Source organism: Pelagibacterium sp. 26DY04 (genome assembly GCF_031202305.1).
Classification (GTDB): Bacteria; Pseudomonadota; Alphaproteobacteria; order Rhizobiales; family Devosiaceae; genus Pelagibacterium.
Genome location: NZ_CP101731.1, coordinates 1,361,338 through 1,417,732, shown reverse-complemented (window position 1 = coordinate 1,417,732; position 56,395 = coordinate 1,361,338). Strand labels below are relative to the sequence as shown.

Sequence of the window (56,395 nt, the reverse complement as noted above, 5' to 3'; positions counted from 1 at the left end):
TCATGACCGCTCGGCAACGCGACATAGACCCGCTCACTCCAAAAATGCGCCACATCGCACCCGTCTGCGATCGGCTGGCCTGTCAGAAAGGCAATATCGAGGTGATGCCTCTGAACGGAAATAATGTGGCCCGCTGGGCCGCCCTCGATGAGATCGGGGCGGACGCCTGAATTCGCTACGACATAGGTACGGAGCAGATCAGACAGGAAGCCTGAAGCGAGTGAAGAGAATATCCCAATGCGAACGACGCCCGCTTCACCACGCCCGCACGAACCCGCGTCGATCGCCGCGTGACCAATCTGGCTCAGCGCCCGGCGCGCGCGCGCGAGGAATCGTTCCCCGGCGTGAGTGAGACGGACGCCGCCATGGTGACGGATAAAGAGCGCGGCGCCGATCTCATCTTCCAGATCTCGAATGCGGCGGCTTATCGCGGATTCCTGGATCTCCAGCGCCTTCGCCGCACGCCGGAAGCTGCCGCACTCGGCAGCCGCAACGACATAGCGAAGATGGCGCAGCTCCACTAGCTGCACACGCCACGCTCGTCGGCAAGAAGTTCACCGATCGAGCATTGGATCAAGATTGCTTCGCATCGTGCCGGACGGTTCATCGGCGCTGGGCCACATCATCGCCGGTGGTCAGCCCGGTGGGCTATCACCCAATAGGCCTGCCTCAAGCGACCTTGCGGCACTTGACATCGGCCCCCTCGTTCATCGCGGCCAGCGAGGGTTTCAAGAGCGCACAACAGATGCTCAGCGACATCGAGCCGATCCTCGTCAGAGGCGCGCCTGAATGCATCGAGCACCAGATCCTCGAGTTTTCTAGGCTGCGGCAGCGTCGAAACCCTGCTGGGACAGCGCGTGTACAATTGTCTTCTCACTCACGGTTTCCCTTTTGAAGGTAACCTGCACCTGCTTCTGCCAGAGTTTTGTTTTGACTTGGTGTATGCCGGGTATCTGGGTAAGGATCCCGCGGATCTTCTCTGCGCAGCCATCGCAGACCATTCCCGGAACCTCCAACGTCACTGTCACATCAAGATTGGGGCGGGTGGTCATTTGTCCTCCATTAGAGCAATGCGGCGTAAACCTGAGCGTAGTACCATCCGACGAAGACGAGAGCGGCGCCGCTCACGAGCTGAATCGGGCGGCCCAATAAGCCGAGGCGCGTAAAGCGGGTGGCAGTGCTTGCCGCAACGCCGGCGAGCAGGAAGGGAAGACCGCGCCCAACGCCGAAGAAGAACGCCAGAAGTACGCCGAGCTTGGGCGCGCCAGTCGCGGCAACGACCGTGAATAAGAGGAGGAGCGGGGCCACGGACGTGCCAAGGCTGAACACCAGCCCATAGGCAAAAGCCCCCGCCACCCCCGGCCTGCGCAAAGCACGGAGTCGATCAAATGACACCCGCGGTCGCCAAAAAGCGAGTCCTGCAGCCGAGAACGAGATGATCGCCATCGCGAGCGCCCAATTGCGGCCGAATGACTCCGTGGCCAATGCGCCGAGTTGACCTGCAAAGAGACCAAGCGCTGTGAGGCTTCCGACGATGCCAACGAAGAAAGCGCTTGCAATTGCGAGCCCGTCGTGACGACCTCCGGTGTCAGATGCTCCGGCCATACCCGCGACGCTGAGTCCAACAGGCAACGTGCACGGACAAACCGCGCTTGCCAAAATACCCGCGAGAAACGTGGTGCCTATTGCAGGCAACAGTCCACCTCCAGTGAGGCCAGGTTGGATCGACTGCAATGCAGACTCCAACGTCATTTCGCCTCCACCGGGGTCCCAGCTTGATATCCGAGCGCGTTGACAGCGGCGACGATGCGGTCGGGCGAAACACGTGCGGGGGCATAGGTCACACGCATCGTCCTGGCCGCCAAGCTCACCTCGACATTAGATACGCCATCGATGTTCTTGACGGTTTGCTTGATCGTCGCGGCACAGCTCACACACGACATACCGGTTACCGGCACGACGACCGTCGTTCCTACAGCTTTATCGGAAGCCGAGCTTGTCGCCATCCCAACCGCGAAAACGACAGCGAGAAGCACCGCGACGAGCGAAAGCAGTGAGGCCAAACGGGCGCGAGGCAATCTCGTCTTTGCACTCCTGATCGTCATAGCGCCTTCTCCATGATGGTGCTCGCGCCTAACACAATGCACCTTGACTCGGGGAATTATGCCCTCCGTACCACAGTCCGGAGTCAAGCGGTTCCGGAGCGCCGGCAAGGCCGATGTGGCTCCTATAGGCGCATCAGACCGCGCTGCCGTGCACGATCTCGGAGCGGAACAAACGTATAGCCAAAGCAGCCAACAAAATCTCAATGATTGCAAACAGGCTGAGGGACGTCCCGAAACCGAGCCGAAGTATTTCGCCGAATGCGAGGCTGCCGATCCCGAAGCCTAGGAACAGCATGAAGACATTCAGACCCATAGCTTGCCCAGGTCTTTCGCTGAGCGCTGTTACTATGCCGGCGAACAGCGGTTGCGTCATATCATAGCCGAGAGAAAGGACGGTCACGGCCATCGCTGCAGCGATCAGGGGTAAATCCAGAATGAGCGTTGCCGCGCCCACAGCCCCAAGGGCAAGTCCGATGGGCAATAGCCGGCCTCGCCCCCAACGATCTGCAGCTCGACCTATGATCGGACCAAAGACAAATCCCGGGATGCCATAGCCCAACAAGGCAAGGCCAATACCCACAGGCCCCAGACCATATCTTTGCTCGAAATATACGCCGAGCCAGGTGAATACTCCGGCATGAAAAATCGAATTTAGCAGGACATAGCTATAAGTGCGGTGACCACGCGGCGTTCCGAGGATCAATCGATAGCCGCGAACAAGATCACTGAAATTTCCTGTGACGGGCTGTGCGGTCCCCACGACGAAGTGCCGGTACGGCAATATCAACAGGCCGAGCACCACGGCGGCGCACCCCACCGCAAGAAACAATCCGGGCCAACCTATAAACGGCTCGAGAATCGCTCCGAATGTCGAACCAAAAGCCATGCCGCCCGCCATTGCGCCGAACAGCCAGCCCAATGGCCTCCCTCGTCGTTCGTAGGCGTAGAGACGGCCGACGAGAACCAACGCGAGCGGCACCACTCCGCTGGCGCCCAGGCCGGTTAGTACACGCCAAAACGCAAGCATCTCGACCGATCGGGCGGTCGCTGTCAGTGCAGTTAGCACGACAAACGCGCCCAGAGATCCGATCATGATGCGCCACAGGCCTACCCGGTCCGCCATGAAGCCGTAGACCAAGGTGGCTACGCCATACGGCACCAAGTACGCTGGCACGATGAGCCCGATTGATTGGATCGGCTCCGCGAAGATCACGGACAGGCGCGGGATGATCGGCGCCACCATATATGCTTGGAAGAAGATGAAGAATGTAACGGCGGAAAGCAGCCAGAGCAGGCGCTCCCGGACGTTCGTCTCATCCTTAGATGTCGCCGCCGTCACTGGTTGACCCCCAGCCTGAGCGGCTTGAAGCGATCCGCGATTGCTGCGCCGAAGTTCCTGCTACCGGCATTGTTCGAATCTCTGTCATAAAGGATGATCATCAGTTTGCTGGTTTCACAGTGTAATGAATCGTCTGGCCCACGATCCTGCCGTTCCGGATTAGGTAACTGTCTGCGCCGTCCTCGACTTCTGCACCGCCACCGTGTGCACTCCACTCGAGGAAGCCGAGCTCGCCTTCAACGAGCAGGTTTTTATATTCGAACATGGCATCAGGCAGCTCTTCTCTGAGCCGCTGTGCGAGCTGACGTAAGCCGTCGTGGCCTCTGAAGACGCCGCTCGCCGTTAGCACGACCAGATCCTCGGCATAATTCCGCGCCAGATCGTCCTCGACAGTGCCGTGCTGACTTTCATGCAGATGATCGTCGAGCACTTCCGCCGGCGCACGATGCTTTATCGGTCCCATTGCCGTGCTCCTTCACGCCGTCTGAGGCAAAGGCGACTCAATCTTTTTCCCGACGCTGAGGACCGCATCAAAGAAGAGCTGCGGCCGTCCCCATAGCGAATTGAAGAAGATCGCGGTGACGCTGACAGCCATCGCCACCATGGCCCACACGGGATAGACGAGACCCGTTGCGGCGATCGGAATTCCGACGCCATTGAACAGGAAGGCGAGAGTGACGTTCTGGAGCATCTTACGGTAGCTCCTCCGGCTGATCTGGCGCGCGACCAGAACGGCGTCCAAGCGATTGGACAGGATGATGATGTCAGCAGATTCGATCGCGATGTCGGTGCCGCCGCCCATGGCGACACCGACATCCGCCTGCATCAATGCGGGGGCATCATTGATACCGTCGCCGACCATCGCGACCCTCGTTCCCCCCGCTTGGAGCTTTCGGATGATCTCCGCCTTGCCATCGGGCAGAATGCCGGCGTGCACAGTGTCTATGCCGACGTCTCGCGCGACCTTTTGCGCGGCGCGCTCATTGTCACCGGTCAGCAGAATCAGGCGAAGCCCGTCGGACCTCATTCTCGCAACTGCTTCCTTGGCATCGGTTTTCAGCGTGTCACCTAGGGCAATGATGCCGAGCGACTGTCCGTGTCTGCCAACGGCGATCACTGTCCGGCCGGCTTCCTCCAGCGCCGCAATTCGATCAGTAAGCGTCGAAAGATCCACGCCTCGCTCCGAGAGAAAGCGCGGGCTGCCGACCAGGATCTCCCCGCCATCGATTTTCGCAGCGATGCCTTTGCCGGGTACAGCCTCAAAGGACCCAACGTCTGGCGGGACGGCGCCTCGCTCGAAAGCCGCCGTTACCACTGCTTGCGCGAGCGGATGTTCAGAGGAAGCTTCTGCCGCTGCCGCCAACGCTAACAGCTCATCCTCTTCGCCATTAACGGCCTCAATCTCACGAACCGCAGGCTTGCCCTGAGTAAGCGTGCCGGTCTTGTCGAGAACAATGGTCTTCACCAGACGGAAGCCTTGGAAGGCTTCGCCCGTGCGCATTAGAACGCCCCGTTCGGCCGCCTCACCAGCACCGCGCACTATTGACAGCGGCGCGGAGATACCCACCGCGCAAGGATATCCCATTACAAGCACGCTCAAGCCGGCGAAGATTGCCCGTTCCAAGTCGACCTCGCCTGATATGAGCCATGATCCGACCAGCCAACCGACAAGAGCGAGCATCGCAATAACGAGAACCGTCGGCGTATAAACCTGGAGAACTCGATCAACGAGATGCAAGAGGCCGGGCTTGAGTGCCCGAGCATCCTCGACTTCGCGAATCACCTTGTGCAGGAAGCTTCCCTCGCCGACCGCTCGCACCTGAACGAGCAACGTGCCATTGCCATTGATTGAACCACCGATCACCGCGTCGCCTTTTTTCCGCTCGACCGGAATCGGCTCGCCGGTCACGAAGGACTGATCGACCGCCGAATGCCCGCTAGCCACCTCACCATCGACTGGCACGCGCTCACCAGGACGAATACGGACGAGATCACCGATCGCCACCTCCGCGATCGGCAGTTCCAACTCCTGGCCATTGCGCTCGACGCGCGCGGTTTCCGGCTGAAGATCGAGGAGCTGTTTCACCGCCTGCGAACTGCGGGTCTTGACGATCAGCGAGAGCCATTCCGAGAAGATGTGGTAGGTCGTGACCATCACTGAAACGGCGAAAAAGGCCGCCGTCGGGTAGGCTGCGGGGGAGAAGATGAACCCGATCATGCCGCCGATGATGCCGGCGAAGGCACCCGTCTCAAGCAAGACATGTTGATTAAGAATGCCCCGTCGCAGTGCCTGCGCCGCCATCACCAGAATATGGCGTCCGATGCCGAAGACGAGGATTACGGCCATGGCGGCGACAAGCCACGGAACAGCCGCAGCGAACCAAGCCTGCTCCTTCACGAGCATCAGCGCGAGTGCGGCGATGCCCAATCCGCCGGATCCGAGAATTGCTGGAGCGATGCCTCGTGCTCGCAGCACGAGGAACATCAACCCGATGAGGCTGAAAAATACCACGCCATGGATGGCGAGGGCCGCGATACCCATCGGGTTGGTAATTAGGGCTATGGCGAGGAGGCTAAACGCGGTCGCAACGAGAAAACGGCGACCTTCGCGGACGAGCTCACGCTCCTCCTCTTCGAAGGGCCGAACCTTGCGTGGATCTGAAATTGTATAGCCGATGTCGCGCAGGATTCTCAGCAACGCCTCGGGGCGGGCGACGCTCGGGTCGTATTCGACCAGCGCCTGCTCATGCGTGAGGCTTACTGCGACCTTGTCGACGCCTGCTTGACTGCCAAGTGCCTTCTCGATCGTTCCAGTGCAAAGCGAGCAATGCAGACCGCCAATCCGGGCGCGTATCCTAGCCCGATCGGGTCGGCTCGCCGGCTCCTCGCTCCAAGGCTGGGCGCGTGGTGCAATCGCTGTAGCCGTGTTCATGCCCTGACCTCCGGTCCAACATTTGCCGGCGAACCGCCGGCATTGTCCTATTGAAGCCGAGTCTACGCTCCGTACCAGACTACGGAGTCAAGCGGCATTGGCGCGTATTTCTGCCCGGCTCATGAGCTACGCCTTGATCTCGGCGAATAAGCCGAAGCCGATCGACCAGAGGCCAAGGACGACGAGCAGCAAACCGGTCCAGAGCGGTAGCCGTCGCGATAAGGCAGACAGCCAATCCAGCGCGCGCCGCGCAGACGGGATGAGGACCGCTGCCACGATCGGCAACGACAAGGCGAGCCCGAAAAGACCCAATGAAACAAAGCCAGCCGAAATGGTTGCACCGCTCACGCCGCCTGCTGCAGCCATACCCAACAAGACAAATATCAACGGCGCAGCGCACGCTGGAATATTGAGGCCAAACAACAGACCCAAGGCGACCGAACCACGCGACCCAGACAGGCCGCCGAGGCCGGGGCCAAGTGAAATCTTCAACGATCCAGCGCGGCGGAAAGTGTACAAGAGGCCGATCGCCACATAAATCGCGCCAAGCACGATCCAGGCAGCCTTTTGGAAGCCTATGAAGGCGGTGCCGATGACAACGGCCGCCACGCCCAATGCTCCTATGAGCGCTGCACGAGTGACCGCAAAGATACCGACTTGGGCAAGTTTATCTGCGAAGGTCTTGCCTTCGAGGTACTTTACAAAAACCAAGGTCGATCCTATCGAGCATGGTTCTACAAAGCCGAGAAGGCCGAGCCCGATTGGAAGGGCTACGAGTTGAAAAACTCCCAGCTCGGTCACTGACCCCGAGCCGGAACTTGGTAGCCTGCCTTCTTGATCACTTCGACAAGGCGATCTTCCCTGACAGTTTGGGGATCGAAGAGAATGCGCGCCTGGCCGTCCTTGAAGGAAACATCGGCGCCGCGTACGCCCGCCTCAGAACTGACGAGGGCTTTGATGTTCTCTGCACAGCCGTTGCAGTGCATACCTTCGATCTTTAGCGTGACGGATTTCATCTGATCTTCCTTCGTGTTCGGGTAGAGGACGTTTGATTTTCAAGCCGGTCCCCCTCCTGAAGCGCCTCTAGAATGGTGCACCCCTTCAGTGCCCCCCGGCCAGGACAGTCCGCGATCACTTTCTCTAGCGCTTTGCGGATCTTCTTGAGCTCAATGATCTTCTCATCGACCTCATCGATCTTTGAGGCCGCCTTCTGGCGTACGTCGCTACAATCCGCCGAGGGATCGGCGCGCAGCCACAGCAGTTCCTGGATCTCGCGGAGCGAGAAGCCAATCTGTTGCGCTTTGCGGATGAAACGGATTCGTCTCACCGTCTCAGCAGAATAGTGTCGGTATCCGGTGTGTCCCGGCTTCTCTGGCTGCTCGATCAAGCCGCGCCGTTCGTAAAATCGGACAGTTTCGACGCCCACTCCCGCCTCGTGAGCGGCTTTGCTGATCGTGAATGCTTGCATGCTCATCTCCCGATAGCTCTGAGTTTCGTGCGGAGAGCGGCTCTCATGAAGGGCGTCAGCGCGTAACAGAAACCAACTTATGTCCTGAATTCGGCCCATCCACGAGATGTCCATCCCGAATATGGATGACCCGATCGGCGAGTCTGGCCAGTTCTTCTGAATGTGTAACGACAATGACCGTTCGCTCCCGCGATACCTCTTGAAGGAGTTCGTAGATGATCTGTCCCGAGCGCGAGTCGAGATTGCCGGTGGGCTCGTCGGCGAGCACCAGGCGCGGTTGGTTGGCCACGGCGCGCGCGATCGCAACACGCTGCATCTCGCCGCCACTCAGCTCGCGGGGACGATGTTTCAAGCGCTGCCCGAGCTGGAAGCGCTCAAGCAATGTTTTCGCCCTCACGCTCCTCTCCGAGGCGCTGACGCCGTTGAACTCCATCGGCAAAGCGACATTCTCCAACGCCGTCAGGTTCGGGATCAGATTGAAGGTCTGAAAGACGAACCCGACCGTTTGCCGGCGAAAGCGCGTCAGCTCGCCTGACGATAGCCTATTCACGGCCTGCCCGGCGACGAGGACCTCGCCCCGTGTTGGCCGGTCCATTGCCCCGATCATGTGCAAGAGCGTCGACTTCCCGCTTCCGCTTGGGCCGACGATGGCCACCATGCCCCTTTCCTGCATCGTGAGTTCGATCCCGGCGACCGCGTCGACCGTCTCGCTGCCCTTACGATAGGACTTGGAGACGCTACGCAGCTCAACAAGCAGGTTGTCGATCAGTGGTTTATTCATGCTTCATGGCCTCGAGCGGAGAGAGTTTGACGGCTTGCCAGACGCCGTAGGCGCTACCGACCACCGCCGCGAGCACGGCGACGGCAAGGACGAGGGCGAGAGTCGGAGCCGAAAGATTGCTGTTGATCGCGAGACTCTCAAAGAGCGGCTTGTAGTGGCTCGGCAGAAACGGCCCGATGCTCAGTGCGAACAAGCGTCCGGTGACGATCTCGCCGATGCCGAGGAAGAGCAGGAGCCCAAGAGCACCGCCAAGCAGCGTCAACCCTACGGCCTCCGTCAGAAATTGGGCGGTGACGCCGCCGTTGCTCGCACCGATCGCCTTCAATGTGCCGATCTCGCGAGCGCGCTCGCGCACCATCATCAGGAGCACGAAGAAGACGACGATGACCATCAGGGCTACAGCCAGGATGCCGCCGACGCTGGTGAGCTGCGTAACCCTCTGACTGGTCGTCGCCGTGAATACGGCGGCGCTTTCGGGAACAAGGATATCCGCGACATCGCCGACCACCTCTCGCAGCCGCTGCGCCACCAGAGGTACGTTCTCGACGTTGTCGACGTTGACAAATAGCCAAGAGATTCCCTGATCGATGCCGTAGATCGAGCGGAACGTCTCCATCGGCATGAAGAGCTGGAGGTCGCCGAAGATATAGCCGCTGGCGTACATGCCAATGATCCGCAGTTCCCGCGTCGGCCGATCCATTCCGAAGATCGCCGGATGGGTGCGGGTTGGGTCGATCGTGAGCGTCGCCTTGCCGACATCTTCGGGCCTAATCCCGGCCCATTCGGCATAGCCCTGGCCGATGATGGCGACGTCCTGTCCGGCATCCTCAGGCATGAAGTCCCGGCCAGCGATGATCCGAGGGTTGCCGGCCTCGCCGTGCGACTCGAGCCGCTTTACCGCGCCCGGTGCCAAGCCGACATGCATGACGAAGTTCGGCGGCGTGATCGGCGCCATCGCGAGGAGATACGGCTCTGCCTGTCTGACGTGTTCGATCCCGCGCACCTTCTCCAGCGTGTCCTGCGGCAGAAGACGATCCTGGCCAACCATGTTCACATGGCCCATTGAGCCGCGACCGCGAAGTTGTAGGACTGTATTGACGTTCTCGTTCAGCACGGTCGTCTGCCGCTGCATCGCGTCGCCGATCGAATACATCGCGAGGAGCAGGAAAAAGGGAACGCCGATCAGGATTGCGACAAGGACAAGGCGGACCTTGTTCCGCAGGAGATTGCGCAGACCCAAGATGATCATGCCCATGCGGCCTCCTCAAGTGTTCTTCATGGCTTGTATCGGGCTCAGCCGAATGCCCTTAACGATCGGATACAGACTGCCAAGGGCAGCGAAAACGAACCCGCCCAGCAGGATCAAGAGCAACGTGTTTTGATCAATGCTGAGCTCGAGGTCCAACGCCGCCCGAAGAACTGTTCCGAAGAGAGCGGCCGTACCCACCGCGCCCGCGGCTGCAAGTGCCGTCACCGCGAGGACCTCAGCGAGGAACTGCTTCACGATCTCCCAATTGGAGGCGCCGATCGCCTTAAGTGTGCCGATCTCGTTGATCCGCTCACGCGTCGCCAGGATCATGATGAAAACGACAAGAACGCCGCCGATCGCAAAGAGGAGCAATGATCCGTAGAGCGTAGCAGCCGCCATGCTCCCGAGGGTCGTTTTTGCCGTCGAGACCTGCTCGGCGGCGGTCACGGCATCTACGCCCGGCAGTTGCTGCAGGTCGTTCGCGACGGCCGCGACATTGGCGATCGAGTCGACCCTGACGCGGATCTTCGAGAGCTTGTCGCCGGGATTGTAGATGCGCCGGAACGTTTCCAGCGGAACGAAGACGTGATTGTCACCGAAATCGTTGCCGGTGGCGTAGATGCCAACCACTCGCAGCGGCTGACTTTGGAGGGTGATCATCCTGCCCTGGAGTGAGGCCTCGCCGCTCGCCGCATTGAGCCCGAGACGCTCCTGGGCATAGACCCGGCCGACGACGGCGACATCCTGGGCCACGTCCTGCTCGCCGAGACCCCGTCCCTCGATGATCTCGGCATTCTCGTAATCCACCTCCCCGATCGCGCGCATCGGCGCGCCAGGCTGCAAGCCGATGATCATCGCATATGCGTTCGGCCTCGACGGATCGACCTGAGGCGCATGGATATACTCCTCTATTTTCACGATATGCTCGGCGTTAGGGATGCGCCGTATCTGATCGAGGGTCCCAACCGAGAATGCGTCGGCGCCAACCGGCCTGTCGCCGCCGAATCCACCCGTGCCGAAGGCGCCGGCCTCGCGCAGCTCCACCACTGTCCGGACATTCGCTTGGAGGCTCTCGAGCTTGGCGCGCGTCTGGAAGGCGCCCTGAACCATCACGGCGAAGAGGCCGATAATGATCGCGAGGAGAAGAACCACGACCCCGGTGCGAACCCGGGTGCGGAAGGGGTTTCGCAGCCCTCTTGTAACTGCACTCATTCTTCACTCCAGATCGGGCGCGCAAGCAAAAGGGCGCACTGTCGGATCGATTTCCAACCTTAGCATCCGTACCTAGATACGGAGTCAAGCCGCTTCTCACAAGTGTGCGGGTGGCACAGGTTGAAGCTGGAACGGAGCGCTCTACGGCAATTAGAATCTGGCGGAAGCATCGAGGGCCGCCATGGCCCAGCAAAGACGAAGCGCCGCATCACCGCGCTCTCGTCCAGCACGCCCGACTCCATCCGACAGGCACGCACCTCCTTAGCCCCAGCTCCTCCGTATCGGGGCACTGCAGATTCTGTTTGACCCCGTACCATACTACGGCGGCTACAGTGCGCGCGGCTGTAACTCGGACCGCCCAGGATTCGGCCACAGCCGCTTCAAAGGGGGGAGCAACCACTGAGAGGAGATTGAAACGTGGCACAACAGCAACCCCAACAGGACTGCATCCAAGCCTGTCTCGACTGCGCAATCGCTTGCGAAACCTGCGTCAACTGCTGCATTGGCGCGGGGCCGGAATTAGCCGATTGCCTTCGCCTTTGCATCGAATGCAGCGACCTCTGTCAGCTCACAGGTCGGGTCATGGCCCGCAACTCAGCGAATACTCAGCGCTGGGCCGAGTTCTGTGCTGCCATCTGCGAAGCTTGCGCGGCCGAATGCGACAAGCACGACATGGAAGAATGCCGCCGCTGCGCCGAGGCGTGCCGCCGCTGTGCCGAGAAGTGCCGGCGGGTTGCGCAGGCCGCCTGACGCTATCCGCGGCAACCGTGTGACGGGTTGCTCTATTGGGCAGCCCGTTGCGCATTTTCGTTCCGATCCAAGGCATTTCCGCGTTTTCATTGGAGATCGGTGACTGAACGCCGCGCTTCCACATGAACGTAAGTTGCAGGAACAAGGCAGTGAGATTGATCCTAGAGGACGAGGCCCGTATTCGGCTGGAACTGGTCGGTGAAGATTTTGAGATCATCTCCGAAGGCGCTTCGCTCTCGCCCTATCACTTGCTGGGAGCGTCGCTTGCGAGTTGTACGACCTTAATGATTGCATCGTGGGCGGAAAACGCCGCGATCCCGATCGAAGCACTGACAATCGTCGTCAGTTGGCAGATGACGAATGACGGGCTTAAGCGGATCGCTCAGCTGGAGATCGAGCTCCGCTGGCCGGGACTTCCGTTGGGGCGCCTGGGTGCCGTCAATCGGCTGGTGGATCTGTGTCCAATCCACGCCACGCTCCAACAGGGGGCGGAGATCTCACGACGGATCGTCTCGTAACCCTCGCTCGAAAAGCCGCGCGGGCGCGACTTAGCTGAATGAACGCCGAACATGGCGCAACGTATGAGCGTGGGGCCGCCCCGAGGATGGCCACACCGTCAGAACGAGTGCCCCCATAGACCTCGTAGTGGATTGATCGTGAACCACCCTCTTCAAGGCGACCTGTCTCCTCCGGTCGAGAACCATAAATCGGAAAAGAGTCGCCTGACGCTGCTCCTCGGCAGCTATACGATGTTAGGACCATTCTCGATTTCGACCTACATGCCCTTTTTTCCGGCGCTGATGGTCGGCCTGGGGGCTACACAAGCTCAACTTCAGCAGACCCTCAGCATCTATATGGCCGCGTTCGGCTTCATGATGCTGTTGCACGGACCGCTTTCGGATGCCTTCGGCCGCCGAACCGTCGTTCTCGTCGGACTATCAGTCTATCTCGCTGCCTCGATAGCCGGCGCTTTATCAACCTCCCTTGCGCTTTTGATGTTGTTCCGAACGCTCCAGGGCCTCTCGGTGGGGGCCGGAAGCGTGGTCGGACGCGCAGTGATCCGCGATCGGTTGGAGGGTGCCGAAGCGCAAAGACTGCTGTCGCAGGTAACGATGATATTCGGTCTCGCTCCCGCCATCGCCCCCGTGTTCGGCGGATGGCTGCAGAAGTGGTTTTCGTGGCCGTCGGTGTTCATCTTCCTGGCGCTGTTCAGTTTTGTGCAGCTCGTCGCCAGCTTCGCATACCTGCCGGAAACGCTCCCGCCCGACAGGCGGACATCGATGCGACCGGCCGAGTTGGTCCGCAGTTACAAGTCCGTGCTCGGATCCAAACCCTTCTGGCTTCTGTCGCTTGCCTTGAGCGGAAACTTCGCCGGCTTCTTTCTGTATGTGTCCTCAGCTCCTTGGTTCATCATCGATTACCTGAGCCTGGACCAGGACCAGTTCGGCTGGCTGTTCATCCCCGCCATGTCGGGCGTGATCTTCGGATCTTACCTATCCGGCAGGCTCGCGAAGCGGTTTCCACGCCGCGCGACGGTACGCTGCGGCTACGCCATCATGTTTTCCGCCATAGCGCTGAACTTGGCCTACAACGGCTTCCTTCCTCCCGATATTCCATGGGCGGTCCTTCCGGTGGCGCTGTACACCACCGGCATGTCACTCGCTATGCCCAGCATCACGCTGCTAACGCTAGACATGTTTCCGGGACTGCGGGGTATGGCGGCCTCAATGCAAGGCTTCGTTCAAACGATGGTGATGACCTTTACCTCGGCTGTCCTTGCACCGGTGCTCGGCGCCTCCGGCATACACCTGGCGTTCGGTCTGCTGTCCTTGGCGCTCGCGGGGTATCTCTCGTGGTTCACCTACGCCCGACACTTCCTTACTGCGCCAAAGGCCAAGGAAGAGACGATCCAGCCGAGAAGCCCTAAACGAAAGAGCCAAGAATGAGCATAGAGGCGAAGGGACCTGACGCGCGGCCCCAGCAGCCAGGGCCTCGGGTTTGGCTAATCTTCTTCCGACGCTACCTCCTGGTCTCGGCAGGTGGCCACACTCTCTGGGAGCTGCTACATTTTTCACTATACACGATTTCACAGGCGGCTCTCAGTCTCTGAGTAGGCCTCTTTCTAGTCAGCTGCATCCTCACCGATATCGCCTTCGCACTCAGTGCGCTCATCGTCGCATTGGTCGTCGTGGGCGATGAGTTCTGGCCGAAGCGCAGCTACGGAATTGTCGCGTTGGTAGTAATCTCATTAGGCATACTCGGCACTATCGCAGGCGAGTGGCTCAACGTCGCCGTTTTTCGAACATGGGCGTACGCTGAGATTATGCCAATTATCCCGCTAATTGATGTCGGTCTTTCACCGGTCGCACAATGGCTCGCAATTCCGTTGGCCGCTTTGTGGTGGTCTCGGAGGGGCCTTGTCAGCTAGTTGCGCCGAGAACATGGTCTGCTCAACGCTACAATTCAAAACATGTAGTGGAGAGAGATTAGAAGCGTCTCGCTTCGCTGTGGGCGGACAGAGACTTCATTGTCGATCATCAGGCGTACGTTCGGAATGCCGAGTGGATAGTAATTGATGCCATACCGGTAGATTTTTCGGTCCAGCCGGCGTGCGAGCGAGGAATCGTCGTACCGAAGCACCTCGAATTGGAACTTGGGCTCCAGCCAAGCATCCCGGACCGCGCGAGGCGCCTCGCCACTGACCGGGAGGTAGCGGCGAATCGGAAAGGCGTAGCCGGACGTGATGGAGAACGAGTTCGAGTCAAAATTCGATTCGCCCGCCGATAAGGCCCGACTGTATTGCCAGTAGGTGTAGAACCCTCTTCCGACGATTGCCTGGCCCACGTTCCAGGTAGTTTCCCTTACCTGCAATCTCGACGCCTCGACGAGGCCCTTCTCAAAAGTGCCCGAGGCCCAGCCGGCCTTGAAGAATGTGCTCCAGGGAGAGTTCTGCAGATCCGTCTGTGCCGGGAGCGGAAGCGGCCATTCGCCAGTTGCGAACCACACCAGTCTCCCCTGCAGAAGAAGGCCGTCATTATCATTACCAAGCTCACCTGTCTGAATTCCGTTTCCGTTCACCAGCGCCTGTTCGTAAAGAATACGACCATTGAAGGGCGTGAGGACCACGTTAATACCGCGGTCTCTTGCCTTACGCTGGACGGGGCCAGCTGCACGCGGCTCAGTGACGAAGAGCGAAGTCCGTGCGCTCACAGCCGGACGGTTGAGTGGAACGCGAAGCTGACCCGCGACGACCCGCACTCCTCTTGTGACATCGAGCGTCACAGCCGCATCGTTGAGTTCTACCTGCTCTCCCGGACCCGGGAAGTTAACTTCGACGAAGAAGTGCGTGCCTTCAATCGGGCTTCCTTCGACGCTGATTTGCGCCTCCCGCACGCGAAACTCGTTCGCTGGCTCGCCACGTGGATCCGAACGGCTGATCAGGCCTGCCTGGATTAGTCCCTTCCAGAGCAGCGAAGGTGCGGTTGCTGACTGCTCGTCCGCTAGGTTAGAACCCCGCGTTTCCTCCTGCGCAATTTCCTCGGCTTCGAATTTCTCAGCCGTTTCGGCCGCACCTTGAGCTACCGTTGTAGCAACACACGCGTCTTTGGCGGCCGCCTCCGACGCTGAGACGAGTGCAATGCCTCCCAGCATTATTGAAACCGCTCTGCTGGGCTTTTTGCCTGGATGCGGCAAAATCATGAGCTCGCGGTCACCGAGGTGGCTACACTCGGGCCCTCTTGGCTCGCTCGGTACTTGATGATTGCCTGAGTGCCCTTGAGTTGCGGAAGAAATACTGGCTGACCGTCCTTCATCAGCCTCACGTTTCGGGTCACTTCAATCGCAATCCGCCCCGCCTCGCCGGCCCCTGCAGGTTGCACCGTGAGCGTGCCCTCACAGGTTCCGGGTTGGTCAGGCGTCGGCGCACAGAGGGTAAGTTTCGCATCGGTCACTATACCTCGGACTTCCCGCTCTTCACCCACCATGGTGAACCGCTGTCCCGACTCTGATTCACTACATCCCGTGAGCGAAATTGCTGCCAGGGCGGCGAACACCGCCGGCAGCACCCTGCTGATCACCGCCTCTCGCATGCGTCGTGCTCCTCCTCACGGAGTGCGCAACTTAACCTCTGGACTATAGTACGGTGTCAAGGACGTTCCGAACGGTCCGGAATACACCACTGAGCAGGCCACGACAGATTCCATACGAAGACGGTTCGATCGACAAAAGCGGTCGAGAATCCCGACGGCGGGCATAGCAGGACGAACGCGACTGCCGAAGCCGTTCCCATAATCAAATATCGTTGTCCATTGCTCTTGAAACACGGCGCGGATGGCATTATTCGTGTTTCGTCGATTGACGAATGGGAGCGATTCAGTGGCAACGCCCAAATTGGGAACGAGCGAGCGGAACGATGCCACGGTGCCGTTCGCCGTGCCCACGCATGAACAGGTGGCGAAGATTGCCAAGGCTCTCGCCCATCCGGCGCGGGTCCAGATCGTCGACACTCTCCTGCGGCGAACGACGTGCATCGGCTGCGACCTCGTCGAAGAGATCGGGCTTGCTGCATCGACGACATCCGAGCATCTGCGCATCCTGAAGGAGGCGGGGCTCATCGTCGGCGAAATCGCCCGCCCGCGGATTTGTTATTCGCTCGATCGCCGGGCAATCGGCCCGCTTGCAATCTTTCTTCAAGCCATCGACGCCGGGCACTCTCCGGCAATACCGGATTAGCTACATGTCGTCATTCGAACGTTATCTGACCGCCTGGGTCGCGCTCTGCATCGTTGCCGGCGTTGCGCTCGGCCACTTTTTTCCAGCCTTCTTCCAGACGGTCGGCTCGGCTGAGATCGCCAAGGTCAACCTGCCCGTGGCGGTGTTGATCTGGCTGATGATCATACCGATGCTGGTCAAGATCGATTTCTCGGCGCTCGGACAAGTGAAAGAGCATTGGCGCGGCATCGGCGTGACGCTCTTTATCAATTGGGGCGTCAAACCGTTCTCGATGGCTCTGCTCGGCTGGTTGTTCATCGGTTGGCTATTCAAAGCGTATCTCCCGGCCGACCAGATCAACAGTTATATCGCCGGCCTCATCCTTCTCGCTGCTGCGCCCTGTACCGCTATGGTGTTCGTCTGGAGTAACCTGTCCGATGGAGAACCGCATTTCACGTTGAGCCAGGTCGCGCTCAATGACCTCATCATGATCGTCGCCTTTGCACCCGTGGTGGGGCTTCTTCTTGGCCTATCCGCCATTACCGTGCCGTGGGAGACCCTGCTCCTGTCGGTGGCGCTCTACATCGTAGTGCCCGTCATCATTGCCCAACTCGCACGCCGGTCGATTATGGCGGGCGGCGGCGAGGCTGCTCTGATCGCTATCCTGAAGACCTTGCAACCAGTCTCACTCGTCGCGCTCCTGGCGACATTGGTCCTGCTGTTCGGGTTCCAGGGCGAGCAGATTCTGGCGCAGCCGCTAATCATCGCGATGCTGGCGGTGCCAATCCTGATCCAGGTCTATTTCAATTCGGGTCTTGCCTATCTGCTCAACCGCGCAACCGGCGAGACGCATTGCGTGGCGGCACCGTCGGCGCTCATCGGCGCCAGCAATTTCTTTGAACTGGCGGTCGCCGCGGCCATCAGCCTTTTCGGATTCAATTCGGGGGCGGCGCTTGCGACCGTGGTTGGCGTCCTTATCGAGGTGCCGGTGATGCTGTCGGTCGTGAAAATCGTAAATAGCACGCGCCGCTGGTACGACGCAGGCCCCGCGGTCAAGCGGCGTGCCGCGGCAGCACGTGCAGAGGATGGACGATTTCAGGAGGCCACCCGTGGCTGATCCCATGAATGTCGTTATCCATCACAATCCCGATTGCGGTACCTCGCGCAATGTGCTCGCGATTATCGAAGCAGCGGGACATCGCCCGACCGTGATCGAATATCTCAAGACCGGCTGGACTAGACCACAGCTTCTGGGCCTCTTCGCCGCGGCTGGTCTCACTCCGCGCACAGCGCTGCGCGAGACAAAGTCACCGGCGGCCGAGCTCGGGCTGCTCGACCGTTCCATTGACGATGAGATGTTAATCGATGCCATGGTCGAGCACCCGGTGCTGGTCAATCGGCCGATTGTCTGCACGGCCAAGGGCGTGAAGCTGTGCCGGCCGAGCGAGACGGTGCTGGATCTCCTCGACCGACTGCCGCCCGGGCCGTTTCACAAGGAAGATGGCTCCCTGCTGATCGACTCGGAAGGGCGGCGAGTCGGCTGAGCGTTGGGTGCTACCCGAACTTGGCATGCGGGCTCCCAGAAAAAGGACGATCACCCCGAATCCGGCGGGCCATCCCCCGTACATCTCGAGCACTGTCAAGGTAAACAACAGCGACCGGCTTAGTGCTCCCGTTCGCGACTAACGATAAGACCGGATCAAGCCGCCTCACCTTGTGCAGCACGGTAGCGCCCATAGCCGACCTTCGCGAGCAGGCCCTCGTCGCACATGCGAGCCAGATAGCAACGGGGAACACCAATGTCCGTGAGGTCGCGGGTCCGCACTGTGCCTCGCTCCAGCGCCAAGGCGACCGCCCGGTCTCTCAAAGACGGTTTTGGACCTCCCGCTAGGCGTCTGGCTTCCGCGCGGTCCCGGTCCCGCTTGCGCCTCTTAGGCAAAGCTGGCGTACGCGGAGTAGCGGGATCGAGTATTCGTAGTCGCGTTTTCGCCGAACCCGGCGAGCCACTTCCGGCGCCAAAGCTTCGAATGCATCGTCCGATTTACACGCCATCACCGCCGTTTCTACCACGACGTGCCGCAGAGTATTCCAATCCACGCTGTCTATCGGCTTGTATCGCTTTCCTATTGTGAGGAGCAAGCGATGAGCCGCCCTGACGCCGCTTTGACTCGACGTACTATCCGACGGCACCAACTCCGCGAAATCGTCCCTCTCGCCGACACAACCATCTACGATATGGAGCAACGTGGTGAGTTCCCACAACGCTTCTATCTGACGTCACGATGCGTCGTTTGGGATCTCGCTGAAGTCGAGGCTTGGGTCGAAGAGCGACGCCAAGCCTCAAGAGCAAAAGCTATCAATCGTGCTCCGTCTCCCGATGTGCATCAGCGGAAGACCCGGCCCGTCAAACACTAGGCTCCAACTCCAATACCTCCATCGCGGGCGGGAGCAGCGTTGGTATGTATTTTTTTCCTGTGCTCCAGGCGTCCACTAGGTTGGACCACTCCTCCATCATGTGGCGTCGCTGATGTTCGTATTCCGCTTTGTTATAGATCCCGCGCGACGACCGTCCATCTTCGTGAGCCAAGCACTTTTCGATCCAGTCGCTATTGAAGCCAAGTTCGTTTAACAGCGTCGATCCGGTTCGCCGTAGATCGTGAACCGTGAACGGCTCCAGCGGCAATCCCTCCTTCTTCGCCTGAACGACGACCGCAGTCGTGATGCGATTGAACGTAGCCCGCGACATCGGCGCGTCCGCATCGTAGCGAGACGGCAAGACATAGCGCGAGCTTCCCGCGCAGGTTTTCAGGGCGATGAATATGTCTATGGCTTGCTGCGACAGATATACGTTGTGAGCCTTCGACCGCTTCATCCGTTCCTTGGGGATCGACCAGACGGCATTTTCAAAGTCCACTTCATCCCACGTCGCATCCTGCAGCTCGCTCTTCCGCACCATCGTCAGCAGAAACAACTTCATCCCGAGCCGTATCGTGGGAAGCGTTGGCACATGCTCGAGCTGGCCCAACATGATGCGGATCTCCGCCGGCGAAAGCGATCGATCCTTCGGGACGAAGGTCGCGATCGAAGCTGGCCCAACATCGTCAGCCGGATTGGCGACCTTCTCGCCGTGTAGATTCGCGAAAGCGAAAATAAGCTTGACGATGTCGCGAACGTGTACGGCCGTGGCCGGCGCGCCACGCTCCTTCACCCTGACGCACATTGCGCGAAGATCGTCCGGCGTGATCTCGGGCAATAACCGATTCCGAAACGTCGGGAGGATGTCGCGCTCATAGATCGAGCGACGCATGGCGCGGGTGCTGTCAGCCATGCGCGATTCCTGAAACCATCTCTCGCCGAACTCCCCAAAGCGCTTTGCCTCTTTCAGTCGGCGCTTTTCGTGCTGCTTCTCCTGCGCAGGTGATCGGCCTTCGAGGATCGCTCGCTTTGCATCGATCAGCTTCTCGCGGGCACGTGCGAGGGACAGTCCTTCCGGCCCGTACCTGCCGAGCGTCAAAGTCTCCCGGCGGCCGTTGAGACGATAGTCATAGCGGAATACGACCGCGCCCGAAGGCTGGACGGCAACATACATACCGTCACGATCGGACACCTTATACAATTTCTGCTGTGGTTTCAGTGCTTTGATGGCAGTGTCAGTCAGCACGATACGCCTCCAAAATTAGCCAAAATGCGGAGAGCGGCGCCGACTATACCGTAAGGGCAAAATCAGCCTGATTGAACGGACTTTTCCCCTTCAGAACAATCCGTTAGTCGGAAAAAATATACCGTCAACAGCTCTCGTGCCCCTGACGGTATAGCATTTTTCCACGGCGAACAAGACGCCCCATACCGTCTGATCTGCCGTCAGAACGAAAGGATACCCCTCGATAGATGCCAACAGACCATGAAAGGTTTATTGTAATTTATCAGTGTCTTACAGCGTACAATAGCGTAGTTTTGGATACCGCCGGAGGGGCAAAAATCATTCCCATTCGATGGTTCCCGGCGGCTTGGACGTGACGTCATAGACCACGCGGTTGATGCCCTTGACCTCGTTGATAATCCGGGTCGCGGCGCGGCCCAAAAAGCTCATGTCGAAGGGATAGAAATCGGCGGTCATGCCGTCGACCGAAGTCACTGCCCTCAGGGCGCAGACGCTTTCATAGGTCCGGCCGTCCCCCATCACCCCTACGGTTTGCACCGGCAGCAGCACCGCGAAGGCCTGCCAGATGGTGTCGTAGAGACCTGCCTTGCGGATTTCGTCGAGATAGATCGCGTCCGCCTGGCGCAGGATGTCGAGCTTTTCGCGCGTCACGCCGCCCGGCAGGCGTATGGCAAGGCCAGGCCCGGGGAATGGATGGCGGCCGACGAAATGCTCGGGCAAACCGAGCTCGCGGCCCAGCTTGCGCACTTCGTCCTTGAACAATTCGCGCAGGGGTTCAACGAGCTTCATGTTCATGCGCTCAGGCAGCCCGCCGACGTTGTGATGGCTCTTGATGGTGACCGAAGGGCCGCCCGTAAACGAGACGGATTCGATCACATCCGGATAGAGCGTGCCCTGGGCGAGGAATTCCACGCCACCGATCTTGGCGGCTTCCTTTTCAAACGTCTCGATGAACAGCCGGCCTATGATCTTGCGCTTGGCCTCAGGCTCGACGATGCCCTCGAGTTCACCGATGAATTCATCCGATGCATCAACATGCACGAGCGGAATGTTATACTGATGCCTGAACATCGAGACCACTTCATCGGCCTCGTTCTTGCGCATCAGTCCGTGGTCGACAAAAATGCAGGTGAGCTGATCACCGATCGCCTCGTGGATCAGGATGGCGGCCACCGAGGAATCCACACCGCCCGAGAGACCGCAGATCACCTTCTTGTCGCCTACCTGCTCGCGGATCGCAGCAATCGCCTGCTCGCGGTAGGCGGCCATGGTCCAGGTCGCCTCGCAACCGCAGATCTCGTGCACGAATTGAGCGTAGAGCTTGGCGCCATCAGGCGTGTGCACCACTTCGGGATGGAACTGGACGCCGTAGAATTTGCGCTCCTCATTGGCGATCATCGCGAACGGCGCGCCGGGCGAGGTGCCGACCACTTCGAAGCCGTGGGGGATCTCGGAGACCTTATCTCCGTGACTCATCCACACCTGGTAGGAATGATCGAGTTCCCATACGCCATTATAGAGCGCGCAATCCTTTTCGATCCGCACCTCGGCGCGGCCGAATTCGCGCATATACCCCGGTTCGACCACACCACCCAGCGCCACGCACATCGCCTGCTGCCCGTAGCAGATGCCGAACACGGGAACGCCATAGTCGAGCAGTTTCGGATCGACCTGAGGTGCACCTTCCTCGATCACGCTTGCCGGACCGCCCGAAAGGATGATGCCCTTGGGCTTGAGCACGTCGAGCTTCTCAACAGCCGTGCTGAACGGATGAATCTCGCAATAGACCCCGGTTTCGCGGACCCGGCGTGCAATGAGCTGGGTGACCTGCGAACCGAAATCGACGATAAGGATGGTGTCGGTGGGGGCGTCGTTCTGCATGGCGAGGCTTTAATCGGAATCGGACGATGAAGCAATGGGTCGCGAGACTGCATTATCGCGCGAAGATGACGCAAATAATCGATGAGGGCCGTGCAACTCACCGGGGGTTACCGCGTTGTTAGGGCAACTGGCGGACGCCGGGAGACCAACCGGACTGCCGAAAAAAACGGGTTATGCGCGGCCCCCCAAAGCGTCCCACTCCGCGCATCCCGGTCAAAAGGCCAGTTGCGGTCCCATGCCCTTAGGCCTTTTGCAGCCACCCCGGATGTCCCTCGCATCCGGGGTGGTTGATTTTTGGGACGATCAGTTGAGAATGGCCAGCGAAGCGTTGAGCAGCGTTGCGAAAGCGACCCAGGCCGCATAGGGCACGAAAAGCAGCGCCGATACCCGGTCCCGATTCCAACGCTCGGCGACAAAAGCGACAATCACCACCAGCATCGGCACGATCACGACCATTCCGAGCCAGAGGTTTTCCGCCATGAAGAATGCCGGTGACCAAGTCCAGTTGAGCAGCATCTGAACCAGCCATAATCCCATGGCCAAGCTCAATGGCGCGGCGAGAAAGGTGCGCCAGCCGGCGATGGCGATCAGGACATAAAGCGCGAACCAGACCGGCGCGAACACCCAATCGGGCGGATTGAACGGCGGTTTTTCCAATCCGGCATACCAGAGACCGGGCGCCGTCTGTGAGCCGATCAAGGCTCCGACCCCGATCACGATGATGAGAAACAAGGCCAGCGTCAGAAGGGCGCGCGGCTGCTTGAGGTCGTCGAGGGTGGGGGCATGTGCCATGCGCCTTGAACGCGACCGGAGCGTATTTGGTTCAACCGGCCCTTTTGGTCAGAACGGCGCAGAAAAAGCCGTCCGTGTCAGTGCTCGCCGGCGTCAGCGTCACCGTCATTCCGTTCCGGCTCACTGGTTTCGCCGCACCGGGAAACAGAGCGTCCCAGCGTTCGGGCAGGGAGACGAGCGCGAAATCGAGATGCCGCTCGAGAAATGCCGCGACCTGATCGTCGTTCTCCTGGGGCAGGATCGAGCAGGTGACATAGACAAGTTCGCCTCCCGGTTTCAAAAAACCGGCCGCGTCATCAAGCACAGCTACCTGCTCGGTCAACCGCGTTTCGAGCTGCGCTGGGCTGAGCTTCCATTTGGTGTCCGGCCGCCGCCGCCACGTCCCTGTTCCGGTACAGGGAGCATCGACCAGCACGCGGTCGATGCGGCCTTCGAGGTCATCAAGCGCTCCCGCATCGGGGTTACGCACCTGGGCATTGCGCACGCCATTGCGCTTCAGGCGCTCGTGGATCGGCGCCAGACGCGTCCGTTCACTGTCATAGGCGAAGATCTGCCCAGTATTGCCCATCGCCGAAGCCAGTGCCAGCGTCTTGCCCCCGGCGCCCGCGCAAAGGTCGAGAACCTGCTCGCCAGGTTTTGCGCTCGCCAGAAGCGAAACGATCTGGCTGCCTTCGTCCTGAACCTCGAACCAACCCTTCTGGTAGCCCTCATCGGCGGTGACATTTGCCGTCCGCGCGTCGGCCGGCCCCGACGGGATCCGCAGGCCGTCGGGCGCAATACGCGTCTCGGCAGGTTCAAACCGCGCCAGCGATTTCTTCACCCGTGCCCGATCAGATTTGAGCCGATTGACGCGCATGTCGAGCGGCGGGCGAGTGGTCATCCCCTGCCCTTCCTCGATCCAGCGCTCGCCGAAATTTTCCTCCAGAGACGGAGCCAGCCATTCCGGCACGTCAGCCTTCACCCAGTCGGGGGCATCGGAAAAAACCGAGTCGGAAGAAAGCCTTAGCGTCTCGGCTTCCGAAATCGATTCCGGCGCGAAGCGGTCGGCGCTGAAGTCCTGATTCAAGGTCTTCACGTCCTGATTCCACTCGGTCACCACAACCGAAAGCACCAGTGCGCGCGGCGTATCCTCCCCCATGCGCCAGGCATGGCTCGCCCGCTTGCGCAGAGCGTCGTAGACGAGATTGCCGATCGCCGCGCGGTCGCCCGCACCGGCAAAGCGATGGTCCAGCGCCCACGCCTTGAGGGCTTCGGAGGCTGGACGCTTGCGCGCTTCCACGTCGGCCAACACCTCGATGGCGGCAGCTATCCGTCCGGGCAGCCGCATCAGAGCGTCCCCGCCATGGTCAGCCAGAACGCAACGCCTACCATGGACTACTTGCCCCCGCGGTAGTTCGGGCTTTCGCGGGTGATGGTCACGTCATGGACGTGACTTTCGCTCAGCGCCGCCCCCGAGATCTTCACGAAGGTCGCTTCGCGGCGGAAGGTTTCGAGGTCCTTGGCCCCGGTATAGCCCATGGCGGCGCGCAAACCGCCGGCGAGCTGGTGCAGCACCGCCCCGGCCTGGCCCTTGTAGGGCACCTGTCCTTCGATCCCTTCGGGCACCAGCTTCATGGTATCGTTAACCTCCTGCTGGAAGTAGCGATCCGCCGAGCCACGCGCCATGGCGCCCACCGAGCCCATGCCGCGATAAGATTTGTACGAGCGGCCCTGGTAGAGATAGACCTCGCCCGGGCTTTCGTCGGTGCCGGCGAGCAGCGAGCCCACCATGGCGCAGGCCGCGCCGCCGGCGAGGGCCTTGGCCAGATCGCCCGAGAACTTGATGCCCCCATCGGCGATCACCGGCACACCCTGCTTGTCGGCTTCCTCGGCACAGGCCATGACGGCCGCGAGCTGTGGCACGCCAACGCCGGCGACGATGCGGGTGGTGCAGATCGAACCCGGCCCAATGCCGACCTTGATGGCGTCAGCGCCGGCATCGATCAGCGCCTTGGTGGCTTCAGCAGTCGCCACGTTCCCGGCAACGATGCGCGTGGAATTGCTTTCGCGCTTGACGCGCTCGACGGCCTCGGCGACGCGCACCGAATGGCCGTGCGCCGTGTCGATCACCAAAAGGTCGACGCCGGCGTCGATAAGCCCGAGCGAGCGCTCGAAGCCCTGGTCGCCGGTGGTCGAAGCGGCCGCAACGCGCAGGCGGCCCTGGGCGTCTTTGATGGCGTTGGGATGCAGTTGGGCTTTCTCGATATCCTTGACGGTAATCAGCCCGATGCAGTTCTGGAATTCGTCGACAACAAGGAGCTTTTCAATGCGGTGCTGGTGCAGGAGACGCTTGGCCTCCTCCTGGCTCACCCCCTCGCGAACGGTGATCAGGCCCTCACGAGTCATCAATTCGGAGATCTTCTGGCGATCGTTGCTGGCAAAGCGCACATCGCGATTGGTGAGGATGCCCACCAGCTTGCCATTGTTGCGCCCGCCCGTGCCGCCATTGGCGACCACGGGAATGCCAGAGATCTTGTAGCGGTCCATCAGCGCATAGGCGTCGGCCAGCGTCGCATCGGGACCGATCGTGATCGGGTTGACCACCATGCCGGATTCGAAATGCTTGACCTGCTTGACCTGTTCGGCCTGCTGCTCCGGGGTGAGGTTACGATGAATCACCCCCATGCCCCCGGCTTGAGCCATGGCGATCGCCATGCTGGCTTCCGTCACTGTATCCATGGCCGAGGAGAGGATCGGCAGATTGAGCGCGATGTCCTTGGTCACGCGGCTGCGGATATCGACGTCTGTCGGCAGCACGTCGGAACGGGCGGGCTGCAGCAGCACGTCGTCGAAGGTGAGCGCGGCGTCACCGGTAATTGAGGTAATGATCTTCGCCAAGGCCAGCCCCTTTCGTGCCCTTCATCGTGGAACGGATGAATGTCGATGGTTTAGCGTGGCGAGCCGTCGGCTTTGTGACCGCCCTGCCCGCCCGCATTTGTCCGCTTGCCGGCGAAAGGAAAGACTCATCGCCAGCTTTTGGGTTGGCGAGGGTCAATAGCACCGCGATCGGGGTTTGGGAAGTGGGGCGCTACTCCCGGATATCCCGATATTCGGTCGTCGCCGGCTTGCCGCGGAAGGTCATCGAAACGAAGTTTTTCGCATAGACAAAGCCGGTACGCAGGATTCCCTCATGCGCCAAGCGGCGGCCCGAGGTCTTGATGCGCAGCCGGTGCGTCCATTTGACCGGACCGATTTTGGACAGCCGCACGGCGACATCGGTATCCTCGCCGTAGAAAGAGATCGTGCGGTCATATCCGCCCGCCTTCTCCCAGGCCTCGCGCCGAAACACGAAATTGCCGCCATGGATCACCGAACCGACGCGAAGGATGAAGCGGTTCACGATGTAGGCGCCGTAAGTGAAGACGTAGAACACCTCCACAAGCGCGCGCTGGCTACGCGTCAGGTCGTAATAGAAATACGGTCCTGATAGGCAGACAAGTTCGGGATGCTTTGTGAACTCGTCGACTACGGTTGAAAGCCACCCCTCGGGTACCATGGTGTCCGCATCGATATTGGCCACCAGATCATAGCCGGCGCTCGCCGCAAAACCGGCATGGCGCGCATGGACCAAGCCCTTGTTCATTTCCTTGACGACGCGCACACCGGGATAGCTCGCGGCAATCTCTCCGGTGCGATCGGTCGAGGCGTTGTCGATGACGATGACATCGGCGGGCTGCCCGCTCCGCTTGACTTCGGCAAGGATGGCTTCGAGGCATTGCCCGATCATCGCTTCTTCATTGTAAGCGGGGATAACGAATGCGATTTTCATGCGGCCTTGCGAAATTGCTTTACTCTACGGTCGATAAGCGGGGGTAGAGGCCGTTTGTCAACGCGTCAAGACGGTGTTTTCATGGCGCTCGCCCGCCATTTCCACATATCGGTCGCACTAACTATCCGATTTGTGACAGGTTGATGCAACACGAACATACCCAAACTTGCCTCACAGATCGGTCGTTTCCCCTCACAGCGCGAAAATATCGGCGTCCGTATCCAGGCCGCCGCCGATGGCCGTGGTGATCAGTTCGGCAGCGATACGCGCGAAGGTGATACCGTTGCCGCCATAACCCATAAGCGCAAATATCCTTGGACGCCGAGGCAATGGGCCAATCAGTGGCAGCCCGGTCACCGTGGTGCCGAAACTGCCGGCCCAGGCAAATTCGGGCGATGAATCGATCCGGGGCAGCAGGTTTGCAAGCTTCTCGCTCAGTCGCTTCGATTTTTCTCCGATCAACCGATCGCGCCTGTCTTCGTCACCGAAGGACTCGTCTTCGCCGCCGCAGATGATGCGCCCGTCATGAGTGGTGCGCAGATAAAGATAGGGGTCGGACGCCTCCCAGATGAGCGGCTCACCCGGCACGAGCGCCGATTTCGGCTGACGGCCCGTGGCGATCGCCCAGGTGGAAATGATCCTATGGCGATCCTCCTTGACGATATCGGTCAGTTCATACCCCGTCGCGAGCACCACATGGGAAGCGGAGATGGCCCGACCGGATTTGGTTCTTACCGTAACGCCATTGGAGGAATGAACGAAATCGGCCGCTTCTTCGGGCGCGTAGATGCGGGCACCGCGCTCGGCGGCGCGCGTCAGAAGGCCGGTCGTCAGCTTGACCGGATCGAGCGCTAGATTGCCCTGGCTCAGGATCGCCCCATCCCGCTCGATTCCAAAGCCGGCTTGCAATTGCCCCGCTGTCAGATAGCGCGCCGAAAGCCCTGCCGCTGCGCGCTCATCGGCCTCCGCACGCAATGAAGAGCCCGAAAGCTGGTTGCCGGCGAGATAGAGCGTCTGCCGTGGCGACATCCGGCACGCGATCCCCAGCTCCTCGATGCGGCCCTTGAGATTGAGCACGGCCAGCCGGGCACGTCGCCATGCGCGGGTGGCTTTCTCGGACCCGATCTTGCCGGCCAGTTCGCGTAACGGCACGTCGATCTCATATTGGACAAGTGCCGTGGTGGCAGGGGTAGAGCCACGTGACGGTCCTCGGCGGTCGAGAACGAGGACATCATGGCCAGCCTCGGACAACAGATCGGCCACCATCGCCCCCGAAATGCCCGATCCTACCACCAAAACATCGGTTCTGACATCGCGGCTAAGCGGATGTTCTTCGATTTTCGTGGTGCGGTAAGAGAGCCATATCGAACGCCCCGTTCGGAGATCGAGTTTTCGTCTCAAGCCGGCTCCTGCGCCTTTTCGCGGGTAGCCCAACCTCCACCACCCCATTCACGCACACGAATGGTGATCTCGTCATTTTCGATATCGATGAGGTTGTAGGCGTTAGGCTCGCCACGCAGGCGCGTGGACGTCGTCGAGGCCGCCTGGGCGACCAGGATGTGTCCGGCAGCGCTCTCCCGCGGGCCAACTGGTTCGGACACCCGAACTTCGCCGATATGCTCGTGCTTGCGCACATAGGACATGTGAAAATGCCCCGACAGCACCAACCGCACGCCGATACGGGCGAAAGTCGCCAGCGCCTTGTCGGCCCGCCGCACCCGATTCTGCTGCTTGCCCATCGGCCCTTCGGGCAGGAGAAGCGGGTGGTGCGCCACCACCACCTTGACCGTCTCGGGCGGCACCTGGGCGAAGCGCGCCTCGAGCTGTTCGAGCTGCTCGTGGCTGATCGCGCCATCCGCCCAGTTCAGCCCACGCCAGTTGGCGCGGCGTGACGTCTTGAGCCCCGCCAATGCCACCCCGTCCCGTACGATGAACGGCTCGAGGTCGCGGCTGATATAGCGGCGATAACAGCTATAGGGATTGAAGAAGCGCCGGATCAGATTGCGCTCCGGCACGTCGTGATTGCCCGGAACAGCCATAAACGGGGCCGGCAACGTGTCGAGGAATTCCCGGGCCTTGGCAAATTCCTCGCGGCTTCCGACCTGGGTGAAATCGCCCGACACCACGACGAGGTCGGGCCCTTGCGCGGCGATTTCGGCTTCCATCGATTGCACCACGCTATCGTCGTGATGGCCGAAATGGAGGTCGGAAAGGTGAATGATGCGCATCAGGCGGTCTGTCCCATTGTCCCTGTCGCCTCCGCCTGTTCCTCGGCAATCTCTTCCTTGATCGCCCGGAGTGGCGCGAGCACGGAAAGTACGCGCGGGTAGATCTTGAAGTTCAACGGCACCTCCATCGAAGTCACCTCACCGTCGATCATAAGCTGCAGGCGCGGCTTTTTCGACCGTATGGTGACGGTTTTTGCGGTCGAAATATCGAGGGCATCGTAATCGCGCCAGTGTCCAGCCAACATGCCCGTGGCCAGCTTGATCATGTCACCAAAATTAAGGTGGCGCAGCACATAGATGGTCAAAAGTCCCGTATCGAGTTTGTCGCGGTGGAAAAACCGGCCCAGCCCTTCGTCATAGGCGTTGGACGCCACGGCGATCGCCTGCACGCGTTCGATCCGGGTCTGGCCGTCGCCGGTTGCGATCTCCAGCGCCAATCTCCGGGCCCGCCCGATGCGACGGAAGAAATAGCGCATATAACCGATCTTGGCCCCGACGCCCTGGCCCCGGATATATTCGCGACCTGCGGCCAGTTCGGGAATGACTCCGATCACCGCCTTGTGCAGAAAAATCGTGCCGTTGACTTCCGAGACGTCTATGGCCAGTGGCTCCATTGTCGCCAGAGCATCCACGCATTCCTCCATGTCGAGCGGCACGCCCAGATCGCGCGCAAGAAGGTTCGCCGTGCCGAGTGGGAGAATGGCGAGGTTCTTGTCGCTATCTATGACCGCTGTCGCCAGGGCCGTGACCGTGCCGTCTCCGCCCGCCGCGATGATGGTGTCTGCATCGCTTTCGAGCGCTGTCTGGATCCGCTCGGACAGCTGTTTGTCGGGGTCGGCATCAATCGTGACGTCGAGCCCCCGCGCCTCGAAGATCGCCCTGAGATCGGCTTCGGTGACTCCCAGCGCTTGGACGGTTCCGGAATTGACATTGAGCACAAGATGGAAGCGTCGCTGCGACATCGGTGGCCTGCGCAATTGAGGTTGGTTTTCCCTCAACGTCCGGAACGCCCGATTGGTTCGCCGGACTGAAATAATCCTCCGCCTCGGATTGTCACGCCGGGCGAGAGGGGTGATGATACATTCGACAATTCAATAGATTCACATCCCGCCGGACTTTTCCCTTGTCCCGTCTCATTCCGCTGATCCTGGCGGTGGCCCTGTTCATGGAAAACATGGATGCCACCGTCATCGCGACATCGCTTCCGGCCATCGCCGCCGATATCGGCTCCACACCGGTGGCGCTCAAGCTGGCCTTCACTGCTTATTTCGTGGCGCTGGCCATCTTCATTCCCATGAGCGCCTGGCTGGCCGACAAGTTCGGCGCCAAGAACGTCTTCCGCGGCGCCATCCTGGTGTTCGTGGTCGGATCGATCGCCTGCGCCTTTGCAGGCTCCCTGCACGAGTTCGTCATGGCGCGCTTTCTCAAGGGAATGGGCGGAGCGATGATGACGCCGCTCGCCCGCCTCATCCTGTTGCGCACCACCCCGCGCACCGAACTCGTCAACGCCATGGCCTGGCTCACCATCCCGGCGCTGATCGGCCCCACCCTGGGACCGCCCATCGGCGGGTTCCTCACAACGTTCCTATCCTGGCACTGGATCTTTCTCATCAACGTGCCCATCGGGCTCTTGGGCGTCGTGCTCATCACCAAATTCCTGCCGCATGTGGAATCGGCTGAGTTGCATCCCATTGATTTTCTCGGCCTCGTTCTCTGTGCTGTTGCCTTTTCGGGTATCGTTTTCGGGCTGTCGCTGCTCTCGATGCCCGTACTGCCCCTCTGGATCGCCATTGCTTCGACTGCCATCGGTGTCGCGGCGGTGCTGATCTACATCCCCTATTCCCTCAGGATCGATCACCCACTGCTCGACCCGCGTCTGTTCTTGCAGCCGACTTATCGCGCGGCAGTCCTGGGCACTGCGTTCTTCCTGATCGCGGCCGGCGCAACCCCGTTCCTGCTGCCACTCATGCTGCAGGTCGGCTTCGGCTATTCGCCGTTCGAAACCGGGCTCATCACCTTCGTCGCCTCGCTGGGCGCGCTGGCCATGAAATTCATGGCCAAACCGATCTATGAGCGCATCGGCTTCCGCACAGCGCTCTTGGCCGCTGCGATCCTTTCGCCCATCGGCATGGCCATCCAGGGGTCCTTTGTCGCCCAGACTCCCATAGTGGTCATGATGCTGGTCATTTTCCTCGTGGGCCTCGTCCGCTCCATGTATTTTACCGGTCAGAACGCCTTGGCCTTCGCCGATATCGAAGACGATCAGGCCGGCCCCGCCACCGCTATTCATTCGGTGATGCGTCCGATCGCCACCGCCCTGGCGGTCGCCATGGCCGGCGGTGTGCTCGAATTGAGCAGCCATCTGCGGGGCGAGCCATTGGGCGTTATCGATTTCCACGTTGCGTTCTACGTGATCGCGGCCATATCGCTTTTGGCGGTGATCCCCTATCTGCGTTTGGCAAAAGACGCCGGCAGCGAGGTCTCCGGCCACCGAACAGCCGCCCAACGGGCTGCGGCACTCGAAAAGGCGAGCGAAAAAGGCTTCGAAGGCCGCGCGCCGCGCTTTTAATCCTGCCGCTCGCCCTTGAACCCGCGCGCGATAAGATAGGTCTCGGCCGATTCCGCGCGGCTCGAGGGCGGCTTGGCATGGAAGGTCGAGGCGAAATTGCGCTTGAGCATGGCCAACAGCTCGTGCTCGGTCCCGCCCTGGAACACCTTGGCCACGAACGTGCCGCCCGGCGCCAGGACATCGAGCGCGAAATCGGCAGCGATTTCCACGAGCGCCACGATGCGTAGGTGATCGGTGGGTTTATGCCCTGTCGTGGGTGCCGCCATGTCGGAAAGCACGATATCGGCCTTGCGTCCGCCCAGAAGATCGATCAGCGCCTGCGGCGCGTCCTCGTCGGTAAAATCCTTCTGCAGCAGCGCGGCGCCAGGCACCGGATCCATTTCCAGGTAGTCGATCCCCACCACCGTCGGGTTTTCCGGGTCCGATTTCACGGCCTTGACGGCCACCTGGCACCATCCACCGGGCGCCGCCCCCAGATCGACCACCCGCATGCCAGGTTTGAGCAGCCCGTATTTCTCGTCCAGTTCGAGCAGCTTGAATGCCGACCGCGCCCGCCAACCCTCTGCGCGCGCGCGGGCGACATAGGGGTCGTTGAGCTGGCGCTGCAGCCACAGCGTTGAGGATATTGTCCGCTTGCGCGCCGTCTTGACCCGGGTCTTGAGATCCCGTTCGCCGCGACGTCCAGAGCCTTTGCCTGTGGGCTTATTGGGCATCGCTCCCTCCTCTGCGTCTGCGGTTGGGACGGGGACGCATCCACACGCGGTCGTCCGACATCATCGAAATGAGAATTCCCTCGCGCAGCCCCCGGTCGGCCACGCGGATACGCTGGCATGGCCACTCGCGGCGGATCGCCTCGAAAATGGCGCAGCCGGGAATGACCAAATCGGCCCGTTCCCGCCCGATGCATGGATTGGCCATGCGTTTTTCATAGCTCATGGCCAGCAGTACGCGCATGGTCGCATCCACATCGTTGGCATGCATCCAGAGCCCATCGACCTTGGCGCGCTCATAGCGCTCGAGCCCAAGATAGAGCCCGGCAAGCGTCGTCACGGTTCCCGACGTACCAAGAAAATGCACCGGATGGCTGCCCAGCATGTCGCGAAGCTTGTCGCGCCCCCGGAAGTGACGCAATTGCTGGGTGACGTGATCGACCATTGCCTCGAAAACAGCCGGCGTTACGTCGACGCCGCCGAATTTTTCGGCGATCGAGACCACCCCGACAGGCAGCGACTGCCAGGAGCGGATCGAAGCGGAGGTCTTGCCCTGGTTGCGCGGGCGCCCGCCGCGGAAATCCAGCCAGGCGAGTTCGGACGAGCCACCACCGATATCGAACAGGATGGCGCCTGGCACATCGATTTCGATCAGATCCGCGCAGCCGGTCACCGCCAGTTCGGCTTCGGTTTTGCGGTCGATCACTTCAAACTGCAGGCCCACTTCGCGCTTGACGCGGTTGAGGAACGCAGCCGAATTGGTTGCCGCGCGGCAAGCTTCGGTTGCAACGATGCGCGCCTTGATACCCTCATGCTGAGCGAGCTTGCCGCGGCAGAGCTTGAGCGCCTCGATCGTGCGCTCCATCGCCGCTTCGGAAAGCCGGCCGGTCTGGCTCAGCCCCTCCCCCAGTCGAACGATGCGCGAAAAGCCATCAAGCACGCGAAAGCCGTTCTCAGTCGGCTTGGCGATCAGGAGACGGCAATTGTTGGTGCCCAGGTCGAGCGCGGCGTAAATGGGAGCGCGCTTCTTGCGCGTCCCGCCGGATTTGGCTTGCGACGTCCACCGCGGCCCGCGCTTGGCGCCCGGATGCGCCTTTGCGTCGTCGCGATCATGCCGGACTGGTTCGCGTCCACGCTCCCGCGCATGAACACTCGCCGCCGGCAAGGCGGTGGACCGATGGGAATCGGTCACTCGGTTCTCCGTGCTGCCTGGTCGCCCTATAGGACCCCGGGACGGGTTCGTTTCCCCTTCCCGCACCCGGTCGAATGGCGCCCGAGGCAGATCATTTTTCACTTCGAAGCCACGGTAGTCCATCGCGGCAGGTAACGCAATCATCCCACGCGACAGCGCTCGCCGGCACCTGGTCAATTTGTGGCCACAAAAATCCAGTTTATCCCCCGTCTACGGGAGGGGGGCCGCAGTCGCGCAGTCCCCATGCACGCCTCCATGCGTGATCAACCTGCCCGTTTGCGGAACATCCTCCAATTGGCCGATCCGCTCGCGACGGTTTTCGTCTGCCAATGACTTCTCGGAACCAAGTGCCGGTCCATCCAGTGCTCTGGTTGTACTGTGCCTCATAGAGCCCAAGGACAATATTAAAGTGATGCGTCTTGTCTTTTCGCTTCTTCTCGCCGCCTTCGCTGCCTCCATCGTCAACACCCCCGCTTCCGCCAGGGACGCACAAACCGTCATCAACGTCATGCTCAGCGAGCTTGGCGCCACCCGCCCCTCCGGATGTCCCGGTCGCTGGTGCGCATGCTATCTCGACACCGTCCTCGCCCGCACAGGCCTCGCCCCACGGGGCTCGAACCAGGCGCGCGATTTTGCCAACTACGGCGCCGAGGCCGCTCCGGGCACGGTGGGCTCCATCATGGTGATGTCCAGTCATGTGGGCGTGGTGGTCGGCGCTTGCGAAAACGGTCAGGTCCAGATCGTTTCGGGCAATTATTCCAACCGGGTTGCCCTTGGCTGCTACAGCCCCAACCGCGCCATCGCCTGGCGCGCCCCGGTGCGTCATTAAACTCACCGATGATTGAAATTGCGGGCTTGAAATCGCCAACGTGTGCCGCTAAACAGGCGCAACTCTTCCGGAGCCATCCGGTTCGAGGCAAGCGGCAAGCTCGCACTGGTGGGGAATAGGTTAACGGTAGACCCACGGACTCTGACTGCGAAATTATTGCAGTAAAATCAATACCAAACCGGCATGTGTACCGTCTAACCTGTCATCAAAAATCAAGGACTTACGACGGTTTTGTCTAACCGTTTTTGGTGCAATCCGCCCCCTTCCCTGCTATACTCCACCCGTTCGCGAGGCCAACTCAATGGGTTCTCGCTTAAGACCCTGATTACAGGGCCGGGGAGTTGATCGCCCTCGATACCGGGCCTTCGCATTCCGAATACGCTGGCAAGAACAGCCGTGCCTTCGGGCTAGGAATGTGAGGGACCCGGAAAGTTCCGCCCGGATGGGCTACGAGTTTGGGTGCCGGTGGTCACAGATAGTTTTGCCGATGGCTAAACTTGGTGGCGATGCCGAAAGTCAGAAGCTGGTCGCGGACGGGAATGCTCGTCGTAAGCCGATAGCCAAGGATTGGGGTTCGCTCCCGGTCGCCAGCGATGTAGGTTGCACCCAATCCCTTCTCTGGCGCTTATGAGCGACGGAAACAGTTTGGGGACTGAGTAGCGGTTTGGAGTTGTGCGCCCTAGCGGTCATTTCTGCGACAGCGCGAATCCTCTCGGTGAAAGGCGTAAGCGTCGTTCCCCAATCCTAACCCTGTCTCTGTGAGGTGGTAGATGGGACACTCAGCAGAACGCCGCGCTCACCTGGAGCGGATGAAAAAGAAGGCCCGAGCGATCTACCCGCATGATGAGCGGGCGTCATGGGCCAATCACCTTCAAGGTTGCTCGTGCCATATGTGCCGAAATCCCCGGCACTCGCATTTCCATAAAGGCGAGCAGAAGCTGACGATGCAGGAGCGGCGGGCCCTCACCATCCGTTCGGAACATTCCCCGGAGTGAAGTGGACTGTCACCGGGCGCGAACCGCACTTCTCGCATTTGAACCGTGAGAGGAAATAGCCTCGGTTCGGCACTATGCGGAAATCAGCGCCGAAAATCTCGATCAGGCGCGTCACCGGGATTTTCTTGGAATGATGGCAACGGCAGAACAGGGTGCACTCGCTACCATCCTCCATATGGTCTTGGAGGGTTTCCACCACGAATGCGCCATCACGACCACCCATAAGAACGGATAAAGAACAAACGCTAGGCCGAGTCAATCCCGCGTCGCCAGCTCGAACCGCGCCTCGATCTGCTGGGCGACGTCACAGTGGCGGAAGCAGATGTAGAGCTTGTCCTGCACCCTGTAGGGTGTCCATGCCTGCACGAGGGCATTGCAGCAGGCACAGCGGACCTCGTTCATCGGCCGGCGACAACCGAAGCTTGCGATCGCTCCATCCTCTCGATGATCTCCCTCATAACGCGAATGTCGGACGAAAGAGAGTTGAGGGACTGCTCGATGGTTCGCATGGCGCCGACGGTCTCTCGTGCCTGGGTCTCCACGGCGGTAAGGCGCAACTCGTGATTGTCGAGCGTTCGCTGTGTGGCGGATAGCTCGGCAACGTCACTTCGTATCTGCTCTATCGCCTGCGCGTTGGCACGATCCGCCGCCACCAGGTCGGAGTAGTTATAGCCCCAGCCACCAATCATCACGGCAAAGCCGATGATAATGGCCACGGTATTCAGGTTCCATTCGAAACGCCATTTGGGGGTTGGGACGTTCATTGTCTTGTCCTGATCTGCCACGGGAGCCCCTATAAGTCAGAAGTAGAAATGAGGCGCACGGGTTGCCCTGCCCGCGCGCCGCGAATGTGTCAGCGGTTCCGCGTCTCGATAGGACCGGCGTAGCCCGTCCGCGCCCGCGCCTCGGCTTCCGTCAGTACCGGAACATCCGGCTTTGCATTCGGCACAAGCCAGACAAGCAGAGCGCCCAGGCCGCCGATGATGGCGGTCAGCGTTTCCTCATCAAGCCCGAGATCGATTCCCGAATAGACGTTGACGAACTGCACGATGGCCATACCCAAGGCCACCCAGAGCTTGGCCGCCCGGAGAGGCCCGAACATGGTGAGAAGATTGAGCAGCTTGCCCATGGTGTTCTCCTATGAAAAAGCCGCCTCAGAGGGCGGCAGACAGTTGACGAGGGTTGAAGGGATCAGGCTTGCGAGACACGCCAGCCGATGAAGCCGAGAATGGCCGCAACGATGATCGCGATGAACGAAGCCGCATTGGGCTTTGGCGAGAGCGTCGGCGTCTCAACCGGAGCATCGGGTTGCGGTGCCTGATCAACGATCGGGCTGCGCTCGCCCGAGAAGGCGTTGGAGAGCTCGGCGGTGACGTTCACCCGCTTGGCGCTGGCAAAGTCCACCTGCATGTTGGAGCGCAGGCGAGTGTATTCGATGATCGTGCCGTCGTTGCTCCATTTTCCGCGAAACAACAGATCAGCTTCGAGGGCACGCCGGGTGACCAACCCCTTGACTGTCCGCCCACCTGCCTTGTTCCAGACCTTGAATGCTCTCTCGGCCGCCTCCATGTCGCCGGCCTTGAAATGGCGCACCCAGGACGCGTTGCGCAGCGCCCCTGCCCCAAGGTTCCAGGTAAACGACAGGATGGCGGCATACTGCGCCTCGGTGAGCCGATGGCCGGCAAACACCTCGTCGACATGCTTGGCGTAGTTCCGCAGCGCCCAGACGAAGAGGTTCATGCAGTGCTGGAGCGGCGCCGGATTGCCGATATAGCGCTCGACCCGATGGCCAGTCGCGTTGGTCATGCCGACGCACCAGGTCAGGACTCCGACGCTGTCTTTGTAGGTTTGGCGCACAAGCGCCTCGTGCGAGGCGAGCTCAAGCGCCGCGCGTGCGGTTAGGGCCATCGTGGCCTCCTTGTCGATGTTTGGTTTTGTGCTAGCTTGGCTTGGTCACGAGCGCTCGGCAAAGCCTGGTGACGCGGGTCGGGCGAATGTGAGGCGCCCGACCCAATTACTTCGTCTCTGGGGATGCCGAAACTTTTCAAACGTGAATCGCCGCAACCCTCGGCCGGCGAGCGCCGTTCGGGTCAAGCAATGTCTCCGAAAACGTTGCGTCCCTCAGAGAGCCGCCCATCGATCCCCCCACAAACTCCTCCGGTGGGCGGCTTATTCAGGAAGAGGCTCCTACTGGCCTTCCCCGATCACCGGTGGCATAATGCACGCGCAGTTGCCTCCAAGCATTGCAGAGCCGCTCACCGAACTCTGATCCGGTGGGCGGCTCACCATCAATCCAATGATGTAATTGCCGAGACGCTGGTTTGGTGAGCCTATGAGGTGTCTGGCTCTGACGCCTTTGGCCAGGCATTTCCCCAGTACCTCATCAGGCTCGGCTACGGTCGGGCCTTTTTCTTTGCCCGCTTTACGGCGGGGCGGGATCGTGGTGTCATCCGCCCATTGATTGGGGGATCACATGGATATTTTCAGCTTTCTGATCGGGCTATGGGTTGGGGCGCCGATCGGCGTCGTGGTGATGCTGGTTATGCGGGGGAGCAGGGATCAGAACCCTTGGCGCTGAGGCCGATGCTGGCCTCCTGCCGATGTTGATAGAGCCGGGCCGGAGGCGCTTGCCTCTCGGAACCATCGTAGAGTAGTTTTCCGGGGCTCGAACGGGAGGCATTGGTGCTCAAAGACATAAAGCAACGAATTTATCGCGCACGAAGGTCTGTCGGCCTTGTGCCTCCGGCTGACAACAAGACTGTCATCGATGCTATTCATGAGTTGAGAGGGGACCTTGCCAAAAGAGAGGCTAAGGCCTCACCCTTAGTCGCGGGCCGCGAAAGCGACGAGGATGTTTTTTTGCGGATGGCTCGGAGCGGGAAACTTGAGCAACTCATCACCAAGCACATAGATACGGTTTCCGCCTTAAAGCCGGTAGAGTATGCCCCCACTGTGCCGCTGCTGCCCAAGACGGCGGCACGCGACCTGGTCAGTGCCTATGTCAAGGATCGCCCGAACGAGCGGTTACGGCTGCTGGGTGTCGGCGGCGGGTACGGCGGATACCGCTATCTACAAGGCTTCGCAGAGCGAATCATTATGGACATAGCAAAGTCCGGCGAGGGTGACTTTGAGGTCGTCATCGCAGATATATGCGATCCAAACTTGGACCTCGGGCAGCAGTTCGATGTGGTATTTTCCCATGATGTTTTTGAACACGTTGAGAAGCCGTGGATTGCTGCGCAAAACTGCCTTCGGCTGTGCAAGGTCGGCGGGTTGAATGTTCACGCCGCTCCATTCGCGTGGCGATACCACCCCGTACCGACCGACTATTTCCGATTCTCGCATGATGGCTTTCGCGTGTTGTTCGAGAAAGCAGGGTACGATGTGGAAACAGTTTTGGCAGGCTACGATATATCGGAGCGGCGGGTAAATAAGGGCGGGTCTCAGTGGAAGAAAGTTGATGACCGCGCGCCGGTGGACGCCTTGGGAGGCTTCAGGGACAACTGGCGCGCGGTCTATGGGTGCAGGCGACTTACCTAGCGCAGAATATCGACCGCCACAGTGAATCGGGTGTCAGTCAGTGCCCCGCCGTTTGCCGTGGTCTCTATACTGAAGCCGCCGGAGCCCTTGCTGTTCCAATTCGCGATGCGTCCCGCCGTTCCGCACGTCGCCTGCGGGTAGTAAAGCGTGGTCGCGATGTTGTAGGGACCACCCCCAGCCGCATCCACGAAAGTGAAATCGTACTGGCCTGTGGAGGATTTGGACACGTCGAGTTGCAATCCGGCATCAATGTTGCGGCTGGCGATTGTCCCGTCCGCATTAACGGAGGCGTACAGCCTGATCGTGCGATAGGAAACGGGCTCCCGAACGAAGGTTCGGGGTATGATCTCCCGGTTCTGCGCCGCTTGGATGCTGTCGCCGTCAAGCTCAATTGTCAGCGCGAAGATATCTGACAGCCCGCCAAGATTGTCTTTGGTCGGGGCAAACTCGCTGCAATATCCAATGATGAGCCGGTCCTGAACCGCCACCATGGATTGTACGCCGGTAACGGAACCTTCCCCTAGCCGCCCATCGGAAAAGTACATGTCCTGCACTTTGGTGATCGTGAATGCATCGAAACCTTCCGACCTCAAATCGGCCAGTGTGGCTTCGAGCAGATACATCGGCACGATGCCTTCCTCAGTCAGTAGCGCCGTAGCGTTCCTAGCTCCGCTCAAGGTGGCAAACAGTTTGTCGCCAACGATCACCATGGCGGTGCCTGATAGAAGCGCCCAAGGATAGGCCGGCCCGGTAGTCAGGGTCCATGTCTGCCCCTCGTCGTCCGACCAGCCAAACTGGACAGCCTCGCCGTTTTCTTGGGAGCGGATCATGGTGTAGAGATATCCGTCAGCATCTTTTCGGATAGACGCCTCGACGCCATAGGTCGAAATCTGCCGGACGGCACTGATACTCGCCCCGCTTTGAAGCGGATTAGCCACTCGGACCATCCATGATCCCGGCTGGTTTCCACCCCCGCCATGCGTCACGGTGTAGAAGCCGCCCCCTGGGTTATCAGGGTCAGGCTCTAGGTGCATGTAGAGCGTAGTTAGGTTGGGGAGGCTCCCCCCAGAAGCCGCCGCAACTGCATCACTGAGGTGTTGCCCGCCAAAGAGAATTTCGGTGAAGGGCCCTTCGACAAACTCAAGGTTAAAGTCGCGCTCAACGAAGCCGGCATTTTCCACCATGCCAGTGACAGTGATGCCAAACCGCGTATCCTCGCTAACGGCGACCGTGTATTCGCCATCGGGTGTGACGCCGTTGAGTGCTGCACCGGACCAATCGAGAACCCGGACTTTATCACCAGCTTTGACGCCATGATCCGGCATCTCTTCTATGTACAAAATATCGGTGCCACGGGACAGGTTTTGCCCAGTAAGCTCACGGCGTTGGTATAGCCTCCGGCCAAACAACTTATGGGGTTGTCCGGTATCACGAACGATCACAAATTGCTGACCGTTCACTTGCCCCGCCGCAAAAGGCTGACGATTATATTCGCTCGGGATGATCCATTCTACCTCGCCCCATGTCATCCCTCCGTCCTTCGACCGGCACAGCATGGACTGATATTCTTCGCCGCCACCGTGAAGATTATTGCTGCGCTGCCGCCAGAGGGCGAACACGACCGGCCATTTGCCAACACCATCGTTGTATGAGTGCCAGCTATCCTGCGGCTGGCCGTCGAGCGCGTCGTCATTGGTGATCTGGGCCAACGTCCGATTGATGGTGTTCTTTGCCGGGATGCGTACCGTGGCCGTCTCGTCGTAGTTCTCGATCAGCCAATAGCCATTCTGGTAGGTATTGCCGGTCGGGATCGTAGTGATAGGATAGGTCTTGCTGCGCAGGTCCACGATGGACCCAGAAAGCACCGCCTCGAACGCCGCAAAGGCCGCGTCGTTGGTGGCGCCTGAGGAACCCTCGCTCGCTCCATAGTCTCCAGGGCTAACAACAGACCCCGCCGCAGCCTCGGCGGCATCCTTGAAGCCCTCTGCTTCGTTTCGGAACCCCTGCGCCTCACTCGCACTCTGCGCCGCTCCCGCCGTCGCGTCCTCAACGGCGGGTGCGAGAAGCGTATCGACATCTACGAGGTCAGACCAAAGCCCGCCTTCTCCGGCAACGCGCCACTGGATGTTTGTGCCGTCGTACTGGAGTTCAATGCTCGGCCCCTGTTCTCCGACCAGATCAGAAATCGGAAGCAGGTCTTGCCATTCGTCATCGCCCTCGATGCGCCATTGAATATGCGTATCGGTGGCTTGGAATTCTGCCTGCCGACCATCGATAGGAGGGATACGCGGAAGGACGCGCAGGCGGACATTGGCAGTCATTCGACAACCCCATCAATGAAGGAAAGAGACCCGACAAGCACCTGCGTGGTGCCCTCATCGGTGGTCATGGTCAGGCCGACCTTGTAAGTCGTGCCAGTGCAAAGCCCGCCCATATCGGTGGGCGTGAAGCGCCAGCGGATGACGTTGGTGCCCGCGCGTTCCAGCGTTCCCGCCTCAGTGCTGGCATTCAGAAGCTCGGCGCCGCAGCGGTCGCGGACAGCAAGCTCAAAGGCGATATCGCTGATATCAAGCGGGAGATTGGTGTCGCCGTTGATGACCTCTATGGCCTCGGCCCAATCGGCGGAATCTGTTGCGGTGAAAGAAGCCTGATACATTCTTTCGCCCCGCTAAAGCTTGATATAGATGGTCGCGAGGCCAAATGGCGGCATGTTGGTATGCGCCTCGCCCCCGCCACGGTCATTGATGTTAAGGGTGTGACTGTGGGCGCCAGCCGAACTTGTGGACTGGCTTTCGACCGTCCCGCTATTGCTGCCCCGGTAGAGTATCCCCCCGCCAGAATCCACGGAGGTATTCACACTGTGGCTGTGCGCGCCATTACTGGTGGTTGTACCCGTGTGGTCGTGCGACGGCATCTGTGCGATTGTCAGCGTCACATCATCTACGCCGCCGTACGAGCCAAGCGTGACGTTGTTGCCGTTGTCGAACAGGCTGTCGTCTATCAGGGCGACGTTGGTGTTGCCCATATCGCCAAGGCCGAAGATGGCGCGGTTGCGGAAGCTGGGCAGTTCGATTGTCTTGCTGGCTGACCAGTCGCCCGCCGCAGAAGCGCCGCGTCCGCCGCTGACGGTTAGGTTCGCGTCAACCGCCCACAGGAGCAGAAACAAGTCCTCGCAGTCCTCATTGGCGCGTTCCGTTGCCCCGGAACTTCCATCGCCAATTGTGCGCCCGTTCGCCCTGACCCAGCCTGAGTGCGCCCCAGTGTCGTAGCGTGCCTTGAGATCACCTGTGCGGGCAAGAAGCGTTTCCGGCGTATCTCCGCCACCCCCGCCGCTGTCATCGCCCGTGTTGGGCACGGAAACGCCATCCACGTCCCACAATGTGGCCCCGTTGGCGTCCTCGATGCGCAGTCGGTAATCGCCGGTCGGAAGGAAGATAGCCGGGAAGCGTCCATACCCATCGGCCACCACAGGATGGTCATGCGCAATATCGAACGCGCTGTCCTCATAGACGATCTTGGGCGTCGTGGTGTTGGCGTCGAAGAAATACGCCTTTGCCCCTGAATATGGATCGCCTGCCGTGTCGATGAACGGCACAAGCGGGTTTTGCCAGAGATATGCCATTGGGCAGATTCTCCATAAGAAAAACCCCGCTTGCGGGCGGGGCTGGGAACGATTACTTTGGTGGGATGCAAATCGACCTAAAGCCGCACGAACACTCCACACTCATTGAGGTGGTGAAGACCCCAGCGTGGATGTTCTACGGTTTCTTTGCCGTGTGGGTTGCTGTCGCGCTCGGGCTTGTCGTCTTCGCCGGATACCCTTGGCCGGTATTATTCTTCGGAATATTCAGCGCCGGGTTGGGGATTGGCTGGGTGACCACATACCCCGAATACCATATGCGCCGTCTAAAGGATTAACGTGCCACCTGCCCTGACAAGGGCGCTCCAGCAATCCTTACCAGCCTCTCTGTCATCGACGGGATGGCCTGATTTACTGGCGGAACCTGGACAAGATTGGGAGTGGCGACCGCGCCAAGTGCGCGCTGCGCTGCGTTAGCCGTCATTCTCTCACTCGCAGAACGTCCGGCAGCGCCAATCGTCGGCCCCAGTACCATTCCCACAGGGCCGAACGCCATATCACCCAGGGCCATGCCAGCGGCGCCCCCAATGCCAGTCGATGCTTGTCCTGACCCAAACCCAAAGCGGCCTATTAGTTTTGCAAGGTTCGCGCCCGTAGTGCCCTGCACAACATTGGCAATGGCCTCAAGCTCTGGCCCGGTGAATTGGGTGCGCAGATTGCGGTTGTTGAGAATTTTGCGGAACTCAACACGCAAACCGTTTTCAAACCCGCTGGCCGCATTCTGTGCCCGGTATATTGCTTCTTCTATAAGCCCTACCTTGTTCGCTCGGGCCCAAGTTGAGATGCCATCTTGCAGCGCTTGTGCTGCTTGGGTCGGGTCCATCCCGCCACCGATGTCAGCCGGTGTTAGCCCATTCACGAAATCATCGATCTGGCGAACGATTGTGTTTGCGATGACGGAATCACGCCCTTCACTGCTAACCGCTGCGCGCTGTGCAGCCTGCCGGAGCATATGGAGGTCCTGCAAATCGGGCGCAACATTACTACCTGGCGCCATCACGTCATCGAACACCTGCTGGATGACCTGCAAAGCACCAGTCGAGCGCGGGTCAAGGTTCGCATTTGGGCGAAAGCGCGAGACGGAATTCTGAATGCTGGTGAACAGCCGACCAAAGGCCGGTTGCTGTACGTGGATTCCGGCGCCGTGCGCTTGATCGAACATGGCAGACGCCGCCGAGCGCATCTCACTCGCCGCCGGAGCGTTTGCAGCGGCTTGGTTTAACACTTGCCCTTGCTGCGCAGCGCGGACGCGGTTTTGAAGCCAGTTCCCCACGAATGGGGCCAGCGTGCCCACAGCCCCGCCAACCGCCGCACCAGTGCCTGCCCCCAGAAGTCTTTCGTCTTCTTGTGCCGCGCCAGCGCCATAGGCCGCGCCCTGCGCCGCACCTACACTGCCCCCGATCAATGCACGCTGGCCAAGCGAGCGGCCCATGTTGGCCAACTGGCCACCCGCCCCGGCACCGGTGACGAGAGCCCCGGCCATCTCAGTACCGATAGCCCCCACAGGGTTGATGCGCCGCTCCTGATCGACCAGTGCACGGCTTTCATCGACGGTGCGCCGGTAGGTATCGCCAAAATCAGCGCCTTGTGCCGCTGCGATAGCGCCTTGGGTTAGCCCCCGAAGCTCATCGCCCCAGCCGAAGGTGGTTCCTTGAGCGAAGGTATCGAGCGTGCTGCTGTCGATGCCCGCATGCGGCGCCCCGGTTTCGGTGATCTGGTCACGAAGCCCCTGTCGCTCCGCGTCCGACATCGCCCGATATTCCGCCACGGGGATTTGCCGGCCGCCAACGGAAATAGTTGGCCCTTGCGGGGCCGCTTGCTGGGCAGCGAGCGCGCGAGCCTGGGCCTCTGCCGTAGCCCGCGCCTGCGCTTCTGCCTGCTGCTGTGCGGTCATTGCCATAGCGCGCGCGTCTCCGGTGTCATGTAAGGCCACAGGTTGCGATCCCCGGTCCAGTCATCGGGCGGGGTTTGCGCCTGATATCGCGTGGGGTTGTCGTGGTAGCGCTGTGGAGTGATTTCGGTCTGAACGAGTCCGCTATTTGAGGGCTGTGGCACGGGTGTTTGAGGGGCTACCATATCACCACTCAGTGCGCGCTCCATGTTGAGGATGGCTTGTGGCGCCATGCCTGCCATGAGGGCGTTCAGGGCTCGCTCACGCGACTGCTGTTTCTGGGCGAGAACTTCGGGCGTATCCCCAGGCTGCGGAAGATAGACGCGCCCATACTCGTTCTGCTCCTGAGTGGTGATCGCCGCGCCGGTATCCTTACGCAGAATGGCTTGCAGGAACTCAAGACCGGCCTGCTGAGCCTGTTGGAATTCAGGGCTTTGGAGCGCACCCCGCGCCAAGCCGGTGGGATCACCCTCGACGCCGCGGGCGACAGGATTGGTCAGTTCATTGCCGAACTGGTTGATGATCGGCAAGGTGCCAGCGGCGCGCGTGGCATATACCGCGTCCTTCGACTGCTGCTCAGTAAGCGGGCGCCCATTCCCCTGAGTGACCGATACCGAGCCATCTGGGCTGGTCTGCACCGAGAAGCCGCCGCCGTCCATTGCCTGCTGGAACTCAAGATACGATAGCGGCTGACGGCCAGCCTCGCGCTCCTGGTTCGCGTACCACTCATATTCTCGCACCCCAACGGGCGCATCGGCTGGGCTGCTTTCCGGCCCGGACGCAATAACATTGCCCTGCGCGTCGTAGCGAACCTCACCAGTGCCGAGAGTGAACGGGTCTTGGCTTGCGCCTTCCTGCAACCGGGTCATCTCGCCGGTTTGCGTGTTCATCTGCCAAAGGCTACCATCAGCGCGAACGAAGGTCTGGAACTGATCAATCACCTGCCCATTCATCGCCGCCTGTGCCATTTGGATGGCGATGGGCCGTGTATCCGGGGAGCGGAACAATGCTTCCATCACGTCGCGCGGAGGCAATCCCGCTGTTGGCGACTGCGGGCCCGCAGCGGTTGGCAATCCAGTAACAGGCATGAATCCGCCCGCAGCGCCCCCTCCCTGCCCCGCAAAGGCAGAAGCGTTGGCCGTGGGTGCCTGATATCCGCCGTTCGATCCGCCCCCCTTGCGGGCCGACCATTGCTTGAAATCGCCAACGGTCATGTCGCGCAGGAACGGGTTGGCGTTGATCACCTCGGGCGATACCGCCGCAACCATCGGAGTCTGATCGGGGAGGGATAGAACGCCCGTAGCACCGCCGGCACCAAGGAAGTGCGCAGCGTAGAGAGTGCCAGGATTAACCGGAATGCCCTTTGATTGCAGCACACCGGCATTGTTGGCCGTGAACTGGCGCATGGCGCGTTCCTGCTGGGCCGGGTCGAGGCGCCCGTCAGCCGTCAACCCCAACTCGGGGTGATTGCGCATCATGTCTTGCCATGTGCCGGTCGTGAACTGATACCGCCCGGTCGCGCTCGACAGTGGATTGCGGGCTGCGTCATTTTCGCCGCTTTCCGCCTGCCGCGTGTTAGCGAGGTAGGCATCAAGCCCAGCCCCAAGGCCGGGAACTGTCGCCCCCGCAACGGCATCGTGTGATCCGCCAACCACGTTAGGCGTAGCTGATGGCTGCGCGGGCTGCGGCTGCGTCGGGGCGTTATATCCCAGCGCCGAAAGCGACATTGTGGGCTGCTGTGCCGTCTGCGGGTTCTGGCCATAGAGGAACCCCGTCAGGGCATCGCCAGCCTTACGGGCGGACTGCTCCTGCCCTATACTCGCTCCGAAGTTGAAGCCGCCCTGAAACCCGCCCATGACGTCCATGGGCTGGGGCGCCACCCAAGTGGGATAGGAAATCGCCATCTAGAAGCTCCCGTAGCCCGTGAAGCCGCCCAGGGCACCGCCGAGACTTCCCAGCGCATTGCCGACCGATGCGCCAAACGCCTGCTGCCCCGCCGCCCGCTGGTTGTTCGCGCCCATGATCGATTGCAACACGCCGCCCGTCAGATCGACACGCTGCGCGGCATCGCCAGTGTAGAGGTTGGCCAGATTGTTGAGCGCGCCGCCCTGCCCTGCTGCCCCGGCCAGCGCCATGTTGTCGTAAGAGCCGAGATTGCCCAGCCAATTGTTCCATGACTGATCGGCAAGCCCTGTCGCGTATTTCATGGTATCGATGCCGGTCTGGCCGCTCTGCAAGCGTCCCTGCGCAGCCCCCCGGCGCTCAAGGGCCTGCAAACCTTGATCGAGGGCGAACTGATAGCCCGGTCCCGTCTGGAACGCCTCCTGCGCCGCCGCCGTGCCTTCCGCCCCATTGAGCCCCAAGGCATTGGCGCGCATGTTGGCACCGCGCATCCCGAGTTCAGACAGAGGTTCATACAACCCGCCAACCTGATCGAGATACCCAGCCGCTCTCTCGGTCCCAGCATCGAGGTAGCCGAGCCCTTCATCGCGGTACTGGTTGGCAAGATCTGTGTTGCGGCTGGCGGCACGGTTGGCAGCATTGGCCTGCATAGAGCCGCCAACAATGCTACCGATTGCGCCCAATGCGCCACCGATCACGGGAAGAAACGGAAAGACCATCAGGGCGTCTCCAGATCAGAGATACGGGTTTCGTGATCCGCTTCGCTGTCGATCAGCGCCCGAACGGCAGTGTCGATTTCGCGGATGTACTGATACCATTCACGGGTGAGCCGACCGGTGCGCAGGTCGATGATGGCAATGTTCGGATCAGGCAAAGGGCGAGGGCTGCGAATCATGCCAGACGCTCCTCAATGTCCATTGCCCCGCCCAAAAGCGACACCTCGACCGGATCGGACACTTTCAGGCGCCATTGCCGCCCGTGCCGTCCTGTCAACCCACAACGAAACACGTCGATGGGTACAATCTCGCCCTGAGTGCCGAGAGAACGCACAAGGTCATTGCCGAACGAACGCCCGCCATCGTCGGACCATGCGATTGACACCCTGGGCTCAGTCTCTATGGGAGAAATGCCCCGGTCCTTGCCAACGCCGGTTACAAAATCGAAGCTGCCGCGCTTGACGAAAGCCCTTCCGGGGAACCTGTGGGCCTGAGAAGACCACACCTCGAACACCAGCGGCTGAGTGCCTTCCTTGCGCGCCCTGTCGTTCATGCGCAAAACCGCGCTGCCGGTGCGATCCAGCGCCAGCCATTCGTTAAAAGCGTTGATGGTCAGATGCGTCCGCCAGCGGTCAGCGCCATACGATTTGCGCTCGTGCCATGTACCGGTCGATGTGTCGTAAACCAGCGTCCATGTCGGGCCGGAGAACACGTAACAGGCATGGCCCGCCGAAACGAAACAGTTAGCCTCGATAGCCTCGCCGTCATCCAGTTCGGCCAGCAGCCGGTCGATGTGTGGCGTTGAAATCGGCTCGGGCGCATAGCCGTTGAGCCGGTAAATCCTCTTGTCATTCCCTACCCATGCCAGCGGAGCAGGAAAGCCATATTCATGGCCCGTCACAGCGAAGCGCCCGAACAGGCCAACCGAAATCACCGGGCCGCGTGAGAACGGGAAGCCCTCTGCATTCCCCGTGTTGCCCCAGAACTCCGTTGTCGTCTCGCCCATAAGAAGAAGTTCGCGGCCAAAGGCAATTCCCCGGACAAGACCATCAACCGACGACTCTGCCGTCACATAGTCCAGCTCATTGATGGTCGTGTCGTTGATCCCGGAGGCGAAGCACCGCCCATCGCCAGTGGTGAAAAAGAAATATCCGTCCTGAAACGTGACCGAGTTGACCCCTGGCAGATCCGGGTCGCTGAAATCTGCCACGGCGCCAGCTTCCAGAAGGGAAATGCCGGAGTCGTGGACGATCATTACCTGAGCATCGGGCGAGCGCATGTTGCGCGCCATGATGACCCGGCCAGAGCCCGTCACTGTTCCCGTCACCGATCCAGTCGAATAGGTCGAGCCCGACTTGGTGACAGATGTGATCGTGTCGCCGTTGAGAACGTACAGGACGCTCCCAATCGTTATGGCGCCACGGTGGTCACTCGACCCAACTTCAAACGCTTCCTCAAGCCCCGGAGCGCGGCGAAACAGGTACGGCCCGCGCGATCCTTCCGGCGCCTTCTCGGCATAGGCATTGATCAGCCGTCCGCCATTCTCTGTGGGGTTGATGCTCGGCGCGGTCGAGGGCGGGAACGCAATCGCGGGCATCAGTAATAATCCGTGGTCTGCGGCTGGCCCGACAGGATCACCACGCGCAGTTCGCGCAACCGGGCCTCGTTGTAGAGCCTCACGCTGTCATCGGGCACATTTCCGAACTGCCGCGCAGCCGAATTGGCGATGATCTTGGCCAGATGCACAGCTGCGGCATCATCAATCTGATCAGGATCGCCCCAGGTCCAGATATTGCGCTGGGCAAGATCGGCCATGATGGGCTCAACCTCGGCATCCATCGCTTCGTAGTCTTCCGCGCTCGGGGTTTGCCCAGCCCCAACCGCTCCAACTTCGCGAAGGGCGCGCGTCACCAATTGCTCGCGTGATTGCATCGCGCGCCCTCCAGGTTTTAAGCCACGTACTGGATGATCACGTCAGCTTCGCCCGCCGAGACAGCACCAGTGCCATCGTTGACAGTCGCAGTGACCTGAGTGTCCACGGTCTGCTGAATGTTGGTCGTGCCAGCAAGGCCATCGAGCGCAATAAAACCGATAGCGGTTGCGGCCAGAGCCGAACCATAGGCATCAGGATCATCGGTAGAGGATCCACCAGCAAAGCCGACGTCAACAGTGGCCGTGTCATCGAAAGCAGTCACCACATGGATGCCGCCGCCGATGACCGACGCGCCCGCAGGAATGGTCCCGACAACAACCGCCTCGCCTTCGGTTTCGAAGGTGACGCGCTTGCGCAGAACCTGCGGGACTTGGTAGCCCAGATCGCGGGCCGGGATTTCTCGATTGAGAGACATTTCCGATTGTCCTTTCGTGAAAAGAAAACAGGGGCCGAAGCCCCTGCCCTAGCCCTCAGATCAGGCGTCCAGCGGTGCGCTGAAGAAGCCGGTAACAACGCCCCACTGCTTGAGGTCGGTGCCGTCCATGGGGTGCTTCTTGAACATCTTGGACACGCCGTAGCACATCTCCGTGCCGGTACCGGTGATGAAGCCATAGTCATCTTCCTTGCGGAAGGTGGGCTTCGCCATCTGGCCCCAGCCGAGGACCGCCGCCTGCTGGCCGCAGAAGAACACCGGCTCCACACGGCCCGCGCTGTCGCCCGCAGTGGTCAGCGAGGTCCAGACATCGGTGACGTACATGGAGATTTCCGGCACTTCGCGGACGATCACCCCGTCATACATGAGGTCGCCGTCCTGGAAGATGATGTTCTCCTTGGAGCGGGGGCGAGCGTCCTTGTGGTCCGTGTCAAGGCTGGCCTTGAGGTCACGGAAGGCGTTCGTACCGGCAAAGGCCACGAAATACTCGTAACCGTCGCGGGTCTTGAACGGACGGATCGCCGGGGTCGCGGTCTTGGCGATGCGCTTGAGCAGCGAAACCGAACCCTTGACGAAGGTGTCGTCGGTGGAGTCGATCGTTGCCAGAGCGGTTGCGTGGGTCGCGTTGTAGTTCCCCACGGCATTGCCATAAAGAACACGGTCGGAGTTGGCCGCGTTCCAGGCGTTGCGCTGCGCAGCCGATGCGGCTTCGTAGCGGATACCATTCACGGGATCGCCGGCATCGGAGCCAAGGCCAGCCGGGGCGGATTCGCTCGGCAGAGCCATGAAGGCTTCGATGAGGTGGTCACGCTGGAGTTCCTTGCCCCAATCGGAGAGAAGCGGCTTGGCTTCCCCGAAGATGTCGGCGGAATCCTTGTGCTGGTCGGACTTCTTGGTCGCGACGGCATGCCGCTTCCAATCGACCCACAGGCGCATACCGTAGTTGTCGATCTTTTCTTCGTTGCCGACGAGAGTGCCAGCACCGACGCCCTGCCCGCGCAGTTTGGTGACGAGCGGGATATTCATCTGCTCGCCGCCAGATTTCAGTTCCTGGCGAACGCGGATGATCGAGTTGAGGGCGGTTCCCATATAGGGGGAGAACATGTTCTCGCGAACGAATTCGCGATTGATCTCCTTGGTATACTTGACGAGCTTGTTATTGCTCTCGGTTTCGGTCAAAGCCATTTCTGGTTTCCTTCAAGAGTGCCGCCAACAACTGATCGGTCAGATCACTGCATGGCGTGGGAGAACAGCGCCGCGTCACTCACGTCATTGCTCCCAGCGGCAGAGCCACCGGGGATGCGTGAAAGCGATTGCGGCAGTTTAGTGAGGGGTTTCGTGCTGGTTTGCTGACGCTGGCCCTGCCCCATTTCCGCCTCCAGCTTCTGGCGGATTTCCGCTTCGAGCTTGGCGCGGTATGCGGCGGGGTCGTTCCCAATTTCACTGAGCGCCTGACGCCGCTGGTGCCATGACACCAGATCGCCGTAAGGGTGATCGGACTGCATAATCCGCTGATATTCGGCCTGCGCCGAAGGATCGCCGGACTGCATGGCCTCGCCCATAGCCTGATAAGCGGCCTGGACCGTTTCCTGCCCATGTTCGCCAACGGCTGACCGCAGCGATATGGCCTCGAAACGCTTCTGGATTTTCTGTTCGAGGGGAGAGACGGCGTGGTTTACGAACTCGCTGGGGTTTTCCCAGAAGTCCGGCGCCTTCTTTTCCTGCTCGGCAGGCTTGGGTTGCTGCTGGCTCATGAAAGCCTGTAGCTGGGCCGTGATCTGCTGGTTCTGACGGCGCAATTCCGCCATCTCGTCCCGCATTTCCTTGACCCGCTGACGCTCCTCGTGAAGCGCCTTCTGAGGCACCATACCGCCCTGTTGATCGGCCTCGGGTTGTTCGTCCTCGGTCGGGGTTTCAGTGGCGGCTTCGGCTTCCGGCTGCTCTTGGTTTTCCGGCTCCTTTGCAGCGAACCGACCGTTGGCGTCACGCTTGGCGCCTTCGGGCTGTTCGGTTTCCTGCTCGGGAAGCGTTTCGACCTCGTTGCCTTCTGCCAGAATCTCGTCCAGCTCATTGGGATGGTCATCAACCATTGGTCTTTTCCTTACTTGCGTGGGGAAAGTTCACGTACGCCCTGTTCATCGCCCGGCGGCGGCGGTCGCCCTTGAGGTTGGCGGCACCTTGCTTGGAGACGGCCAAGCCCGAACGCCCTTTGAGGCAGGCGGCGCCTTAGATAGAAACGTTCGTCGTTGTCTCGGCAGGCTGGAGCCGTTCGAGAGGCAGCAAATCGGTTTCCATCGAAATCTTCCTGGCCTCGGCCAGCGTCTTGACCGTGCGAGCCTGCTGTTCGGCAATCTCGCCCGGATTGATCGTCTCGCCCTGCTGCCCCATGCCCGCTGTGCGGGCCTCGGCAACGGCTTTGACGGCCTGAGCCTGCTTGAGGGTGGCGCTGGCCACCTTCTCCTGTGCCTCGGCTTCCTTGCCCTGCATTTCGGCGGCAATGGCGCGCTGCTGCACCGGCCCTGGCTGGCTGGCCTTCTGCAGTATCTCGATGGCCTTCTTCTTGATCGAGCCATGGAGAGGGGAAAGCTCAATCAGCAATTCAGGCGGCACGTTCTGGCCCTTGGTCGCCATGATCGACAGCGTGTCGTAGGCGTCGGCCTGCATGTTGATCGTATCGGGGCCTTCATCGATGATAATATCCACATCGAGCGCACCCAGCGCATTGACCAATGCCTGCTGCCCTGTAGCCGGATCGACCATCGGATAACCGAACTCATCGGTGGCCGGCTGGTTGATCGCCATGAACTGGGCAACGTTCTCGTCGTCGGTAACGCGAATCCAGCGCTCAGCCGTCCAATGCTCCTGAACCGCGCTCCAGATGGTGCGATAGACGCGCAGCTTCCAGCCCTTATAGGCCAGGAGATATGGGCCAAGCTCGGCAATGCCTGCCTGCTGCTGGATTTGCATGGCGCGACCGGAAAGGCGATCAACGCCCTGCCCCATCAGTGCGGGGTTGAAGCCGTAGTTCTCAATCTCGTCCTTGGCGTCCTGCAAAAAGCCGAGGTGGCCATTGAGCTCTGCCGCCTTGGCGGCGTCGTCAAACTCGGGGGCCTGCGTTCCCTGCGGATACTGGATCACTCCATCAGGGCGCGCGGCCTCCTGCCTGATCTTCTCGACATCAGCGCCTGTCCCCTCGGGGAGAATGACACGGCGGCTGTTGAGTAGGTGCAAGCCCTTGGAGCGGCGCTGATTGATCTCGTCCTGGCTTGACCGCATGTTGCGAACAAAGCCGTATCGGTCACCATCTTGATCGACGTTGGCCGAATACATGATGAACTTGCAGATCGAGCGGCCCTTCTCGTCCTTGAGATAGCTTTCGCCCTCATCGAGGATCAGAGCGCCCGTGTAGATATACCAGTGCCAGACACCGTTCTTGATGCACCAGTGATCAACGAGACGGATGCGCTTGGCATCCTCGCCGCCCGTGATCCACTTCTCGTCGTAGTCGGGGTTGCTGGTCAGCTCAGTGCCGGACTCGACCGACGCCCGCAATTCGCTTTCGCGATCCGGGTACATCTCGATAACCGCGTCCAGATCGGCCCACTTGCCGACGCCCATGTAACGTGCATCCGAGAAGTCAGGCTTGAGCGAGCGCGGGTCGTAAAAGAACGAGGCCGGATCAACAACCTCCAGCCCAATCTCGATATCGCCAAGGTCGCCCTGCTCAAGAAGGATCTCGACACCGCCGATGCCATCGACAGCGCCATCAAGGCCACACTCGGGACTTACCGAGGGCCATTCCTGCTGATCGAGGACGTAACGCAGCACAGCTGTGGCAATCTCGGCGCCTTCCTCATGTTCGGGAGTGCGGGGAAAGCCGCGCGGGTCTTGCCTCTGGCGCTCCAGAAGCCCGACAACCGCGTTGATCTTGCGACCGATACGATTGTACGTGACGACAGGCTGACGGCGGCGGTTGAACGTCTGAATCTGCTTCGCGGTCCACTGAGAGCCATGGTAGTAGCGCCGCGCCTCCTGCTGCTCTTTGATCTCCTCAGCTTTGGTTTCGAGGTAGCTCAGATAGCCGCGCTTAAGCTCGGCATGGTCTTTGCCGCCGGGGCGCGAAACGCCGCCCTGAGCCGACGAACTGCCGATCTGATAGCCTGTCTGGTTCATCAGTACGTCATCCAGTCGTTAGCTTCGGCGGTATCGACGGCGGGGCGATAGTCGGTGCGCGTCGATTTCTTCTCTTGCTTCTCAACCATCGGCTCATGGATGCGGTCGAGAAGCTGACCAACAAGCCCGATGGCATCGACCTGATCGTCATTGCGCCCGGTCGGGAAGGTCAGAAGTTCGCTTTCGAATGCCGAATACCAAGGCGCATGCTTGGGCACATACAAGCCATCGAGTGCCATGCGCCCTCGGATGGACTGCGCACGGATCGCCTTATCTCCCCTGGTTGGGAATGCTTCGCGCGGCACGTATGCCTTGCGCTCACGAATACGCCGATCAAGGAACGGGCCAACACCAGCCCTGATCTGCCCTGTCTCCTCGGCCCACCATGAGGGCTTCCAGCGCAGGACCAGATCACAGAAGGATTCCACCCACTGCTCGGAACTGGTCTGACCTCGCCACAGATCAAGAAGCCAAAGCCGCCCCTCGGCATCAATGCCCACAATGATGTGGACGGTGTAGTCGCCACCGTCCGCCGTGACCGCGTAGTCGCTTGCGCCATAGACCATGAGCGTGGAGCGCTCGGGCGCTACCTCATAGGGCCTTAGCCATTCACGGCGGAACAGGTCGCCTTCCTCGGGTGCTGGGCGCTGCTGATAGAGCGAAGCCCATGTGCGCGGCTTGCGCTCGAATTGCGCCCAATGGCTTTCAGGGAACCATTCGGGCCAGATATATTCCCCGACCTTACGTCCCAGTGGATCGTCAGCGCGCTCGGCTTTGGCCGGAAGGCAAATCACTTCCCACACCTGCCCATCGCGGCACTCGATCAATCCGCTTTCGCCGTTGTACCCTTCGGGCAGGATCGAACCTGCCAGATCTTCCTCATGCCATCGCGTCTGAATGATGATGACTGAGCCACCCGGCTTGAGGCGGGTTTTCACGTCATCGTCAAACGCCTCGATGGTGCGCTTGCGGATCGTTTCTGATTCCGCGTCCTGCCTTCCCTTGATGGGGTCATCGACAACGATCAGATCGGCGCGGTTGCCCGTGATGCCCGACAAGATGCCGCCCGACATGTACTCGCTGCCATTCTCAAGCGCCCATTCATCAGCCGCGCTGCTTTCAGCGGAAAGGCCGGTATCGAACAGCACATTGTAGGCGCGCTGCTTGACCACAGACCGTGTGCGCCGACCCATCTTGCGGGCCAAGTCACTGCCGTAACTGACTGCGATGACCTTGAAGCCTTTCCGGCGCCCCATCGCGAAGGCCGGGACAATGACGCTGCCATATGTGCTTTTGGCACTGCCAGGAGGCATGAACAGCATCAGCCTGCCGTTGGGCTGTTCAATGCAGCGCTCGGCGGCGTCAAGGATCAACTCGTGGTGCGCAGCCAAGGGTGTTTCGGCTGGGCTGAATTCCTCTGTGTCGTCGCTCTCGTCTATCGGCGCTCCGGGCACCTGAACAAAGCGGGCAAAGCTCTTGAGATTGCTGCGGGCTGACCTGCGCCGCAGCAGCTCATTTGCCGCTGCTTGTGGCGATAGCTGCAAGCTGCTCATCCGTCAGATCATCGGCGCGTGAGATGCGGGCATTGACCTCATGTTCCTGCTTCTCGCGCCAATCCTCTGGCCCAGCATTCTTGAGGGCAAAAATCGTGGAGGTGACCACTGGTCCAGCTTCCGCAGAGAGCAATCGGCGCTCAAGGAATAGCTGCCGTTTTGCCTGTGCGAGCTTTACAGTGTCCGCAAATTCAGGGTGGCGCTCCATCCATTCATAGACGCGCTGACGATGGATACCGAGATCTGCCGCACTGGCAGCGAGGGAAAGACCCTGCTCCATACGGGAGAGGATTTCTTCGCCAAGCTCTGGCTTCCAATCTGTCGGGCGTCCTGCTGGCATTGGAATTCAACTCCTTGCGCGGTCGCACCGCACTGAGTGCGCAACTTCATTTCTACTGGCCCGGGGGCGATAGGAACGATGTTCTACGGTTGACGACTTTCGCCGGTCCTCGTGTTTGAACCTTGCTGCGCCTGTAGCGTTGAATCGCCCTCGGAGGACCACATGCCCAAAATCACCGTAGGCGACACCGTCACCATAGAAGCAACAGTGAGCCGGGTTTCTGACGATGGATCAGAGATTACCGTAAGGCTACCGCACTACGGGTATCCCGTTACGCTCCCTCAGAACTCGGTGGCGTTCAAGGCGAAGGCTGGGCCTAAACCAAAGCAGCGTACCCAGGTTAGAGGGAGTATGCTGTCTAAGGTGCTGGGTGATGAGGATTAGGCGCGATCGAGCTTCGCGGCCCTGCGCCGCGCCTTGCGATTGTTCATTGGCTCCCCGGGAGCAATAATCGTCGGAGCGGGTTCAGGAAGAACGGCAGACTGCGGCATAGCCAATAGATGGATTGCAAGCGCCAGTGCCAGCATGCCCTTCTCCTGTTGCTCAGTTCACCATCACGCTCGCGATATCTCCCACCTCAACCAACTCGCCCTCGATATGGCCGAAGGCTTGAAGCGCGGAGAGCTGCGCCTGAGCGTCTTCCCAATCCTCTGCCACGATGTACACAGTGCGAGTGCTACCCTCATAGGGGTAGTCGATCATGAAGGTGGAAGGCTCTGGGGAGAAGTCGTGGCGCTTCATGACATTGCCTTTTCGCTCGGCTTGGGCGAAATTCTCGTAAATTGGTTGGGGGTCTCGATATGTTCAGAATGCCGCTTGGCAAAGCCTGCGCCGCAAGCCTGGCCGCGTTCGCCTTGGGTTCTCAGGCGTTCGCAGTTGATGTGTTTATCAACTATCGGCAATACAGCGGCGGCAATTGGGAGATTGATATTGTCAGCCGTGAAGATCGCCCTGTTTCGTTGCTAAGAGCGGTTGCAAATCAATCGAACAGACCGGAATGCATCCTCACCCCTTACGCCAGCGAATTCGGCGCCTGGTTAGCTCGATCGGACGCCTCGACCAT

58 protein-coding genes (2 of these 58 running past the window's edge) are annotated in these 56,395 nt (G+C 60.5%); 10 read left to right on the top strand and 48 right to left on the bottom strand.

Annotation, left to right across the window (positions count from 1 at the left end; all coding sequences use genetic code 11):
- The 13 genes from NO932_RS06835 to NO932_RS06775 all read right to left on the bottom strand — a co-directional run.
- A protein-coding gene (locus NO932_RS06835; RefSeq protein WP_309210380.1) for a LysR substrate-binding domain-containing protein crosses the window boundary here: on the bottom strand, positions 1-530 show its 5' portion. The gene continues 415 nt to the left of window position 1, outside the view; 530 of the gene's 945 nt are visible here — the first part of the coding sequence; it begins with the start codon at positions 528-530; its stop codon lies off the left edge, out of view.
- A 288-nt stretch (positions 531-818) separates the two neighbouring features.
- On the bottom strand, positions 819-1,052 hold the full coding sequence (locus NO932_RS06830) for a heavy metal-associated domain-containing protein (RefSeq protein ID WP_309210379.1): 234 nt from the start codon (positions 1,050-1,052) through the stop codon (positions 819-821).
- A 10-nt stretch (positions 1,053-1,062) separates the two neighbouring features.
- The gene (locus tag NO932_RS06825) at positions 1,063-1,752 is read right to left on the bottom strand and encodes a cytochrome c biogenesis protein CcdA (RefSeq protein WP_309210377.1); all 690 of its coding nucleotides are present in this window, start codon (positions 1,750-1,752) and stop codon (positions 1,063-1,065) included.
- Positions 1,749-2,105, bottom strand: a complete 357-nt coding sequence (locus tag NO932_RS06820; protein WP_309210375.1) for a heavy-metal-associated domain-containing protein — start codon at positions 2,103-2,105, stop codon at positions 1,749-1,751. Before NO932_RS06820 ends, NO932_RS06825 begins: the two co-directional genes overlap by 4 nt.
- 133 nt (positions 2,106-2,238) lie before the next feature.
- Positions 2,239-3,444 carry an MFS transporter gene (locus NO932_RS06815; RefSeq protein ID WP_309210374.1) on the bottom strand — a complete coding sequence of 402 codons (1,206 nt, stop codon included), beginning with the start codon at positions 3,442-3,444 and terminating at the stop codon, positions 2,239-2,241.
- 100 nt (positions 3,445-3,544) lie between these two features.
- Positions 3,545-3,907, bottom strand: coding sequence for a nuclear transport factor 2 family protein (locus NO932_RS06810; protein ID WP_309210373.1), 363 nt, complete (start codon positions 3,905-3,907; stop codon positions 3,545-3,547).
- Between the two features lie 12 nt (positions 3,908-3,919).
- Positions 3,920-6,376 carry a cation-translocating P-type ATPase gene (locus tag NO932_RS06805; RefSeq protein ID WP_309210371.1) on the bottom strand — a complete coding sequence of 819 codons (2,457 nt, stop codon included), beginning with the start codon at positions 6,374-6,376 and terminating at the stop codon, positions 3,920-3,922.
- Between the two features lie 126 nt (positions 6,377-6,502).
- Positions 6,503-7,087, bottom strand: a complete 585-nt coding sequence (locus tag NO932_RS06800; RefSeq protein WP_309210369.1) for a hypothetical protein — start codon at positions 7,085-7,087, stop codon at positions 6,503-6,505.
- Positions 7,088-7,173: 86 nt separating this feature from the next.
- Positions 7,174-7,392 carry a heavy-metal-associated domain-containing protein gene (locus NO932_RS06795; protein WP_309210368.1) on the bottom strand — a complete coding sequence of 73 codons (219 nt, stop codon included), beginning with the start codon at positions 7,390-7,392 and terminating at the stop codon, positions 7,174-7,176.
- Positions 7,389-7,844: a MerR family DNA-binding protein gene (locus tag NO932_RS06790; protein ID WP_309210367.1), complete on the bottom strand. Its 456-nt coding sequence runs from the start codon at positions 7,842-7,844 to the stop codon at positions 7,389-7,391. The genes NO932_RS06795 and NO932_RS06790 overlap by 4 nt, the downstream gene beginning before the upstream one ends.
- Positions 7,845-7,899: 55 nt before the next feature.
- Complete coding sequence (locus NO932_RS06785; RefSeq protein WP_309210365.1) at positions 7,900-8,625, bottom strand: ABC transporter ATP-binding protein; 726 nt, start codon at positions 8,623-8,625, stop codon at positions 7,900-7,902.
- Complete coding sequence (locus NO932_RS06780; RefSeq protein ID WP_309210364.1) at positions 8,618-9,880, bottom strand: FtsX-like permease family protein; 1,263 nt, start codon at positions 9,878-9,880, stop codon at positions 8,618-8,620. Before NO932_RS06780 ends, NO932_RS06785 begins: the two co-directional genes overlap by 8 nt.
- 9 nt (positions 9,881-9,889) lie before the next feature.
- Entirely contained in the window at positions 9,890-10,984 is a 1,095-nt protein-coding gene (locus tag NO932_RS06775; protein WP_309210362.1) for an ABC transporter permease, read from the bottom strand.
- Between the two features lie 1,001 nt (positions 10,985-11,985).
- Here NO932_RS06775 and NO932_RS06770 point away from each other — a divergent pair.
- Positions 11,986-12,354, top strand: a complete 369-nt coding sequence (locus tag NO932_RS06770) for an OsmC family protein (protein ID WP_309210361.1) — start codon at positions 11,986-11,988, stop codon at positions 12,352-12,354.
- A 138-nt stretch (positions 12,355-12,492) separates the two neighbouring features.
- Positions 12,493-13,782: a multidrug effflux MFS transporter gene (locus NO932_RS06765; protein ID WP_309210360.1), complete on the top strand. Its 1,290-nt coding sequence runs from the start codon at positions 12,493-12,495 to the stop codon at positions 13,780-13,782.
- A 517-nt stretch (positions 13,783-14,299) separates the two neighbouring features.
- On the opposite strand, the gene NO932_RS06760 is transcribed toward NO932_RS06765, so the two are convergent.
- Together NO932_RS06760 and NO932_RS06755 are read right to left on the bottom strand one after the other, a co-directional pair.
- A complete protein-coding gene (locus NO932_RS06760) occupies positions 14,300-15,535 on the bottom strand; it encodes a hypothetical protein (protein WP_309210358.1) in 1,236 nt (411 codons plus the stop codon).
- Positions 15,532-15,924, bottom strand: a complete 393-nt coding sequence (locus NO932_RS06755; protein WP_309210357.1) for a hypothetical protein — start codon at positions 15,922-15,924, stop codon at positions 15,532-15,534. The genes NO932_RS06760 and NO932_RS06755 overlap by 4 nt, the downstream gene beginning before the upstream one ends.
- 286 nt (positions 15,925-16,210) lie before the next feature.
- Between NO932_RS06755 and NO932_RS06750 the strand changes: the two genes are divergently transcribed.
- From NO932_RS06750 to arsC, 3 genes are read left to right on the top strand one after another with little or no spacing between them, the layout of a single operon-like run.
- Entirely contained in the window at positions 16,211-16,567 is a 357-nt protein-coding gene (locus NO932_RS06750; protein ID WP_309210355.1) for a metalloregulator ArsR/SmtB family transcription factor, read from the top strand.
- 4 nt (positions 16,568-16,571) lie between these two features.
- Positions 16,572-17,663 carry an ACR3 family arsenite efflux transporter gene (arsB, locus tag NO932_RS06745; RefSeq protein ID WP_309210354.1) on the top strand — a complete coding sequence of 364 codons (1,092 nt, stop codon included), beginning with the start codon at positions 16,572-16,574 and terminating at the stop codon, positions 17,661-17,663.
- A 4-nt stretch (positions 17,664-17,667) separates the two neighbouring features.
- Positions 17,668-18,090: an arsenate reductase (glutaredoxin) gene (gene arsC, locus NO932_RS06740; RefSeq protein WP_309210993.1), complete on the top strand. Its 423-nt coding sequence runs from the start codon at positions 17,668-17,670 to the stop codon at positions 18,088-18,090.
- A gap of 155 nt (positions 18,091-18,245) precedes the next feature.
- Here the strand turns inward: arsC and NO932_RS19355 are convergent, their stop codons facing one another.
- Complete coding sequence (locus NO932_RS19355; protein WP_375142853.1) at positions 18,246-18,371, bottom strand: type IV toxin-antitoxin system AbiEi family antitoxin domain-containing protein; 126 nt, start codon at positions 18,369-18,371, stop codon at positions 18,246-18,248.
- 317 nt (positions 18,372-18,688) lie between these two features.
- Here NO932_RS19355 and NO932_RS06735 point away from each other — a divergent pair, with 317 nt between their 5' ends.
- Entirely contained in the window at positions 18,689-18,961 is a 273-nt protein-coding gene (locus NO932_RS06735; RefSeq protein ID WP_309210353.1) for an AlpA family phage regulatory protein, read from the top strand.
- On the opposite strand, the gene NO932_RS06730 is transcribed toward NO932_RS06735, so the two are convergent.
- The 9 genes from NO932_RS06730 to NO932_RS06690 form a co-directional block, all read right to left on the bottom strand.
- On the bottom strand, positions 18,951-20,207 hold the full coding sequence (locus NO932_RS06730) for a tyrosine-type recombinase/integrase (protein ID WP_309210352.1): 1,257 nt from the start codon (positions 20,205-20,207) through the stop codon (positions 18,951-18,953). The two genes, NO932_RS06735 and NO932_RS06730, sit on opposite strands and share 11 nt — an antisense overlap.
- A gap of 318 nt (positions 20,208-20,525) precedes the next feature.
- Positions 20,526-22,088: a glutamine-hydrolyzing GMP synthase gene (gene guaA / locus NO932_RS06725; protein WP_309210351.1), complete on the bottom strand. Its 1,563-nt coding sequence runs from the start codon at positions 22,086-22,088 to the stop codon at positions 20,526-20,528.
- 303 nt (positions 22,089-22,391) lie between these two features.
- Positions 22,392-22,880 carry a TspO/MBR family protein gene (locus NO932_RS06720; protein WP_309210349.1) on the bottom strand — a complete coding sequence of 163 codons (489 nt, stop codon included), beginning with the start codon at positions 22,878-22,880 and terminating at the stop codon, positions 22,392-22,394.
- 31 nt (positions 22,881-22,911) lie between these two features.
- Positions 22,912-24,207, bottom strand: a complete 1,296-nt coding sequence (locus tag NO932_RS06715; RefSeq protein ID WP_309210348.1) for an RsmB/NOP family class I SAM-dependent RNA methyltransferase — start codon at positions 24,205-24,207, stop codon at positions 22,912-22,914.
- A gap of 47 nt (positions 24,208-24,254) precedes the next feature.
- On the bottom strand, positions 24,255-25,757 hold the full coding sequence (gene guaB, locus NO932_RS06710) for an IMP dehydrogenase (protein WP_309210347.1): 1,503 nt from the start codon (positions 25,755-25,757) through the stop codon (positions 24,255-24,257).
- A gap of 190 nt (positions 25,758-25,947) precedes the next feature.
- Positions 25,948-26,688 carry a glycosyltransferase family A protein gene (locus NO932_RS06705; protein ID WP_309210346.1) on the bottom strand — a complete coding sequence of 247 codons (741 nt, stop codon included), beginning with the start codon at positions 26,686-26,688 and terminating at the stop codon, positions 25,948-25,950.
- A 192-nt stretch (positions 26,689-26,880) separates the two neighbouring features.
- Entirely contained in the window at positions 26,881-28,089 is a 1,209-nt protein-coding gene (locus NO932_RS06700) for an FAD-binding oxidoreductase (protein ID WP_309210345.1), read from the bottom strand.
- Positions 28,086-28,916, bottom strand: a complete 831-nt coding sequence (locus NO932_RS06695; protein ID WP_309210343.1) for a metallophosphoesterase — start codon at positions 28,914-28,916, stop codon at positions 28,086-28,088. Before NO932_RS06695 ends, NO932_RS06700 begins: the two co-directional genes overlap by 4 nt.
- Entirely contained in the window at positions 28,916-29,878 is a 963-nt protein-coding gene (locus NO932_RS06690; RefSeq protein ID WP_309210342.1) for a diacylglycerol kinase family protein, read from the bottom strand. Before NO932_RS06690 ends, NO932_RS06695 begins: the two co-directional genes overlap by 1 nt.
- Before the next feature lie 161 nt (positions 29,879-30,039).
- Between NO932_RS06690 and NO932_RS06685 the strand changes: the two genes are divergently transcribed.
- Positions 30,040-31,485 (top strand): MFS transporter, encoded by a 1,446-nt coding sequence (locus NO932_RS06685; protein ID WP_309210341.1) that lies wholly within the window; start codon positions 30,040-30,042, stop codon positions 31,483-31,485.
- Here NO932_RS06685 and NO932_RS06680 read toward each other — a convergent pair.
- Positions 31,482-32,198 (bottom strand): RlmE family RNA methyltransferase, encoded by a 717-nt coding sequence (locus NO932_RS06680; protein ID WP_309210340.1) that lies wholly within the window; start codon positions 32,196-32,198, stop codon positions 31,482-31,484. The genes NO932_RS06685 and NO932_RS06680 overlap by 4 nt on opposite strands.
- On the bottom strand, positions 32,188-33,387 hold the full coding sequence (locus NO932_RS06675) for a Ppx/GppA phosphatase family protein (protein WP_309210339.1): 1,200 nt from the start codon (positions 33,385-33,387) through the stop codon (positions 32,188-32,190). The genes NO932_RS06680 and NO932_RS06675 overlap by 11 nt, the downstream gene beginning before the upstream one ends.
- A 409-nt stretch (positions 33,388-33,796) precedes the next feature.
- Here NO932_RS06675 and NO932_RS06670 point away from each other — a divergent pair, with 409 nt between their 5' ends.
- Positions 33,797-34,216, top strand: coding sequence for a hypothetical protein (locus NO932_RS06670; RefSeq protein WP_309161813.1), 420 nt, complete (start codon positions 33,797-33,799; stop codon positions 34,214-34,216).
- A gap of 1,250 nt (positions 34,217-35,466) precedes the next feature.
- On the opposite strand, the gene NO932_RS06665 is transcribed toward NO932_RS06670, so the two are convergent.
- The 4 genes from NO932_RS06665 to NO932_RS06650 all read right to left on the bottom strand — a co-directional run bounded on the left by NO932_RS06665 (position 35,467) and on the right by NO932_RS06650 (position 37,119).
- Entirely contained in the window at positions 35,467-35,613 is a 147-nt protein-coding gene (locus NO932_RS06665) for a hypothetical protein (protein ID WP_309210337.1), read from the bottom strand.
- Positions 35,610-35,975, bottom strand: coding sequence for a hypothetical protein (locus NO932_RS06660; protein WP_309210336.1), 366 nt, complete (start codon positions 35,973-35,975; stop codon positions 35,610-35,612). Before NO932_RS06660 ends, NO932_RS06665 begins: the two co-directional genes overlap by 4 nt.
- A gap of 89 nt (positions 35,976-36,064) precedes the next feature.
- Positions 36,065-36,340, bottom strand: a complete 276-nt coding sequence (locus tag NO932_RS06655; protein WP_309210335.1) for a hypothetical protein — start codon at positions 36,338-36,340, stop codon at positions 36,065-36,067.
- 62 nt (positions 36,341-36,402) lie between these two features.
- Positions 36,403-37,119 (bottom strand): glycoside hydrolase family protein, encoded by a 717-nt coding sequence (locus tag NO932_RS06650; protein WP_309210334.1) that lies wholly within the window; start codon positions 37,117-37,119, stop codon positions 36,403-36,405.
- Positions 37,120-37,893: 774 nt separating this feature from the next.
- Here NO932_RS06650 and NO932_RS06645 point away from each other — a divergent pair.
- On the top strand, positions 37,894-38,751 hold the full coding sequence (locus tag NO932_RS06645; RefSeq protein WP_309210332.1) for a methyltransferase domain-containing protein: 858 nt from the start codon (positions 37,894-37,896) through the stop codon (positions 38,749-38,751).
- Here NO932_RS06645 and NO932_RS06640 read toward each other — a convergent pair.
- The 17 genes from NO932_RS06640 to NO932_RS06560 all read right to left on the bottom strand — a co-directional run bounded on the left by NO932_RS06640 (position 38,748) and on the right by NO932_RS06560 (position 56,073).
- Entirely contained in the window at positions 38,748-41,072 is a 2,325-nt protein-coding gene (locus NO932_RS06640) for a hypothetical protein (protein ID WP_309210331.1), read from the bottom strand. The two genes, NO932_RS06645 and NO932_RS06640, sit on opposite strands and share 4 nt — an antisense overlap.
- Entirely contained in the window at positions 41,069-41,407 is a 339-nt protein-coding gene (locus NO932_RS06635) for a hypothetical protein (protein WP_309210329.1), read from the bottom strand. The genes NO932_RS06640 and NO932_RS06635 overlap by 4 nt, the downstream gene beginning before the upstream one ends.
- Positions 41,408-41,419: 12 nt before the next feature.
- Positions 41,420-42,373, bottom strand: coding sequence for a hypothetical protein (locus NO932_RS06630; RefSeq protein WP_309210328.1), 954 nt, complete (start codon positions 42,371-42,373; stop codon positions 41,420-41,422).
- Between the two features lie 292 nt (positions 42,374-42,665).
- Entirely contained in the window at positions 42,666-44,291 is a 1,626-nt protein-coding gene (locus NO932_RS06625) for a hypothetical protein (protein ID WP_309210327.1), read from the bottom strand.
- On the bottom strand, positions 44,282-46,186 hold the full coding sequence (locus NO932_RS06620) for a hypothetical protein (RefSeq protein WP_309210325.1): 1,905 nt from the start codon (positions 46,184-46,186) through the stop codon (positions 44,282-44,284). Before NO932_RS06620 ends, NO932_RS06625 begins: the two co-directional genes overlap by 10 nt.
- Complete coding sequence (locus tag NO932_RS06615; protein WP_309210323.1) at positions 46,187-46,903, bottom strand: hypothetical protein; 717 nt, start codon at positions 46,901-46,903, stop codon at positions 46,187-46,189.
- Entirely contained in the window at positions 46,903-47,079 is a 177-nt protein-coding gene (locus tag NO932_RS06610; RefSeq protein WP_309210322.1) for a hypothetical protein, read from the bottom strand. Before NO932_RS06610 ends, NO932_RS06615 begins: the two co-directional genes overlap by 1 nt.
- Entirely contained in the window at positions 47,076-48,497 is a 1,422-nt protein-coding gene (locus tag NO932_RS06605) for a hypothetical protein (protein WP_309210321.1), read from the bottom strand. The genes NO932_RS06610 and NO932_RS06605 overlap by 4 nt, the downstream gene beginning before the upstream one ends.
- Positions 48,497-48,832: a hypothetical protein gene (locus NO932_RS06600; protein ID WP_309210320.1), complete on the bottom strand. Its 336-nt coding sequence runs from the start codon at positions 48,830-48,832 to the stop codon at positions 48,497-48,499. The genes NO932_RS06605 and NO932_RS06600 overlap by 1 nt, the downstream gene beginning before the upstream one ends.
- Before the next feature lie 17 nt (positions 48,833-48,849).
- The gene (locus tag NO932_RS06595; RefSeq protein WP_309210319.1) at positions 48,850-49,248 is read right to left on the bottom strand and encodes a hypothetical protein; all 399 of its coding nucleotides are present in this window, start codon (positions 49,246-49,248) and stop codon (positions 48,850-48,852) included.
- A 60-nt stretch (positions 49,249-49,308) separates the two neighbouring features.
- Positions 49,309-50,451, bottom strand: coding sequence for a DUF4043 family protein (locus NO932_RS06590; RefSeq protein WP_309210318.1), 1,143 nt, complete (start codon positions 50,449-50,451; stop codon positions 49,309-49,311).
- Positions 50,452-50,495: 44 nt separating this feature from the next.
- The gene (locus NO932_RS06585) at positions 50,496-51,356 is read right to left on the bottom strand and encodes a hypothetical protein (protein ID WP_309210317.1); all 861 of its coding nucleotides are present in this window, start codon (positions 51,354-51,356) and stop codon (positions 50,496-50,498) included.
- Between the two features lie 136 nt (positions 51,357-51,492).
- On the bottom strand, positions 51,493-53,439 hold the full coding sequence (locus NO932_RS06580; protein ID WP_309210316.1) for a hypothetical protein: 1,947 nt from the start codon (positions 53,437-53,439) through the stop codon (positions 51,493-51,495).
- Positions 53,439-54,992, bottom strand: a complete 1,554-nt coding sequence (gene terL / locus NO932_RS06575; RefSeq protein ID WP_309210315.1) for a phage terminase large subunit — start codon at positions 54,990-54,992, stop codon at positions 53,439-53,441. Before terL ends, NO932_RS06580 begins: the two co-directional genes overlap by 1 nt.
- Positions 54,952-55,332 (bottom strand): hypothetical protein, encoded by a 381-nt coding sequence (locus tag NO932_RS06570; RefSeq protein ID WP_309210314.1) that lies wholly within the window; start codon positions 55,330-55,332, stop codon positions 54,952-54,954. Before NO932_RS06570 ends, terL begins: the two co-directional genes overlap by 41 nt.
- A 380-nt stretch (positions 55,333-55,712) precedes the next feature.
- Entirely contained in the window at positions 55,713-55,859 is a 147-nt protein-coding gene (locus NO932_RS06565; protein ID WP_309210313.1) for a hypothetical protein, read from the bottom strand.
- 16 nt (positions 55,860-55,875) lie between these two features.
- The gene (locus NO932_RS06560; protein ID WP_309210312.1) at positions 55,876-56,073 is read right to left on the bottom strand and encodes a hypothetical protein; all 198 of its coding nucleotides are present in this window, start codon (positions 56,071-56,073) and stop codon (positions 55,876-55,878) included.
- Positions 56,074-56,132: 59 nt separating this feature from the next.
- On the opposite strand from NO932_RS06560, the gene NO932_RS06555 reads away from it, so the two are divergent.
- On the top strand, positions 56,133-56,395 hold the 5' portion of the coding sequence (locus NO932_RS06555) for a hypothetical protein (protein WP_309210311.1). The gene runs 157 nt beyond the window's last position; the window shows 263 of its 420 coding nt (coding positions 1-263); it begins with the start codon at positions 56,133-56,135; the stop codon falls past the right edge of the window.

Excerpts from the sequence above, each read along its gene's own strand:
- NO932_RS06830 (WP_309210379.1), bottom strand. The coding sequence starts at position 1,052 with ATGACCACCCGCCCCAATCTTGATGTGACAGTGACGTTGGAGGTTCCG.
- NO932_RS06825 (WP_309210377.1), bottom strand. The coding sequence starts at position 1,752 with ATGACGTTGGAGTCTGCATTGCAGTCGATCCAACCTGGCCTCACTGGA.
- NO932_RS06820 (WP_309210375.1), bottom strand. The coding sequence starts at position 2,105 with ATGACGATCAGGAGTGCAAAGACGAGATTGCCTCGCGCCCGTTTGGCC.
- NO932_RS06810 (WP_309210373.1), bottom strand. The coding sequence starts at position 3,907 with ATGGGACCGATAAAGCATCGTGCGCCGGCGGAAGTGCTCGACGATCAT.
- NO932_RS06805 (WP_309210371.1), bottom strand. The coding sequence starts at position 6,376 with ATGAACACGGCTACAGCGATTGCACCACGCGCCCAGCCTTGGAGCGAG.
- NO932_RS06795 (WP_309210368.1), bottom strand. The coding sequence starts at position 7,392 with ATGAAATCCGTCACGCTAAAGATCGAAGGTATGCACTGCAACGGCTGT.
- NO932_RS06790 (WP_309210367.1), bottom strand. The coding sequence starts at position 7,844 with ATGCAAGCATTCACGATCAGCAAAGCCGCTCACGAGGCGGGAGTGGGC.
- NO932_RS06785 (WP_309210365.1), bottom strand. The coding sequence starts at position 8,625 with ATGAATAAACCACTGATCGACAACCTGCTTGTTGAGCTGCGTAGCGTC.
- NO932_RS06780 (WP_309210364.1), bottom strand. The coding sequence starts at position 9,880 with ATGGGCATGATCATCTTGGGTCTGCGCAATCTCCTGCGGAACAAGGTC.
- NO932_RS06775 (WP_309210362.1), bottom strand. The coding sequence starts at position 10,984 with ATGGTTCAGGGCGCCTTCCAGACGCGCGCCAAGCTCGAGAGCCTCCAA.
- NO932_RS06760 (WP_309210358.1), bottom strand. The coding sequence starts at position 15,535 with ATGATTTTGCCGCATCCAGGCAAAAAGCCCAGCAGAGCGGTTTCAATA.
- NO932_RS06755 (WP_309210357.1), bottom strand. The coding sequence starts at position 15,924 with ATGCGAGAGGCGGTGATCAGCAGGGTGCTGCCGGCGGTGTTCGCCGCC.
- arsB (WP_309210354.1), top strand. The coding sequence starts at position 16,572 with ATGTCGTCATTCGAACGTTATCTGACCGCCTGGGTCGCGCTCTGCATC.
- arsC (WP_309210993.1), top strand. The coding sequence starts at position 17,668 with ATGAATGTCGTTATCCATCACAATCCCGATTGCGGTACCTCGCGCAAT.
- NO932_RS06735 (WP_309210353.1), top strand. The coding sequence starts at position 18,689 with ATGAGCCGCCCTGACGCCGCTTTGACTCGACGTACTATCCGACGGCAC.
- guaA (WP_309210351.1), bottom strand. The coding sequence starts at position 22,088 with ATGCAGAACGACGCCCCCACCGACACCATCCTTATCGTCGATTTCGGT.
- NO932_RS06720 (WP_309210349.1), bottom strand. The coding sequence starts at position 22,880 with ATGGCACATGCCCCCACCCTCGACGACCTCAAGCAGCCGCGCGCCCTT.
- NO932_RS06715 (WP_309210348.1), bottom strand. The coding sequence starts at position 24,207 with ATGCGGCTGCCCGGACGGATAGCTGCCGCCATCGAGGTGTTGGCCGAC.
- NO932_RS06705 (WP_309210346.1), bottom strand. The coding sequence starts at position 26,688 with ATGAAAATCGCATTCGTTATCCCCGCTTACAATGAAGAAGCGATGATC.
- NO932_RS06695 (WP_309210343.1), bottom strand. The coding sequence starts at position 28,916 with ATGCGCATCATTCACCTTTCCGACCTCCATTTCGGCCATCACGACGAT.
- NO932_RS06690 (WP_309210342.1), bottom strand. The coding sequence starts at position 29,878 with ATGTCGCAGCGACGCTTCCATCTTGTGCTCAATGTCAATTCCGGAACC.
- NO932_RS06680 (WP_309210340.1), bottom strand. The coding sequence starts at position 32,198 with ATGCCCAATAAGCCCACAGGCAAAGGCTCTGGACGTCGCGGCGAACGG.
- NO932_RS06665 (WP_309210337.1), bottom strand. The coding sequence starts at position 35,613 with ATGAACGAGGTCCGCTGTGCCTGCTGCAATGCCCTCGTGCAGGCATGG.
- NO932_RS06660 (WP_309210336.1), bottom strand. The coding sequence starts at position 35,975 with ATGAACGTCCCAACCCCCAAATGGCGTTTCGAATGGAACCTGAATACC.
- NO932_RS06655 (WP_309210335.1), bottom strand. The coding sequence starts at position 36,340 with ATGGGCAAGCTGCTCAATCTTCTCACCATGTTCGGGCCTCTCCGGGCG.
- NO932_RS06650 (WP_309210334.1), bottom strand. The coding sequence starts at position 37,119 with ATGGCCCTAACCGCACGCGCGGCGCTTGAGCTCGCCTCGCACGAGGCG.
- NO932_RS06640 (WP_309210331.1), bottom strand. The coding sequence starts at position 41,072 with ATGACTGCCAATGTCCGCCTGCGCGTCCTTCCGCGTATCCCTCCTATC.
- NO932_RS06635 (WP_309210329.1), bottom strand. The coding sequence starts at position 41,407 with ATGTATCAGGCTTCTTTCACCGCAACAGATTCCGCCGATTGGGCCGAG.
- NO932_RS06630 (WP_309210328.1), bottom strand. The coding sequence starts at position 42,373 with ATGGCATATCTCTGGCAAAACCCGCTTGTGCCGTTCATCGACACGGCA.
- NO932_RS06625 (WP_309210327.1), bottom strand. The coding sequence starts at position 44,291 with ATGGCAATGACCGCACAGCAGCAGGCAGAAGCGCAGGCGCGGGCTACG.
- NO932_RS06620 (WP_309210325.1), bottom strand. The coding sequence starts at position 46,186 with ATGGCGATTTCCTATCCCACTTGGGTGGCGCCCCAGCCCATGGACGTC.
- NO932_RS06615 (WP_309210323.1), bottom strand. The coding sequence starts at position 46,903 with ATGGTCTTTCCGTTTCTTCCCGTGATCGGTGGCGCATTGGGCGCAATC.
- NO932_RS06610 (WP_309210322.1), bottom strand. The coding sequence starts at position 47,079 with ATGATTCGCAGCCCTCGCCCTTTGCCTGATCCGAACATTGCCATCATC.
- NO932_RS06605 (WP_309210321.1), bottom strand. The coding sequence starts at position 48,497 with ATGCCCGCGATTGCGTTCCCGCCCTCGACCGCGCCGAGCATCAACCCC.
- NO932_RS06600 (WP_309210320.1), bottom strand. The coding sequence starts at position 48,832 with ATGCAATCACGCGAGCAATTGGTGACGCGCGCCCTTCGCGAAGTTGGA.
- NO932_RS06595 (WP_309210319.1), bottom strand. The coding sequence starts at position 49,248 with ATGTCTCTCAATCGAGAAATCCCGGCCCGCGATCTGGGCTACCAAGTC.
- NO932_RS06590 (WP_309210318.1), bottom strand. The coding sequence starts at position 50,451 with ATGGCTTTGACCGAAACCGAGAGCAATAACAAGCTCGTCAAGTATACC.
- NO932_RS06585 (WP_309210317.1), bottom strand. The coding sequence starts at position 51,356 with ATGGTTGATGACCATCCCAATGAGCTGGACGAGATTCTGGCAGAAGGC.
- NO932_RS06580 (WP_309210316.1), bottom strand. The coding sequence starts at position 53,439 with ATGAACCAGACAGGCTATCAGATCGGCAGTTCGTCGGCTCAGGGCGGC.
- terL (WP_309210315.1), bottom strand. The coding sequence starts at position 54,992 with ATGAGCAGCTTGCAGCTATCGCCACAAGCAGCGGCAAATGAGCTGCTG.
- NO932_RS06570 (WP_309210314.1), bottom strand. The coding sequence starts at position 55,332 with ATGCCAGCAGGACGCCCGACAGATTGGAAGCCAGAGCTTGGCGAAGAA.
- NO932_RS06565 (WP_309210313.1), bottom strand. The coding sequence starts at position 55,859 with ATGCTGGCACTGGCGCTTGCAATCCATCTATTGGCTATGCCGCAGTCT.
- NO932_RS06560 (WP_309210312.1), bottom strand. The coding sequence starts at position 56,073 with ATGAAGCGCCACGACTTCTCCCCAGAGCCTTCCACCTTCATGATCGAC.